This is a genomic window from Anaerotruncus rubiinfantis (genome assembly GCF_900078395.1).
In the GTDB taxonomy this organism is placed as follows: domain Bacteria; phylum Bacillota; class Clostridia; order Oscillospirales; family Ruminococcaceae; genus Anaerotruncus; species Anaerotruncus rubiinfantis.
On sequence record NZ_FKLA01000007.1, the window covers coordinates 227,629 to 285,299 of the forward strand.

The 57,671-nt window shown below is 56.2% G+C and carries 53 protein-coding genes (2 of these 53 only partly in view); 35 read left to right on the forward strand and 18 right to left on the reverse strand.

What is annotated here, in order from left to right:
* Positions 1 to 108 carry the 5' end (the start) of a hypothetical protein gene (locus BN4275_RS02000; protein ID WP_066453065.1) on the reverse strand. It extends 444 nt beyond the left edge of the window, so only the first 108 of its 552 coding nucleotides appear in the window; it begins with the start codon at positions 106 to 108; its stop codon lies beyond the left edge, outside the window.
* A gap of 277 nt (positions 109 to 385) precedes the next feature.
* On the opposite strand from BN4275_RS02000, the gene BN4275_RS17880 reads away from it, so the two are divergent.
* The 5 genes from BN4275_RS17880 (at position 386) to glgA (ending at position 6,937) form a co-directional block, all read left to right on the forward strand.
* Complete coding sequence (locus BN4275_RS17880; RefSeq protein ID WP_423230139.1) at positions 386 to 703, forward strand: helix-turn-helix domain-containing protein; 318 nt, start codon at positions 386 to 388, stop codon at positions 701 to 703.
* Positions 704 to 1,099: 396 nt separating this feature from the next.
* On the forward strand, positions 1,100 to 3,070 hold the full coding sequence (glgB, locus tag BN4275_RS02005; protein ID WP_066453066.1) for a 1,4-alpha-glucan branching protein GlgB: 1,971 nt from the start codon (positions 1,100 to 1,102) through the stop codon (positions 3,068 to 3,070).
* A gap of 50 nt (positions 3,071 to 3,120) precedes the next feature.
* Positions 3,121 to 4,335, forward strand: coding sequence for a glucose-1-phosphate adenylyltransferase (locus tag BN4275_RS02010; protein ID WP_066453067.1), 1,215 nt, complete (start codon positions 3,121 to 3,123; stop codon positions 4,333 to 4,335).
* Between the two features lie 4 nt (positions 4,336 to 4,339).
* Positions 4,340 to 5,464, forward strand: a complete 1,125-nt coding sequence (glgD, locus tag BN4275_RS02015) for a glucose-1-phosphate adenylyltransferase subunit GlgD (RefSeq protein WP_066453069.1) — start codon at positions 4,340 to 4,342, stop codon at positions 5,462 to 5,464.
* Positions 5,465 to 5,509: 45 nt separating this feature from the next.
* On the forward strand, positions 5,510 to 6,937 hold the full coding sequence (glgA, locus tag BN4275_RS02020; RefSeq protein WP_066453071.1) for a glycogen synthase GlgA: 1,428 nt from the start codon (positions 5,510 to 5,512) through the stop codon (positions 6,935 to 6,937).
* A 159-nt stretch (positions 6,938 to 7,096) separates the two neighbouring features.
* Here glgA and prmC read toward each other — a convergent pair whose 3' ends face one another.
* The 6 genes from prmC to BN4275_RS02050 all read right to left on the reverse strand — a co-directional run bounded on the left by prmC (position 7,097) and on the right by BN4275_RS02050 (position 13,695).
* Positions 7,097 to 7,951 carry a peptide chain release factor N(5)-glutamine methyltransferase gene (gene prmC / locus BN4275_RS02025; protein ID WP_066453073.1) on the reverse strand — a complete coding sequence of 285 codons (855 nt, stop codon included), beginning with the start codon at positions 7,949 to 7,951 and terminating at the stop codon, positions 7,097 to 7,099.
* 11 nt (positions 7,952 to 7,962) lie between these two features.
* On the reverse strand, positions 7,963 to 8,910 hold the full coding sequence (locus BN4275_RS02030; protein ID WP_066453285.1) for a DUF1385 domain-containing protein: 948 nt from the start codon (positions 8,908 to 8,910) through the stop codon (positions 7,963 to 7,965).
* 105 nt (positions 8,911 to 9,015) lie between these two features.
* Complete coding sequence (locus BN4275_RS02035) at positions 9,016 to 10,422, reverse strand: sensor histidine kinase (RefSeq protein WP_066453075.1); 1,407 nt, start codon at positions 10,420 to 10,422, stop codon at positions 9,016 to 9,018.
* Positions 10,423 to 10,565: 143 nt separating this feature from the next.
* Positions 10,566 to 11,270, reverse strand: a complete 705-nt coding sequence (locus BN4275_RS02040; RefSeq protein ID WP_066453077.1) for a response regulator transcription factor — start codon at positions 11,268 to 11,270, stop codon at positions 10,566 to 10,568.
* A gap of 46 nt (positions 11,271 to 11,316) precedes the next feature.
* Entirely contained in the window at positions 11,317 to 12,738 is a 1,422-nt protein-coding gene (locus tag BN4275_RS02045; RefSeq protein WP_066453079.1) for a hypothetical protein, read from the reverse strand.
* Between the two features lie 249 nt (positions 12,739 to 12,987).
* Positions 12,988 to 13,695, reverse strand: coding sequence for a helix-turn-helix domain-containing protein (locus BN4275_RS02050; protein WP_066453080.1), 708 nt, complete (start codon positions 13,693 to 13,695; stop codon positions 12,988 to 12,990).
* Between the two features lie 173 nt (positions 13,696 to 13,868).
* Between BN4275_RS02050 and BN4275_RS02055 the strand changes: the two genes are divergently transcribed.
* From BN4275_RS02055 to BN4275_RS02065, 3 genes are all read left to right on the forward strand, one after another.
* Positions 13,869 to 14,525: a histidine phosphatase family protein gene (locus tag BN4275_RS02055; protein ID WP_066453082.1), complete on the forward strand. Its 657-nt coding sequence runs from the start codon at positions 13,869 to 13,871 to the stop codon at positions 14,523 to 14,525.
* A 94-nt stretch (positions 14,526 to 14,619) separates the two neighbouring features.
* Positions 14,620 to 15,705, forward strand: coding sequence for a 3-isopropylmalate dehydrogenase (gene leuB, locus BN4275_RS02060; protein WP_066453084.1), 1,086 nt, complete (start codon positions 14,620 to 14,622; stop codon positions 15,703 to 15,705).
* Positions 15,706 to 15,733: 28 nt separating this feature from the next.
* Positions 15,734 to 16,744 carry a DUF975 family protein gene (locus BN4275_RS02065; RefSeq protein ID WP_066453087.1) on the forward strand — a complete coding sequence of 337 codons (1,011 nt, stop codon included), beginning with the start codon at positions 15,734 to 15,736 and terminating at the stop codon, positions 16,742 to 16,744.
* Positions 16,745 to 16,840: 96 nt separating this feature from the next.
* On the opposite strand, the gene BN4275_RS02070 is transcribed toward BN4275_RS02065, so the two are convergent.
* A complete protein-coding gene (locus tag BN4275_RS02070; protein WP_066453089.1) occupies positions 16,841 to 17,086 on the reverse strand; it encodes an AbrB/MazE/SpoVT family DNA-binding domain-containing protein in 246 nt (81 codons plus the stop codon).
* Positions 17,087 to 17,248: 162 nt separating this feature from the next.
* On the opposite strand from BN4275_RS02070, the gene BN4275_RS02075 reads away from it, so the two are divergent.
* The 3 genes from BN4275_RS02075 (at position 17,249) to BN4275_RS02085 (ending at position 19,027) form a co-directional block, all read left to right on the forward strand.
* Complete coding sequence (locus BN4275_RS02075; RefSeq protein ID WP_066453091.1) at positions 17,249 to 17,824, forward strand: nucleoside recognition domain-containing protein; 576 nt, start codon at positions 17,249 to 17,251, stop codon at positions 17,822 to 17,824.
* Between the two features lie 4 nt (positions 17,825 to 17,828).
* Positions 17,829 to 18,362, forward strand: coding sequence for a spore maturation protein (locus BN4275_RS02080; RefSeq protein ID WP_278276510.1), 534 nt, complete (start codon positions 17,829 to 17,831; stop codon positions 18,360 to 18,362).
* Between the two features lie 443 nt (positions 18,363 to 18,805).
* Positions 18,806 to 19,027: a helix-turn-helix domain-containing protein gene (locus tag BN4275_RS02085; protein ID WP_066453092.1), complete on the forward strand. Its 222-nt coding sequence runs from the start codon at positions 18,806 to 18,808 to the stop codon at positions 19,025 to 19,027.
* 33 nt (positions 19,028 to 19,060) lie between these two features.
* On the opposite strand, the gene BN4275_RS02090 is transcribed toward BN4275_RS02085, so the two are convergent.
* From BN4275_RS02090 to BN4275_RS02110, 5 genes are all read right to left on the reverse strand, one after another.
* Complete coding sequence (locus BN4275_RS02090) at positions 19,061 to 19,423, reverse strand: MmcQ/YjbR family DNA-binding protein (RefSeq protein WP_066453094.1); 363 nt, start codon at positions 19,421 to 19,423, stop codon at positions 19,061 to 19,063.
* 64 nt (positions 19,424 to 19,487) lie between these two features.
* Positions 19,488 to 20,504, reverse strand: a complete 1,017-nt coding sequence (gene trpS, locus BN4275_RS02095) for a tryptophan--tRNA ligase (RefSeq protein WP_066453095.1) — start codon at positions 20,502 to 20,504, stop codon at positions 19,488 to 19,490.
* 24 nt (positions 20,505 to 20,528) lie between these two features.
* Complete coding sequence (locus BN4275_RS02100; protein ID WP_066453096.1) at positions 20,529 to 21,716, reverse strand: aminotransferase-like domain-containing protein; 1,188 nt, start codon at positions 21,714 to 21,716, stop codon at positions 20,529 to 20,531.
* Positions 21,717 to 21,922: 206 nt separating this feature from the next.
* Positions 21,923 to 22,237, reverse strand: coding sequence for a hypothetical protein (locus BN4275_RS02105; RefSeq protein WP_066453103.1), 315 nt, complete (start codon positions 22,235 to 22,237; stop codon positions 21,923 to 21,925).
* Positions 22,238 to 22,384: 147 nt separating this feature from the next.
* Positions 22,385 to 22,891: a pyridoxamine 5'-phosphate oxidase family protein gene (locus BN4275_RS02110; protein ID WP_066453106.1), complete on the reverse strand. Its 507-nt coding sequence runs from the start codon at positions 22,889 to 22,891 to the stop codon at positions 22,385 to 22,387.
* A gap of 223 nt (positions 22,892 to 23,114) precedes the next feature.
* Here BN4275_RS02110 and BN4275_RS02115 point away from each other — a divergent pair, with 223 nt between their 5' ends.
* Entirely contained in the window at positions 23,115 to 25,484 is a 2,370-nt protein-coding gene (locus BN4275_RS02115; RefSeq protein WP_066453108.1) for a SpoIIE family protein phosphatase, read from the forward strand.
* Between the two features lie 74 nt (positions 25,485 to 25,558).
* Here the strand turns inward: BN4275_RS02115 and BN4275_RS02120 are convergent, their stop codons facing one another.
* Positions 25,559 to 26,347: a hypothetical protein gene (locus BN4275_RS02120; protein WP_066453111.1), complete on the reverse strand. Its 789-nt coding sequence runs from the start codon at positions 26,345 to 26,347 to the stop codon at positions 25,559 to 25,561.
* Positions 26,348 to 26,474: 127 nt separating this feature from the next.
* The gene (locus BN4275_RS02125) at positions 26,475 to 27,323 is read right to left on the reverse strand and encodes a DNA-3-methyladenine glycosylase family protein (protein WP_079988004.1); all 849 of its coding nucleotides are present in this window, start codon (positions 27,321 to 27,323) and stop codon (positions 26,475 to 26,477) included.
* Between the two features lie 424 nt (positions 27,324 to 27,747).
* Here BN4275_RS02125 and BN4275_RS02130 point away from each other — a divergent pair, with 424 nt between their 5' ends.
* The 19 genes from BN4275_RS02130 (at position 27,748) to carB (ending at position 52,769) form a co-directional block, all read left to right on the forward strand.
* Positions 27,748 to 28,011 carry a hypothetical protein gene (locus BN4275_RS02130; protein WP_066453119.1) on the forward strand — a complete coding sequence of 88 codons (264 nt, stop codon included), beginning with the start codon at positions 27,748 to 27,750 and terminating at the stop codon, positions 28,009 to 28,011.
* Positions 28,012 to 28,154: 143 nt separating this feature from the next.
* The gene (gene rlmB, locus BN4275_RS02135; protein WP_066453121.1) at positions 28,155 to 28,919 is read left to right on the forward strand and encodes a 23S rRNA (guanosine(2251)-2'-O)-methyltransferase RlmB; all 765 of its coding nucleotides are present in this window, start codon (positions 28,155 to 28,157) and stop codon (positions 28,917 to 28,919) included.
* Positions 28,920 to 29,076: 157 nt separating this feature from the next.
* Positions 29,077 to 31,566, forward strand: a complete 2,490-nt coding sequence (locus tag BN4275_RS02140; protein WP_066453123.1) for an HAD family hydrolase — start codon at positions 29,077 to 29,079, stop codon at positions 31,564 to 31,566.
* Between the two features lie 246 nt (positions 31,567 to 31,812).
* The gene (locus BN4275_RS02145) at positions 31,813 to 33,888 is read left to right on the forward strand and encodes an elongation factor G (RefSeq protein WP_066453133.1); all 2,076 of its coding nucleotides are present in this window, start codon (positions 31,813 to 31,815) and stop codon (positions 33,886 to 33,888) included.
* Between the two features lie 142 nt (positions 33,889 to 34,030).
* Positions 34,031 to 34,531 (forward strand): DUF4830 domain-containing protein, encoded by a 501-nt coding sequence (locus BN4275_RS02150; RefSeq protein ID WP_066453135.1) that lies wholly within the window; start codon positions 34,031 to 34,033, stop codon positions 34,529 to 34,531.
* A gap of 142 nt (positions 34,532 to 34,673) precedes the next feature.
* A complete protein-coding gene (locus tag BN4275_RS02155; protein ID WP_066453300.1) occupies positions 34,674 to 35,441 on the forward strand; it encodes a pseudouridine synthase in 768 nt (255 codons plus the stop codon).
* A 366-nt stretch (positions 35,442 to 35,807) separates the two neighbouring features.
* Positions 35,808 to 36,893 carry a PucR family transcriptional regulator gene (locus BN4275_RS02160; protein WP_066453137.1) on the forward strand — a complete coding sequence of 362 codons (1,086 nt, stop codon included), beginning with the start codon at positions 35,808 to 35,810 and terminating at the stop codon, positions 36,891 to 36,893.
* Between the two features lie 153 nt (positions 36,894 to 37,046).
* Positions 37,047 to 37,730 carry a cell division ATP-binding protein FtsE gene (ftsE, locus tag BN4275_RS02165; RefSeq protein WP_066453143.1) on the forward strand — a complete coding sequence of 228 codons (684 nt, stop codon included), beginning with the start codon at positions 37,047 to 37,049 and terminating at the stop codon, positions 37,728 to 37,730.
* Positions 37,727 to 38,632: a permease-like cell division protein FtsX gene (gene ftsX, locus BN4275_RS02170; RefSeq protein ID WP_066453146.1), complete on the forward strand. Its 906-nt coding sequence runs from the start codon at positions 37,727 to 37,729 to the stop codon at positions 38,630 to 38,632. The genes ftsE and ftsX overlap by 4 nt, the downstream gene beginning before the upstream one ends.
* Positions 38,633 to 38,674: 42 nt before the next feature.
* A complete protein-coding gene (locus BN4275_RS02175; RefSeq protein ID WP_066453149.1) occupies positions 38,675 to 39,940 on the forward strand; it encodes a murein hydrolase activator EnvC family protein in 1,266 nt (421 codons plus the stop codon).
* Positions 39,941 to 40,020: 80 nt separating this feature from the next.
* A complete protein-coding gene (locus BN4275_RS02180; RefSeq protein WP_066453157.1) occupies positions 40,021 to 41,217 on the forward strand; it encodes a murein hydrolase activator EnvC family protein in 1,197 nt (398 codons plus the stop codon).
* Positions 41,218 to 41,265: 48 nt separating this feature from the next.
* Positions 41,266 to 42,720, forward strand: coding sequence for a S41 family peptidase (locus BN4275_RS02185; RefSeq protein ID WP_066453159.1), 1,455 nt, complete (start codon positions 41,266 to 41,268; stop codon positions 42,718 to 42,720).
* 313 nt (positions 42,721 to 43,033) lie between these two features.
* Positions 43,034 to 43,507, forward strand: a complete 474-nt coding sequence (greA, locus tag BN4275_RS02190) for a transcription elongation factor GreA (RefSeq protein ID WP_066453162.1) — start codon at positions 43,034 to 43,036, stop codon at positions 43,505 to 43,507.
* 120 nt (positions 43,508 to 43,627) lie between these two features.
* Entirely contained in the window at positions 43,628 to 45,142 is a 1,515-nt protein-coding gene (lysS, locus tag BN4275_RS02195; protein ID WP_066453164.1) for a lysine--tRNA ligase, read from the forward strand.
* Positions 45,143 to 45,241: 99 nt separating this feature from the next.
* Positions 45,242 to 45,889, forward strand: coding sequence for a hypothetical protein (locus tag BN4275_RS02200; RefSeq protein ID WP_066453167.1), 648 nt, complete (start codon positions 45,242 to 45,244; stop codon positions 45,887 to 45,889).
* A 277-nt stretch (positions 45,890 to 46,166) separates the two neighbouring features.
* The gene (locus tag BN4275_RS02205) at positions 46,167 to 47,459 is read left to right on the forward strand and encodes a dihydroorotase (RefSeq protein ID WP_066453170.1); all 1,293 of its coding nucleotides are present in this window, start codon (positions 46,167 to 46,169) and stop codon (positions 47,457 to 47,459) included.
* 1 nt (position 47,460) lies between these two features.
* The gene (pyrF, locus tag BN4275_RS02210; RefSeq protein ID WP_066453174.1) at positions 47,461 to 48,384 is read left to right on the forward strand and encodes an orotidine-5'-phosphate decarboxylase; all 924 of its coding nucleotides are present in this window, start codon (positions 47,461 to 47,463) and stop codon (positions 48,382 to 48,384) included.
* A 64-nt stretch (positions 48,385 to 48,448) separates the two neighbouring features.
* Positions 48,449 to 49,561, forward strand: a complete 1,113-nt coding sequence (locus BN4275_RS02215) for a carbamoyl phosphate synthase small subunit (RefSeq protein WP_066453177.1) — start codon at positions 48,449 to 48,451, stop codon at positions 49,559 to 49,561.
* A gap of 1 nt (position 49,562) precedes the next feature.
* Entirely contained in the window at positions 49,563 to 52,769 is a 3,207-nt protein-coding gene (gene carB / locus BN4275_RS02220; RefSeq protein ID WP_066453181.1) for a carbamoyl-phosphate synthase large subunit, read from the forward strand.
* 351 nt (positions 52,770 to 53,120) lie between these two features.
* Here carB and BN4275_RS17135 read toward each other — a convergent pair whose 3' ends face one another.
* Entirely contained in the window at positions 53,121 to 53,297 is a 177-nt protein-coding gene (locus tag BN4275_RS17135) for a hypothetical protein (RefSeq protein WP_158572929.1), read from the reverse strand.
* Positions 53,298 to 53,567: 270 nt separating this feature from the next.
* On the opposite strand from BN4275_RS17135, the gene BN4275_RS02225 reads away from it, so the two are divergent.
* From BN4275_RS02225 to BN4275_RS02235, 3 genes are read left to right on the forward strand one after another with little or no spacing between them, the layout of a single operon-like run.
* Positions 53,568 to 53,945: a GntR family transcriptional regulator gene (locus tag BN4275_RS02225; protein ID WP_066453185.1), complete on the forward strand. Its 378-nt coding sequence runs from the start codon at positions 53,568 to 53,570 to the stop codon at positions 53,943 to 53,945.
* A gap of 3 nt (positions 53,946 to 53,948) precedes the next feature.
* Positions 53,949 to 54,821 carry an ABC transporter ATP-binding protein gene (locus tag BN4275_RS02230; RefSeq protein WP_066453188.1) on the forward strand — a complete coding sequence of 291 codons (873 nt, stop codon included), beginning with the start codon at positions 53,949 to 53,951 and terminating at the stop codon, positions 54,819 to 54,821.
* Positions 54,821 to 55,444 (forward strand): ABC-2 transporter permease, encoded by a 624-nt coding sequence (locus tag BN4275_RS02235; protein ID WP_066453190.1) that lies wholly within the window; start codon positions 54,821 to 54,823, stop codon positions 55,442 to 55,444. Before BN4275_RS02230 ends, BN4275_RS02235 begins: the two co-directional genes overlap by 1 nt.
* Positions 55,445 to 55,482: 38 nt before the next feature.
* Here BN4275_RS02235 and BN4275_RS02240 read toward each other — a convergent pair whose 3' ends face one another.
* Positions 55,483 to 56,127, reverse strand: a complete 645-nt coding sequence (locus tag BN4275_RS02240) for an orotate phosphoribosyltransferase (RefSeq protein WP_066453191.1) — start codon at positions 56,125 to 56,127, stop codon at positions 55,483 to 55,485.
* Positions 56,128 to 56,258: 131 nt separating this feature from the next.
* Entirely contained in the window at positions 56,259 to 57,464 is a 1,206-nt protein-coding gene (locus BN4275_RS02245) for a tRNA(Met) cytidine acetate ligase (RefSeq protein ID WP_066453195.1), read from the reverse strand.
* A gap of 128 nt (positions 57,465 to 57,592) precedes the next feature.
* Between BN4275_RS02245 and BN4275_RS02250 the strand changes: the two genes are divergently transcribed.
* On the forward strand, positions 57,593 to 57,671 hold the 5' portion of the coding sequence (locus tag BN4275_RS02250) for an acetate/propionate family kinase (RefSeq protein ID WP_066453200.1). Its footprint extends 1,124 nt past the window's final position; the window shows 79 of its 1,203 coding nt (coding positions 1–79); it begins with the start codon at positions 57,593 to 57,595; the stop codon falls past the right edge of the window.

The window sequence follows — 57,671 nt, forward strand, 5'->3', positions numbered from 1 at the left end:
TCCGCCAAGAAATATCCATACAATTCTGATGATCGTTATGACAATACTTATCATACCAATTGCTGCAAGAAGATTATTAAGCGTATCCCATATATTTGGTTCTAACATGTGCATCGCATCCTAAGTATCCTAATTAAATATCATATTAGCATGATTGCCATCCCAAAGATGGATGTGAGTGATGGCATCTGTACCGGGGCCAATCGTTTTGCTGTGCCGCAGACCATCAGGACGGTAGGCGTAGGTGGTCGGCTTCTTATCTGCAAGAATGCGGATCAACTGGTTAAATCCATTATAGTCTTTTAGCGTGCGTGTGACAACATCTCCGCTGAAAACATTTTTTGCGAAGCCGACTTTGAGAGCCGCTCCGTCCCACAAGGACGGGGTGGCTTTGATTTCTCAAGAGGAGCTTGCCGAGCGCGTACACATGAGCAGGGGACATCTGAGCCATATCGAAGCTCCAAACATGGTGTCATCCTTTTCGATTTCGATTCTATTTGACATCTGCGAAGCGCTTAAAATCCAACTAAAAAATCGCTTCACAGGATCAGATTTCCGCTCGCTGCGGCGAGCGGTTCAGAGCTCCACTCTGAAAACCCGCAAACTTTCGGGAAAGTTTGATCAAAGCTTTCGGTTTTGCTGTGCTGCGAACCTCGGAAGAAGGGGGTACACGGGGGACTGCGAGCTGCAGCGAGCGTTTTGAGCGCAACCGCCATCGGCGGCTCTTAGTGTGAGATGGCCGCTGGCCTTCCGCCCGTGGTGCGCGACGGCGAGCGTCGCGGCGCAGCCGCGCTCCGGCGCATGGCGCCGGGCAGCGAGGAGCAAAAAGACTTGCGGACGGGGGCCACAAGTCTTTCGCACCCAGGCACTATTTACCACCAAAAACGACAAACGATTTATGCTATAATAATACCTCGGGTGCCGCGGGAAAGGTCATAAAATGCCCTGGTTTGGCGAATAGTATAGTTGTATCGAAAAATAATATGCAAAACCAACAAAGCTTAACGCTTTTTACAAGTTGTTTTACTGGAAATTTCACAATAAATACTTGAAAAAAACACCAATTCCTGCTATAGTATAACAAAGGGGGGTGAAGACAATGGCAAAGTCAAAAGGCAACTTACCATTGTATCTATTTCATCAGGGAACGAATTACAAGGCTTATGAATATCTGGGCGCGCATCCTTGTAAGATTGGGACAACCGAAGGTTTCATCTTCCGTGTGTGGGCGCCGAATGCCCGGCAGGTTTCTGTGGTGGGGGATTTCAACAACTGGGACGGACAGGCCAATCCCATGGAACAGCTTGAGGATAAATCCATTTGGGAGTGCGTAATTCCGGATCTGCAGCAATTTGATATCTATAAATACTGCATCACCGCCAAGGATGGCCGCACCCTTATGAAGGCCGATCCGTATGCCTTCCATGCGCAGACCAGTCCTGAAACAGCTTCCAAGCTCTATGATATCGAAGGCTATGCCTGGGACGACGCGGCCTGGTATGAATCCCGCAAGGATCACAACCCCTACCGCAGTCCGATGAATATCTATGAGATGCACCTTGGCTCTTGGCGGCGGTATTCGGACGGCAACCCCTACAGCTACCGCAAACTCGCGGATGAACTGGCCGATTATCTGCTCGAAATGGGTTATAACTATGTCGAGTTCATGCCGCTGATGGAATACCCGTACGACGGTTCCTGGGGTTACCAGGTCACCGGCTATTACGCGCCGACCTCCCGTTACGGCACGCCGCATGACTTCATGTATCTCATCGACCGGCTGCATCAGGCGGGCATCGGGGTGATTATGGACTGGGTACCGGCGCATTTTCCAAAGGATGCGCACGGGCTTTATGAGTTCGACGGCCAGCCGCTTTACGAATATCAGGATGTGCATAAGCGTGAACACGCCCATTGGGGCACCCGGATTTTTGATTTCGGGCGCAATGAAGTGGTGTGCTTCCTGATGTCAAACGCCAACTTCTGGATCGAGAAATACCACATCGACGGGCTGCGGGTCGACGCGGTCGCTTCGATGCTCTACCTCGACTACGGCCGCGAGGATTGGGAATGGCTGCCGAATATCAACGGCGGCAAGGAAAATCTCGAGGCGGTCGCGTTCCTGCGCAAGCTGAATACGTCGGTGCTGACCGAGCATCCACAGGCCCTCATGATCGCGGAGGAATCCACCGCCTGGCCGCTCGTAACCAAACCGGCTTCGGTCGGCGGGCTTGGATTCAACTTCAAGTGGAACATGGGCTGGATGAACGATATGCTTGCCTATACGTCGCTCGACCCGATCTTCCGCAGCTACAACCACGACAAGCTCACTTTTAGCCTGTTTTATGCCTTTTCAGAGAACTTTATCCTGCCCATCTCCCATGACGAGGTGGTGCATGGCAAATGCTCGCTCATCAATAAGATGCCGGGCGAATATGCTGTGAAGTTTTCCGGCATGCGAGCGTTCCTCGCATATATGATGTCTCATCCGGGCAAGAAGCTCATCTTCATGGGCTGTGAATTCGCACAGTTCATCGAATGGAACTATAAGCAGCAGCTCGACTGGATGCTGCTCGATTACGAATCCCACCGGCAGATGAAGCTGTTTGTCAAAGAGCTCAATCATTTTTATCTGGAGAATCCGGTGTTCTGGCAGGTTGAGGACAGCTGGGACGGCTTTTCCTGGCTTGCGCACGACGACCATGCCAGAAACATCATCGTGTTCCGCCGGATGGACGAAGCGGGAAACGAGCTTGTCGTGCTCTGCAACTTTGCGCCGGTTACCCGGGAGAATTACCGGGTGGGGGTGCCGGATGCAACCAGCTATGATGAGATCCTCAATACCGACGACGTGCGGTTCGGCGGAAGCGGCGTGGTGAATAAGGGTGCCATCCGTGTGAAAAAGACGCCGGATCATGACATGAAGCAGAGTATTACGCTGACCGTGCCGCCGCTTTCGGTCGTTTTCTTAAAAGGCCGTCCGCGCAAGGCTGCGAAAGCGAAGAAGGCAGAGGGTAAGCCGTCCGGGGAGAAGTCCAGTAAAAAAGCGCCGAAAGCAGACCGGGCGTAAAGCGGTCGGGGAATCAAGCGCATGATTTATTACTAAGGGGGAATCAACAGATGTTTCGCAAGAAGGAATGGATCGCCATGCTGCTGGCGGGCGGCCAGGGGAGCCGCCTGTACACGCTGACGAAAAATCTTGCAAAGCCGGCTGTACCGTTTGGGGGAAAATACCGGATTATCGATTTTCCGCTTTCCAACTGTGTCAATTCCGGAATTGACACAGTTGGCGTGCTCACCCAGTACCAGCCGCTCATCCTGAACGAATATATCGGCAACGGCCAGCCTTGGGACCTTGACCGGGTGAACGGCGGCGTCTTTGTGCTGCCGCCTTACCAGAAGTCCTCCGGTTCCGACTGGTACACCGGCACTGCGAACGCCATCTATCAGAACATCAATTTTATCGACCGGTACGATCCGGAGTATGTGCTCATCCTTTCGGGCGACCACATCTATAAGATGGATTATGAGAAGATGCTCGCCTACCACAAAGAGAAAAACGCTGACTGTACAATCGCCGCCTTGCAGGTGCCGATGGAGGAGGCCTCCCGGTTCGGGATTATGAATACATACCCGGATGGCAGCATCTTTGAATTTGAGGAGAAACCCGCACAGCCGAAGAGCAACCTCGCATCGATGGGCATCTATATCTTCTCATGGGATAAGATGCGCAAATACCTCATCGAGGACGAAGCCGATCCGCTTTCCGGCAAGGATTTCGGAAAGAACATCCTGCCCGCCATGCTCGCAAACGGCGAGAAGATGGTGGCGTATCCCTTTGAGGGCTACTGGAAGGACGTCGGCACGATCGACAGCCTGTGGGAAGCGAACATGGATCTGCTGGACCCGCGGGTGCCGCTCGACCTCTATGACGACAGCTGGAAGATCTATTCCCGCAATCCGGTCATGCCGCCGCATTACGTGGCAAACGACGCGGACGTCCAGAACTCGATGGTCACCGAAGGCTGCACCATCGAGGGCGATATCGATTTTTCGGTGATCTTCTCAGGCGTCACGGTCGAAAAGGGCGCGGTTGTGCACGATTCGATTGTCATGCCGAACACGGTCATCAAGGCGGGAGCCAAGGTTGAATACGCGATCATTGCCGAGAATTGCGTGATTGGCGAAGGAGCATCCATCGGCCAGCGGCCGGAGGACGCGACCGATAAGGATGCCTGGGGCGTCGCGGTGGTCGGCAACAACATCACGGTCGGGCCGGGCGCGGTGGTCCCGCCGAAAGCGATGATTGACAAAGACGTCGAGGGGGTGCGCTAAGGATATGCGGGAAAACAAAGTTCTTGGGATTGTATTTTCCAACATGCACGACAGCATGATCGGGGAACTCACTGAAAAACGCACGACCGGCTCGGTTCCGTTCGGCGGCCGCTACCGGCTCATTGATTTCGCGCTTTCGAGCATGGTCAATTCGGACATCAGCGACATCGGCATCATCACCAAGCAGAACTATCAGAGCCTGATGGACCACATCGGTTCGGGCCGCGCGTGGGACCTCGCGCGCAAGCGCGGCGGGTTGGTGATCCTGCCGCCGTTCGCCAGCCAGGGCAGCGGCATCTACCGCGGCCGCCTGGAAGCGCTGGGCGGCGCAATGAGCTATATCCGTCACAACGATGCGAAATATGTGCTGATCACCGACTGTGACATCATTGCCAACATGGATCTGCGCCCATTTATCAACGAGCATATCAAGAGCGGCGCGCAGATTTCGATGATGGTCAAAAATACTGAAATTTCTCCCGAATCCCAGCGGGATACGACCACCGTCCTTTTTGACGAGCAGACGGGAGATGTCACCGATATCCTGGTGCGGCCGGATGTCAAGGGCAGCCACTACGTTTATATGAACATCCTGCTGCTTGAAAAGACGCTGCTCGAGCGGATGGTGAACGAAGCAAAGAGCCACGACCAGTATTCGATGGTCCGGCATGCGCTGCAGCCATCAATTGGGAAACGCAACATCAAAGCGTATGAATTCAAGGGCTATACGCATAAGATTTCGGGGATGAAGTCCTATTTCACGGCCAACATGGAGCTGCTTGACCCGGCGGTGCGCGCCGAGCTCTTTCCGAAGAATCTGCCGATTTATACCAAGGTCCGCGACCAGGTGCCGGTCAAATACGGCCTTTCCGCCAAGGTGGGCAACTCCCTCATGGCGGATGGCTGCATCATCAACGGCGAGGTGGAAAACTGCGTGATCTTCCGGGGCGCGAAAATCGGCAAGGGGGCGGTGCTTAAAAATTGCATCATTATGCAGAATACCTATGTTGGCGACAACGCGCATCTCGAATATGTCGTGACCGATAAAGATGTGCTCATCCGTGATTCCCGTACGCTGATCGGATATGAAACCTACCCGATCTATGTGGCCAAGGGAAGCTCCATCTGACGTGGAAGAAAACATGATTCACGCTCAACACAAGGGGGGAACATTATGAAGATCCTATACGTAGCAAGCGAAGCGACGCCGTTTATCGCGACCGGAGGCCTTGCGGACGTGGCGGGTTCGCTGCCGCGCGCAATCCGCAGCAGGCAGCATGCCTGCCGGGTGGTTGTGCCGCTCTACAGCGCGATTAAACCGGAATGGCGCGAAAAGATGAAGTTCCTTTGCAATTTTTATGTGCCGCTTGGCTGGCGCAACCAATACTGCGGCGTGTTTGAGGCCAGTTATAACGGCGTCAAATATTACTTCATCGACAATGAGTATTATTTCAAGCGCGACGGCGGCATCTATGGGTTCTATGACGACGCGGAGCGGTTCGCGTTCTTCTCGAAAGCGGTCTGCGAAATGATCCAGTATATCGATTTTGAACCGGACATCTTGCACTGCAATGACTGGCAGACCGCCATGACGCCGGTATACCTCAACATTTTCTATCGGGAGATTGAGAAATACCGCAGCATTAAGACGGTGTTCACCATCCACAATATCCAGTATCAGGGCAAATACGGCATGGAAATCGCAACCGACGTGCTCGGCCTGCCTTACTATGCCGCGCCGACCATGATGTACGAAGGCTGCCTCAACATGATGAAGGCCGCCATTGAGGTGTGCGACTTTGTCACCACCGTCAGCCCGACCTATGCGCATGAGATCACCGACCCGTGGTTCGCGCACGGGCTTGACCGGCTTCTCAAACAAAACCAGCACAAGCTGGTCGGCATCCTCAACGGCATCGACACCCAGAGCTATAACCCGGAGGTGGACCCCGCGCTCTATGAAAACTACGGGCCGGAGACACTCGAAAAGAAATCGGTCAACAAGGTCGAACTGCAAAAGGCAATGGGCCTTGAGCAGAACAAGGACGTCATGCTGGTCGGTATCGTAACCCGGTTTGTGGCGCATAAGGGCATTGACCTCATCCAATATATCTTTGATGAACTGATGAAACGGGAGCTGCAGGTGGTGGCGCTCGGCTCAGGCGATTATATCTTTGAAAGCTTCTTTACAGAGATGCAAGCCAAATACCCCGGCAAGGCGGCGGTCAAGATCGGTTTTATCCCAGATCTTGCGCGCAAGATCTACGCGGGCGCGGATGTATTTCTGATGCCTTCGAAGAGTGAGCCGTGCGGCCTGGCCCAGATGGTATCGCTGCAGTACGGTACCCTGCCGGTTGTCCGTGAGACCGGCGGTCTCAAAGACTCGATTGTCGATATGGGCAACGATATCAGCGGCAACGGATTCACCTTCAAGACCTATAACGCCCACGACATGCTCGGCGCGATTGATCGCGCCGGTGGGCTTTACTACAACCGTGAACTGTGGAAACAGGCGGTGCAGAAGGCGATGAAGAGCGACTTCACCTGGAACCGTTCCGCTTCGGAGTACATTGGCGTCTACAAGCGCGCGTTGGAGGACTGACGGCGCGGGCCGGCCATAACTTCTGTCCGCGGCACCGATGGGCCGCTTCTTGAACGCGTCAAAGCAGCCTTTCCGCATAGGGACGGGCGGGCAGCCCTTTCCACGCACCCATTCCTTCTATAGGAACAACGGCAGAATCGGAAAAAAAGGAACGCCGCGTCAGCGGCGTTCCTTTTTGTATCCAAAGACCACCCGGTCGATCCCGGCGAGGTCCTTTCGGGTTCCGACCTGGACAAAGCCGCTTTCCGTGAGCAGCGCGGCCACCTGTCTGGCCTGGTTATAGCCGACCTCAAAGGCCAGCATGCCGCCATCCTTGAGCAGGGGAAGATAAAGCGGCGGGATCGCGCGGTAAAAATGAAGGCCGTCCTCGCCGCCATAGAGCGCCATCTGGGGCTCGTGCTGTACCTGGCGCTGAAGGCTTTCCATCTCATGCCCAGGGATATAAGGCGGGTTTGAGAGAATCAGGTCGAGCCGAGGGAGCCCTTTGGGCGGGTGGAGCACGTCACAGGCCAGCACCCGGATATTTTCCGCGCGGTTGCGGGCGGCATTGCGGCGCAGATAGGCAAGCGCGGCCTCGGAGAGCTCCAGCGCGTAAATCTGCGCGGAGGGGAAGTAATGCGCCGCCGCCACCGCAATGCAGCCGCTTCCGGCGCAGAGATCGGCCACAGCGGGCGCTTCACGGCCCTTGAGGAACGAGCGGGCAAGGTCGACGAGCGTCTCGGTGTCCGGCCGCGGGATGAGCACTCCCTCGCCCACTTCAAAAGGCAGGCCGTAGAACTCCCATTCGCCCAGCAGGTACTGGAGCGGTTCCCCGGCCTCATACCGCTCACACAGTGCGAAGAATCGCTCTGCGCACGCGCGGTCGGCCGGCTGTCCACCCGCGCGCGCGCGGCCGAACCTGCCGAGGCCAAAACAATCCTCCAAAAGGCAGGAAAGATCGAACGCGCGGGATTCCTGGTCCTGCGCGTCCAAATTTTTATCATATGCGGTTTGATAGACTTCGGATATGGTCATGGATGACATCCTCAATAGTTGTCGGCGTTTTTGTCCTCCGGGATGCAGGGCTTCATGGCAGCGATCGCCACCGAGAGCTGGACTTCGTCCGGCTCGAAGGTGGTCAGGTTCTGTAGCCAGAGCCCGGGCGCGGAGATGGCCCGTGTGAAAGGGTTGTCATGGCGTCCGGCAAACCGGATAACCTCATAGGAAAGGCCCACCACGACCGGCAGCAGCAGGATTTTCAGCCCGACGCGCAGCCAGACGTTCTCCCAGCTGAGCACCGAGAACACAAAGATCGAAACGACCAGCACAATGAGCAGAAAGCTGGTGCCGCAGCGCGGATGAAAACGGGTATATTTTTTCGCGTTTTCCGGCGTGAGCTCGTCGCCGGCCTCGTAGCAGGCGATGGTCTTGTGTTCCGCGCCGTGGAATTCAAAAACCCGGCGGATGTCCTTCATCCGGGTGACCGCGTAGAGGTAAAGGATGAATACCGCGATTTTGATGAGCCCCTCGATGAGCGAAAGGGCCATATTCGGAAGCGCGGCCATGCCACCCACCCATTTGACCAGCGCGGCCGGCAGCAGCATGAACAGCCCGATGGCAATTGCCATTGCGAGCACGGTGACAATCACATTGAAGATGTATACGGCGCTGTCGCCAAGATGCTTGTCCACCCACGCGTCAAATTTCGACGGTTCAGAGCCTTCCTCTTCGGCAAAACCGGAGATTTCAGCCGATTTCATCAGGCATTTATAACCGGTGATCAACATTGCAATAAAATTACAGATGCCACGCAGGATCGGTGTCTTATTATACCATTTATTGGCCCCGGTTTCCCAAGTCTCCAGATAAAGCTCGCCGTCCGGCTTGCGGATGGCCATTGCGGAGGTGAACGGGCCGCGCATCATGACCCCCTCGATCAGGGCCTGACCGCCAATAGAAGTTTTTTTTGCGGCGCTACAGGATTTTTCGCTCAAAATATCAATCCTTTCCGGCTTCCCGTGCTGGCAAGCCATCCGGTCCCGTGTCCCGGGACGGTCAACAAAAGACATCATACACCAAAATTGTGAACATTTCAAGGCTTAAGCCTGGACGCGCGGCAAAAGGATGGTCACGCGTGTACCGACATTTTCTTTGGAGGTGATGTCGAGCATTCCGCCGTGCAGCGAGACAATCTCGTCCGCAACCGCAAGCCCGATGCCCGATCCGCGGCGGGTGGAATTTGCCTTGAAGAATTTCTGCTTGACTTTGGGCAGGTCGGATTCCTTGATGCCAAGTCCCGTGTCCGAAACGACAATACAGATGTTCTCGTCGGTCACGCTCGCGCGCACCGTCACACTGTCGCCCTTATCGGAATATTTAAGGGCGTTGTCAATGATATTGATGAACACCTGGCGCAGACGGTTGCGGTCGCCGAAAAACGGCGCGATCACATCCGGCTCCTCATAGACAAGCCGTTTCCCTTCATGCTTGGCGCGCTCCTCAAACATGAGCACCGCATCGGAAAGTTCGGCGATCAGGTCGATCCGGTCCTTTACAAGCTGCATGCGGCCGGATTGGATACGGCTGAAGTCGAGCAGCTCCTCCACCATCTGAGCAAGCCGTTCGGTTTCGTTCCCAATGACCCGCATCCCTTTCGCAAGCATCTCCGCATCGACCTCGCCGCCCATGTCCGCAAGCGTTTCGGACCAGCCTTTGATGGCGGTGAGCGGGGTGCGCAGCTCGTGAGAAACCGAGGAGATAAAATCGTTCTTCATTTTTTCATTGGCGGAAAGCTCTTCAGCCATATAGTTAATCGTATCGCAGAGTTCCCCGATTTCATCGTCGTTTTTCTTGTGCAGCCGCGCGCCGAAATCGCCGTGGGCAATTTTACGGGCGGTTTTGCCGACTTCGTCCACCGGGTTGACAATTGAATTGATGAAATAGGAGGAGGAGAAGATGACGAAGAAGATGATCGCCACACCGATCAGTGTAAGAACCAAGATGAAGAGGATGATCTGCTGGTCAACCAAGTCGAGCGAGACGGCGAAACGCATTGCGGCCAGCTGGGTACCCTCCACCGGCGACAAAACGGTGATTGCCATGATCTTTTCGCCGTTTTGCGTGTAGATTTTTTCCGCTTCCCCGATTGGGCTCTGCATCGCCTCATAGAAATCGGGCATGTAGATGCCGGTCCCTGGTTCAAATCCACTGGAGGTGAAGATCACGTTCCCGTCCGCGTCAATAGCCATGAGTTCCATCGAACTGCGCGCCTCAAAATTTTCCACAAGGCTGCGCACCTGGGTGGTAAAATTGGAAAGGCTGTCCTCTGAATAGGCGGTGAGCTGGTTTTTGACAGTATTGGCCTGCACCATGATCGCGCCGCGCACGTTGCTGTAATAAAACGCGCGTACGCCAAGCGAAAACCCGATTTCCAGCGCAATCAGGATCACAAGGATGACGCCGAGGTTGTTGAACAGCCAGCGTTTGGTTATTTTCTTGACAGCCAAGGGTCATCCTCCTTTCTATATTCCAAATCCGTCCGCGAAGCGGGCGGGCCATCGAAGATGGCTCCCCACGGGGGATCCAAAGGGGGTTACATACCCCCTTGAGCAGCCGTCGCGCGAAGCGCGCTCCGCCGTAGGCGGGAAGGCTACTTTTGGACCCATTTGTAACCGAAGCCCCAGACGGTGAGGAGGAATTCCGGCTCGGAGGGAATGTCCTCCAGCTTCATACGAAGCCGGCGGATGTTCACGTCGACGATCTTGATATCCCCGAAATAGTTTTCGCCCCAGACCTTGTTGAGGATGTCCTGCCGGCTGAGAGCAGTGTTCGGGTTCGAAAAGAAATATTCGAGAATCTGGTATTCCACCTGGGTAAGTTCCAAGATTTTGCCGTTTTTGGAGACGGTGCGGCTCTTGAGATTCAGGACGAACGGGCCGGATTTGAGTTCGCTTTTGACTGGGGCCTGTGCCCTTTCAGCTGTCATGGTGACACGGCGGTGGATTGCGTCGACCCGCGCGACCAGCTCGGACGGGGAGAACGGCTTGGTGACATAGTCGTCCGCGCCGATCATCAGGCCGTTGACCTTGTCCATCTCCTGGCCTTTGGCGGTCAGCATGATGATGCCGACCGAAGCGTTTTTTTCCCGAATGCGGCGGCAGACTTCAAAGCCGTCGATGCCGGGCATCATCACATCGAGCAGAACCACGTCAAAATAGGTGGGATTGCGGTCAAAGATCTCCATGGCATCTTCGCCGTTTGGGACATCCACCACCTCATAGCCGGAGCGTTTGAGATTGATGACTTCAAAATCACGGATGACGTCCTCATCCTCCACGACCATAATTCGTTTCATATCTGGAAAACCACCTTTCAAGTGAGATAGCTGCATTAGGTAAGCATTACAGCAGCCGGAACATCCGCTGCAGTTCGGTCAGAGTGATTGAAAGCTCCGGGTCGGCCGAATCCGGTGGTACATAACCGTAATAGGTAAACGCGCCGCGGGTTTCAAAAATTTTGTAGTTATCGAGGAATTTATCTTGGTAGTCTTTCTGGGAAACCACCCGAATGCGCGCGAGCTCTCCCGCGATGCCAAGCAGCGGCTCGTCGAGTTCCGGATCGTATTTGATAAAGCTCCACTCGCCGTTTTCACTCTGGTTGACCACCGTGACGCGGCCAATCCATTCGGGCGGAAATTCCACCCGGTAGCCGCCGGAACGGTTCGAGTGGTTAAAGACACCCGCATAGACCCGGTGAAACCGGCTGCCAGAAAGCTGGTTATATTCGGTGAGATAGATGGGGTCCACTTCCTTGTCGGCGTCCTCGTAGCCGGGCAGGAGCGAGCTGGTGGGGATTTCAATGACTCCGTCGCCGTTGATATCCATGCAGATTGCGGTTTCATCCGCGCGGCGGGTCTGTTCGTAAAGGGAGGACGCCTGCTCCATTTCCTCCTCGGTGAGTTCCGAGCCTTCCTCCTGGGCATACTCCAGATCATAGCCGATGACTGGCACGAGGACCCGGTCTGAAATGGTGAACACCTCGGTGACCAGCTCCCCCCCGCCAATCATTTCGTCGATGAAGATTGCCTTCTGTGGGTTGGCGAGGGTCAGCTGCCCCGAAGTGGTGCCCGCGAAATGCAGGATCGACTCGGAGAGCGGCAGTTCGCTGGTGATGGTGACGTTGTAGCCGTCATAGGTGACCAGCTTGATCCAGGAGGACTGCGCGCGGGTGCCGGAATCCCGGCTGAGCATGCAGATATCGGAAAGCCCGTCGGCGTTGAAATCGTCGATCAGGTAGGCGTTGTAGGAGGTGTCCGAGCGGTTGCTGTCAAGGATGCTCTCGAGCTCGCCGTCCTCGTAGGAGTAGACGTTCATCTCCATCTCTTCACGTTCCGCGCTCGACCATCCGATGATGATATCGTCCTGCGGCCGTCCGGAGATGCGTGCGAAATCGATGAACTCAACGTCCCGGTCGACGCCGGCCTTTTCGCAGACCGAGCGCCATTGGCCGTCGATCCGGTCCATGATCGAAAGGCGGGTGTAATCGTTGAAGTTGACCGCGTAAAAGACGATGGCTTCCTCTTCGCCGTCGCCGTCGATGTCATGGAACACAAAGGCTGAACGGTAGTCGCCGGTCTTGGGATATTTGAAGCTAATGTTGGAGGCGATAACCGCGTCGTGCAGCGCGTCGTCGATCTCCTTCTGTTCGGCGGTGAGACGCGGCGGCTTCATCAGCTCCTCCGTGACCGGATTGAAACCGGAACAGGCGGACAACAGCGTGCACAGCGCCATGAGCGCCCCCAAAAGCCAAAGCTTTTTTGCCATCCCGGTTCCCTCCTTTACTGTTTCACATAGATAAACTCAGTTTATAGCAAAATGGCTGTTCTGTCAACGAAAGCGTGCCGGAATATCCCGGCGGCCAAAAACAGTTTTGACGCGCAAAGAGCTCAAAATACAGGAAAGCCGCCGCCCGCAGGCGTCGGCTTTCAAAAAAAGTTTACGGTTTGGAAAAATAAGACACCGGGTTTGGCGATTGCGCCGTCGGGGGAAAGGTGGTAAAATAATTTTATTCGATCATTTGCGGGGCGCGGGCGGATAGGCGATGCGCGCCTCGGAATTCTGGATGAGGTTTAAAAGTGAGGACGCGAACAGCGGGTATTCCTTCGAAAGCGCCTCAGTCGTGACATAGAGCGGGTCGACGTTCGGGATGCGTTCCATCTCGGCGGCCGGGTCGCCTTTGGAGATTGACTGCGCGTTTGCAAAGCAGATGTCCATCGCGGCCCCGGCATAGGGCTGCGCGACCGTTTCCGGCACAGTGAAAAGGGCGCTCTGATTGCGCGGGTTCGCGCCGTAGACCAGCCGGAACATCCGGTAGACCGCCAGCATCAGATAGGACGAAACCTCCCCCACCAGCGGTTTGCAGCTGCTGCGCGAGAGCAGGTCGAAAAGGATATTGAGCGAATTGGCTATGAGTTTTTTGTTGAGCACCGGCAGAACGCCCGCCTTAAAAACGTTTTCCTTGCCGGTCGCATCCGGTTCGGGGATATCCTCCACCGTCAGTTTGGAGCCGGTACGGTCGGGAGAGCGGCCAAGCATATAGTCGCAGGAAACGCCGTAGAAATCGGCGCAGCGGATCAGGAAATCCAGCCCGCATTCGCGGATTCCCTTCTCGTAGTGGGAAAGCAGCGCCTGGGAGATGCCAAGCTTGGACGCGGCCAGCTTCTGGCTGATCCCGCGCTCTTTGCGCAATAAGGTCAGGACTCTTGGAAAATCAGCGTTCATTTGTCAATACCCCTCAAAAACCTTTTCTCTTTTTATATCAGAACCCGCAAAAAGCGGGCCCACAAGGTCTTTTACGTATTGTAAATTATATAATACCCAAAACCTTTTGTAAATAGTCGATCCCGAATATTATCAATATTTGTAGAATAAAGTAAAAAAGGGGCGCTTGATTTATGCTAACATACAAAATCCACCTGATCCGGCACGGTCTGACACAGGGGAACCTCGACGGGCGGTACATCGGCATGACTGACCTGCCGCTCTGCGGAGAAGGCCGCCGCCAGCTGGAGGAGCTGCGCCGCGCCTGTGAATACCCGCAGGTGGACCGGGTTTTTGTCAGTCCGCTGCTGCGTGCGAAGGAATCGGCTGAGATTCTCTATCCCGACCGGTACACCGAAGTGGTGGACAAGCTGCGCGAACTCGATTTCGGCGCGTTTGAAAACCGCGCGATCAGCGACTTGGAGCGCGATCCGGATTTTCAGAGGTGGATCTCATCCCCACCGGACACAAAGGCGCCGGGCGGCGAGAGCGGCGCGGACCTGCAGGGCCGCGCGGTCGAAGCGCTCGCGTATATCTTTGCGCAGATGATGGAGAAGCGTGCCGCCTCCACGGCGGTTGTAACCCACGGCGGGCTCATCATGAATCTGCTTGCGGCGATGGGGCTGCCGCAGCGGGAAGCGGTGCGCTGGAACGTGCAGCCTGGCCGCGGCTATACGATCCTGCTGACCCCGCAGATGTGGATGCGCGACCACAAGTTTGAGGTCTACGCGCAGATTCCCTATGAGGAGGAACGGGAGGTTGACGAGCCGTTTTTTGTCGACCGGGAATGAATCAGGTGGAAACGCTGGACTTTTTTACATTGCAGTGATAAAATGAACGGAAATGTTATTCAGAAGGAATTTTCAACGCAAAGGGGTTTTTAATATGCAAGAGATAAAAATCTGTGTGCTGGAAGGCGACGGCATCGGCCCGGAGATTGTGAGGCAGGCGGTCAAGGTGCTGAAAGCTGCCTGTGAAGCGTCCGAAATCCAGCTCACCCTCGACTATGCGCTGCTCGGCGGCGCGGCGATTGATGAAACCGGCGTACCGCTGCCCGATGAGACGGTCGCGAAGTGCAAAGCCGCTGACGCGGTGCTGCTCGGCGCGGTCGGCGGGGAGAAATGGGACAACCTCCCCTCGAACCTGCGCCCGGAAAAGGGCCTGCTCGGCATCCGTTCGGCGCTCGGGCTGTTTGCCAACCTGCGTCCGGCGTCCATCTATCCGGCGCTGAAGGCCGCGTCGCCGCTCAAGGATGAAATTGTCGGCGCTGGTGTGGACATACTAGTTGTCAGGGAACTGACCGGAGATGTCTACTTCGGGGAGCATAACCGCAAACAGGAAAACGGATTCGAGGTCGGATATGACATCATGCAGTATGCCACCTGGGAGATCGAACGGATCGCGCGGGTCGCGTTTGAGCTCGCGCGCAAACGCCGGGGCCGGGTCACTTCGGTGGACAAGGCGAACGTGCTGGAAACCTCCCGGGTCTGGCGCGAGACAGTCACCCGCGTGGCAGAGGAATATCCGGATGTATCCCTTTCACATATGTATGTCGACAATGCGGCCATGCAGCTGGTGCGCAACCCGGCGCAGTTCGATGTTCTTGTCACCGGCAATATCTTCGGCGATATCCTTTCGGATGAAGCTTCGATGATCTCCGGTTCGATCGGGATGCTCGCCTCCGCCAGCCTAGGCGGGGGGACGCTCGGCCTTTACGAACCGATCCATGGCAGCGCGCCGGATATCGCGGGCAAGGGACTTGCCAATCCGCTGGCCACCATCCTTTCGGTGGGCATGATGATGCGCTACACTTTCAATCGGCCGAACCTGGCGGACGCGATTGAACAGGCGGTTGAAGAATCGCTCGGCGCTGCGCGCACCGCTGACATCAGGGATGCGTCCCTGCCGGTTTACACCACCGAACAGATGGGAGACTATGTGGCTGGCCAGGTGGCGCGGCTGCTCAAGTAACCCTGGACATCCATAGGAGGAAAACATTATGGGCTTATCAAAAATGCTGAAATCCAACGCGAAACACGCCATGTCAGGCGCGTGGGGGCGCGCGGTGGGGATTCTGTTCATCGCGGCAATCCCCACGCTGCTTATCAACCTGTTGGAATATGCCATCCGGCTGGTGAGCGGCGTGCCGGAGTTCGTTGACTACGCTGGGACCCCAAACGTCGCATTTGACGACCTTTCCAACCTGGCGCTGGCTTCGTCGCTGATTTCGGTGCTGATCCTCATCCTGATGTTTATCATCACCACGCCGCTGCAGCAAGGAGTCCTGCGCTGGTACTACCGCCGCACCGGCGGAGAAGATGACGGCGTTTCCGCTGTTTTCTATTATTTTGAAACTGCGAAGGATTACTTCAAGTCCTTTTGGCTTTATTTCCAGATCGGCCTGCGGATGCTCCTGTGGGAGATCCTGCTTGCGATCCCGCTTTTAGCGGGCGGAGGGGTGCTTGTCTATGCGATGCGCGGTCTTGATGGGGAGCTGCCGCCGGTCGTTAAGCTGGCCGCCGGCATTCTGGCGGTTATCTGGGTGACCATCATGGCGATCCTCAGCGTAATGATCTCGCTGCGGTACATGCTCGCGCCGTATATTTTGGCGGAGCATCCTGAAATCAAGGTGCGCAAGGCAATCAAACAGGGCGTCCGGCTGGTGAAGGGCTACAAGGGAAGCCTGTTTGTATTCGGGCTTTCATTCATCGGCTGGTACCTGCTCTGCATCTTTATTGTTCCCGCATTTTTCGTTGTGCCCTATGTGGCGTCGTCGTTCGCAATGTACGCGCGTTACCTGATCGCACGCGGCGAAATGGAACTCGCGCCGGAAGGAGGCAATGCGACACGGGAATATAAACCGGAGATCGACCATTATGTTGAGACGCAGGATGCTGCGAGCCAGTCCGCGTCCCAAGAACCGCAGCCGGTGGTCTATCCGCCTGCTGCACAGGCGCAGGAGCTGCCGCCGGATCCGCAGAAGCCGGAAGACCGGGAAGACCAGCCCTGAAAAAATGGATATAAAAAAGCCTCGGAGCCAAGCTGCTCCGAGGCTTTTTAAATTTCCTTTCCCAATAAATCCCACATCACATCAAATAAAAGAGCTTCAGTCAATTTCCGCAAGTTGTTTGACGCAGTCGGCACAGACATTTCGTCCTTTGAAGTTGACAACGTTGATTGCGCTGTTGCAGAAGATACAAGCCGGTTCATACTTCTTCAGAATGATATGGTTGCCGTCCACATAGATTTCCAGTGAATCCTTCTCGTTAATATCCAGTGTACGCCGCAATTCGATCGGAAGGACGATCCGCCCGAGCTCGTCGACTTTGCGCACGATACCGGTAGATTTCATGAACATACCTCCTTTCCAGTAAAACCTTTCTTTCAATATATCGTAAAAATGGAAAAATGTAAATAAAATAGATCGTAAAGATTTGCTAATTGTGAGATCTGGACAAACATAAGCAAAGAAACTGTGTAATAGTAATATAAATAATCGAGGTGGTTAGCGGATATGAATCTCATCTTTGGCGGAATGATTCTTTTTTCATTTGTGTTCGCCTGTCTGACAGGCCGGATCGATCAGCTTTCCCAAGCGGTGCTCGAACAGTCCCAAGGCGCGGTAACACTGGTTTTGTCGTTGCTGGGAATGCTTTGCCTCTGGAGTGGGCTGATGAAAGTTGCGCAGGAAGCGGGTCTTACGAAACATTTGTGTAAAGCGCTTTCACCCATCACCAGAATTCTTTTTCGCGGGCTCGATCCGAACGGAGCGGCGGCCAGCGCCATCTCGATGAATATGGTGGCAAATCTGCTCGGTCTTGGCAATGCGGCCACGCCGCTGGGTATCAAGGCGATGTGTGAAATGGCGAAGGAGGAACACGCAGGGATCAGCGCAACCAACAATATGGCGATGCTGGTCGTGCTGAACACCGCCTCAATCCAGCTCATTCCCACGACCACAGCGCTGCTGCGCATGCAGAACGGTTCTGCCGCGCCGATGGAAATCCTGCCGCCCGTGTGGATCGCCTCGGCGGTATCGATTACAGTAGGGGTTGTGATGGCGCGGCTGCTCGCGCCGTTTTGGAGGTGAAGGGATGAACGGGATGCTGATGAACTTGGGAACGCTGATGGTCCCGCTGACCGTTGCGGGGATTATCGGCTATGCCTTTGTAAAAGGCGTCCCGGTCTTTGAAACCTTTGTGGAAGGCGCGAAGGAGGGGCTCGAAGTCGCGGTGAACATCCTGCCCGCGCTGGTGGGACTGATCACCGCGGTTGGGATGTTCAAGGTATCCGGCGGACTCGATCTGCTCACCTGGGCGCTCGAACCGTTTGGGAAGCTGCTTGGCCTGCCGCGGGAGGTGCTGCCGCTGGCGCTTTTGCGGCCGGTTTCGGGCAGCGGCGCGCTTGTAATCTTTAACGACCTGATCTCTACATACGGCCCGGACAGCTTGATCGGCCGGATTGCGAGCGTGATGCAGGGCTCCACCGAGACCACGTTCTATACCATTGCGCTCTATTATGGCGCCGCCGGGATCAAAAACACCCGGCACACGGTCCCGGCGGCGTTGTCCGCCGATCTGACGGGGTTCATCATGTCGGCGTTCATGGTACGGCTGTTCTTCTATTGATGCGCGTTTCGCCGCGCCATCGCTTTATGCGCGTTTCGCCGCGCACCACGAGGCCCTTTCTTGCTCGTGCAAGAAAGGGCCGAAAGAACACGCCGAAGGGGCTAGCCGCCCCTTCGGAAACCCCGCAGGCGCCTTGCCAGAACCTGCGCCGTCTATGCATCCAATGAAACGGTCAGCTCAGGACTGAATGCTGTGCTATGCGCTCCCCGCATTTATCTGTCCGGAATCTCATTTCAAAGTTTTACTCGATTTTTTTCAAAAAATTGCGGGGGTCACGGGGGCAGCGCCCCCGCGGCTTGCGCCGCAGCGCCACTTGAAGCGATTTTTCGGTTCCTTTTTCAAGAAAAAAGGAACGAGGAGCGGTGCTTAAATTCTGAGGGCACATATTGTCCTAAATCCACACAACATCCCCGTCACATGATATACTGGTCGCGGTGATGAAAATGATTCTAAGAATCCGGGACCTGCGCGAAGATCATGACAAAAAGCAGCGGGAGATTGCAAAGATCCTATTCGTCGCGCGGAACACCTATTCCTCCTATGAACGGGGGCTCCGTGTGTTGTCGCTGGAATTGGCCGTCAAGCTGGCGGTCTATTACGACATCAGCCTGGATTATCTTGTCGGCCTGACCGACATCCCAACCCCGCCGCCAAGAAAGAAATAAAAACGGTCCATGCGTTCGCATGGACCGTTTCCGTTATCCGTTTGCAAGCTCGGCCTGCACCTTTTTCGGTAGGGCTTTCAGCATGGTCTGATAGGATTCCCGCAGCATTTCCTCCACAACCTCGTTTGGAACCGTCCCTTCGAGATGCAGCGAGTTCCAATGCGCTTTGTTCATGTAGTAACCGGGCACGATGTCCGCCGGATACTGCTTGCGCAGGAGTTCCCCATAGGGCGGCTCCAATTTCATGGTGAAGATCGGCCTGCCTTCCTTATTGGAAGCCATCATGGCGAACATCTTTCCGCCGAGGAAATACCGGTTTGCATCCCATTCTGGTTTGTAATCCTTTGTCACACCGTGCATTTTCATGCAGAAACCGTCGATCCACTCATAGTTCATCTTTTCAAATCCTTCCGCTTATTAAAAACGGCGGCCTGGAATCTCCCGGGCCGCCGTTTTGTTTTTATCGGGGCAGAAAACCGATTTTTTTGTAGACCTTGTCAAGCGTGCGCTGGGAAAGCGCAAGCGCACGTTCTGCGCCCGCTTTGTAGCACTGCTCGAGATATGCTTTATCCTTCATATAAGCGTCGAACCGCTCGCGCACCGGGCGCAGCGTTTCGGCGACCGCTTCACCGACCGCCATTTTGAAGTCGCCGTAGCCTTTGCCGGTAAATTCGTTTTCAATTTCCTCGTAGGACTTGCCAGTGACCACCGAATAGATTGACATCAGGTTGTTGATGCCGTCCTTGCCGTCGCGGTAAGCGACCAGCGCCTCCGAATCGGTGACAGCGCTTTTGAACTTTTTAATAATTGTCTCAGGCTTGTCAAGGATGGCGACGAAGGATTTCGGGTTGTCGTCCGATTTGGACATCTTTTTGGTCGGGTCCTGCAGCGACATGACCTTTGCGGCAGTCTTGGGGATGTAGCCGTCCGGAATGGTGAACACATTCCCATAGATACCGTTGAAGCGCTGCGCGATGTTGCGGGCAAGCTCGAGATGCTGCTTCTGGTCGATGCCGACGGGAACGAGATCCGCCTGATAAAGCAGAATGTCCGCGGCCATCAGCACCGGATAGGTGAAGAGGCCCGCGTTGACGTTTTCCGGATGCTTTTGGGATTTATCCTTGAACTGGGTCATGCGGGAAAGCTCGCCGAACTGGGTGTAGCAGGAGAGCACCCAGGAGAGTTCCGCGTGGGTTTTCACATGGCTCTGGATGAAGGCGATCGATTTTTCCGGGTCAACGCCGCAGGCCAGGATCAGCGCGTAGGCGGCCAGCGTGTTCTCGCGCAGCGCTTTGGCATCCTGCCGAACGGTGATCGCGTGCTGGTTGACGATCGAATAACAGCAGTTGTATTCATCCTGCAGGGCGACCCAGTTTTTTACCGCGCCCAGATAGTTGCCGAGCGTCATGATGCCGGTGGGCTGGATGCCCGAAAAGATAATCTTTTTATGTTCTTTTTGAACCTGGGTATTTTCCATCAATAACAACCTTTCTGTGTGCGGTTAAAAAAGTTCGCGGGTCAGCTTGCCCAGCCGTTTGATGCCTTCGACGATGCCTTCGTCAGTTGGAGTGGTGAAGTTCATGCGGAACGACCGGCAGGGGTCGGTTTCTTTTGCCAGAAACGCTACGCCAGGCACGACCGCGACCTTTTCCGCGATGCCGCGGTTGCAGAAATCGATCATGTCCGCGCCTTTGGGCAGGGTGCACCAGAGGAACATACCGCCCTCTGGACGGGTGTAGGCGATGCTCGGCGCGAATTCCGCCTGGATGCCGTCGAGCATCAGCGAAAGCTTACCGCGGTAGAGGCTGCGGATCTTCTCGATATGCGCCGCGAGGTCGCAGGTGGAAAGGAACCGCTCGGCGATCATCTGTACGAGAATGGGGGTGTGGACATCGGCGCACTGTTTGCCGACGGTCATCTTTTCGATGATCGGTTTCGGAGCCAGCACAAAGCCGACGCGGATGCCCGGGGCGAGGATCTTCGAGAAACTGCCGATATAGATGACCTGGCCCGCGTCGTCGAAGGATTTGATTGACGGGAGCGGCGTACCGGAATACCGCAGGTCGCCATAGGGGTTGTCCTCGAGGATCATGACATTATATTTTTTGGCGAGCCGCAGAACTTCCCGCCGTTTGGCCTCACTGGTGGTGATGCCGGTCGGATTCTGAAAATTCGGGATGAGGTAGAGCAGTTTGACGTTCGGCTGTTCCTGCATGGCCTTTTCGAGCTTTTCCAAGTTGATGCCGTCCGATTCCATCTCGACGCCCACGAGGTTGCAGTGGTAGGAGCGGAAGCAGTTGAGCACGCCGACAAAGGACGGGTCCTCGCAGAGCACCGTGTCCCCCTCGTTGACGAGCGCCTTGGTCGCAAGGTCGGCGCCCTGCTGTGCGCCCGAGATGATGATTAGGTCGTTGTCCTTGGTGGGGATGCCATAGTGGTTTTCGAGCATCTCCTTGACCTTTTCGCGCAGCGCCGGATAGCCTTCCGTCACCGAATACTGCAGGGCGCCGATGGGGTTCTCCTGCAGGATGCCGGCGGTGATGCGGCGAACTTCCTCCACCGGAAAAGCGTCTGGAGCGGGATTGCCGGCGGCAAACGGGATGATGGCGGGATTGGCGGTCGCCTTTAAAATCTCGCGCACGAGAGAAGGCTGCATAGCAGCCATCCTGTCAGAAAATTGGTAGTTCATAAATAGGATCCTTTCCGCCGGGTGTCCGGCCTGATTCTTTCACGATTCAAACTACCCCTCATTTTACCACAGGATATCCCGCATTTCAATGCGGGAATGCGGGTTCCTCTGTTTGAATTTTTGCGCAGGGAGCCTGCTTTTCGTTTCCTTTTCCAGGACAAACAAAGACAGTCACTTTAGAATCGTGACTGCCCAATAAGTGGAGGCTATCGATCTTTCCTTCGATAAATCCGTATACCATAAACCAGATAAAACACACAAAGGATGATTCCGGACGGCCCTTCAATATTGATGATCTGACCGGTGTATTGGGTGCTCATATAAATCAACACAGCCCCCACAAAAATGCCTGGAAAGCAGCCCCACCATTGTTTTTGAGTCAAAAGGCCCCCTGAAAGGAACAACAGCGCAACACACCCCCATGCAAAAGGGTTGATGGCACGAAAGCTTCCGAAAAATCCAATGACACAATAAAACAGCAATGCAAGGACTCCCGGGACAAAACAGGTCATTTTTTTCACTCTGTAATACCTTCCTGGTTTTATTCACGATACAGCTGAATTGTTTGCAGTGCAAACGACTGGTGAAATCGGCGTTTCTGCCAGACACCGATGATCAAAAGAGAAAATGCGGGTTCTCCTTGCGGTATGGATGCCGTTTCAGGCGGGTCACAAATTACTGCCCGGATGACTTTGGGACGGGGTCAGTTCGATGGCCTGTTTGCCGGTCATGTGTTCGACCGTCAATTCGACCATGCACAGCCGTGCAAATTGCCGTTCGATCTCCTCCCCGCGGCCCTCTCCCTGATCCGGGGAATACTTTTCCGCGAGCTTATCGATGGCGCGCCTCTTCTGCGCGTCGTCCTCGAGAACGCGGGCCTTTCCAAAGACGATTGCGCTTCTGAAAAGGGTGGTGTATTTTTCAGGAACCACCTGATCCTGATCGATCACGCAAAAGGACACCCGGCCATCTTTTGTAATCGCGTCCAGCTTGTGACCGGTTTTTGCGCAGTGGAAATAGATTTTGGAATCCGCGTAAACATAACTGAGCGGCACGGCGTAGGGATAGCCGCCGTCGCCAATTACCGCGAGCACGCCGGATGTCCCGCGCTTGAGGATGGCGGCGGTTTCTTCCGGGGATAACAGTTGTTTTTTGCGGCGCATTTCTCTGAACATCTGGATTTTCCTCCACGAATAAAATTTATCAATGATGAGTTTAACACAGAATTCCGCCGGATACAACGCCGCATGCGGATAAAATGGGCTGCGGCGCGGCGCATCGCTTCCCCAAGAGCGTTTTTGGAGGCATGGATTTTGTGACTGCCAGGCAAAAAAATCGGACAGCCTCCCGATTGCGACAAAATATGCAGATGCTCATATCTACAATGGATTATACAATATGGATAACCTAGTATCCTATGAGAAAAAGGTGACAATTATGCAAAACAGCGTAAGACCCGGCGGGATCGCCCTGATGGAACGTGCGCGCCAATCGCTGCGCGCGCACCGGATGGGTGCGGCGTATCTGGGCTATATCCTCGTCGGGTTCGTATCCGCGAATGCGTTTGTGCTGGGGGGCCTCGCGCCGTTCGGAGTGGCTTTCGCGTCGGCCGCGAAAGCCAAATATGCCGCCGCCGCGACGCTTGGCGCGGCGCTCGGATACTTGCTCTCATTCGACGTGATGGGCAATATCAAATATGTGATCGCCATGCTGCTGGTATTCCTTATCCGGTGGGGGCTTTCCACCTCCAGCCTCACCAAATGGACAAGGGTCTCCCGCCAGCTCATCTGCGCGGTGTCGCTTGGGACGCCCTCGCTCGCGATCACCTTTGTGACCGGCGGCAGCGTCTACGACGCGGTGCTTGGGATTTCCGAAGTGATGCTTGCCTGCTGTGCCTCATACTTTTTTTCCCGCACCATCGAAGCGTTTGACCTTGGCATTGACAACCTCAAGCAGACGGATATCACCTCCATCCTGATCACCTTCTGCATCATCATCCTCGCGCTCATCAACCTGACCGTCTTTGGCCTTTCAATCGGCAGGGTCCTCGCCGTCACAGTGATCCTGCTCGCCGCGCAGTTCGCCCGGGAAGCGGGCGGAGCAATCGCCGGAGTCGCCGCCGGGGTGGCTGCCGGGATCCTTGGCGGCAGCCACTCCTTCCTGATGGGCACCTATGGCTTTGGCGGACTGCTTGCCGGCGTGTTTGCGCCGCTTGGACGGCTGGCTTCGGCGGGGGCGTTCATCCTTGTAAACCTTTTCGCACTGCTTGCTTCCCGCGCGTTTGCGGGGCAGAATCTGCTCGTCGAAATCTTCATCGCCGGCGTTATCGTCATGCTGATTCCGCCGCGTCTGGTGCAGTCTTTCCTGCATCGTGCGCCGCAGGGCGAGGCGGTCGCGGGGGAAACCTACAAGGCGCTGCTCGCCAACCGGATCGGTTATGTTTCCCAGGCGCTGCGGGAGGTGGCCGATACCACCCGGCAGGTAAATGAGAAGCTTTCCGGGCTGGTGAGCGGCGACGTTTCCTCGGTTTACCAGTGCGCTGCGGATCAGATCTGCCGGGACTGCGCGCGAAAAACCACCTGCTGGCAGTTAAAATATACCGATACCTGCAATATCTTTAACGATATGATCACAATCCTGCGGCGCAAAGGCGCAGTCACGCTGGGGGACTATCCGGAATATTTTTCCGCCGCCTGCCAGCATCTGCCCGAACTCAACGGCAGGATCAACCAGCTGTTCTGTGAGTTTGCAGCGCGGGAAAGCATGCGGCGCAAGGTGGCGCAGGTGCGCGGAGTAGTCACCGATCAGTTTGAAGGCATGGCGCTGATGATCGATTCAATGGGCCGTGAGCTTGACGGGCTGGCCACCCAGGACAATGCAACCGCCGGGAAGGTGCGGGAATATATGCATACCATGAAGGTTTTTCCGGACAGGGTCTCCTGCGTGGTGGACGGGGAGGCCAACATGACGCTTGAGATGACCATTCCGGTCTACAAGCTCACACGGCTTGATATGACCGAGCTCACGCTGACCCTTTCAGATATCTGCGGGCGGGATTTTGACCTGCCTTCCCAGCGCGGGCATGCCGTGCAGACACTGACTACGCTGGTGTTTACCGAAAAGGCGACCTATACGGTGAAGTGGGGCGCGACTCAGCTCGGGAACAGCAGTTCACGGCTCTGCGGGGACAGCTACAGCTATGTGGACAGCCGTACAGGCCATGTGAACCTGATCCTTTCGGACGGGATGGGCAGCGGGGGAGCGGCGGCGGTCGATTCGACCATGACCGCCGAACTTCTGAAGCGGCTGATTGAGGCGGGCGTAAGCCTCGACGCGGCGCTCAAACTGGTCAATTCCGCGCTGCTTGTGAAGTCCGGGGACGAATCGCTTGCCACCATCGATATCACCGGAATCGATCTCTACACCGGCAAAGTGGAATTCTACAAAGCGGGCGCGGCGCCGACCTTCCTGCGAAAATCCGGTAAAGGCGGCTATGTGGAGTCGAGCTCGCTGCCGGTTGGTATCCTGGGGGGCGTTAGCTTTGAACGAAACGCGATCACCCTGCGGGACGGCGATTGGATCGTCATGGTTTCGGACGGCGCGGTCGCAAGCGGCTACGAGTGGATCATATCAGATATCGAGCACTTTGAGGGCGACGACCCGAAAGAGCTTTCTGAACGGCTTGCCGCCGCGGCCAAATGCCGCCGCAGCGACGGGCATGAGGACGATATCACGGTGATCGCCGCCCTGCTCGAACGGGGGATCTGATCTGTGCGCAGCGGGAGTAAGCGGGTTTGAAAAAGGCCGCCGGTACGAATGTACCGGCGGCCTTCATTTTTATTTTAGAACGGGCCGACCTCCAGCAGGACGACGTATTTGTCTTCCGGGTCCTGCAGCACCCGGCGGCTGCCGAAAAGTCCCTTTTCCGTTTTGACCGCGCTGACCGAAACGATGGTGGGCGCGCAGTCGGCGGGCGGAATGAAATTGTCCTGGATTTCGTTGACCGAGCCGATCTTCGAAACCCACAGCCCGACAAGGCCGCTGTCGATTTTGGCGGTGTAGTCGGGATTCAGGTTGTCGCCGAAATTGTCGGTGAAGGTGTAGCTGCCGCTTGCGCCGACCGGGGCCTTTTCGGAAAGGTAGCTGAGCAGATTGGGCGAAATGATCCGCGAAAGGGCAGGATAATAGGATTTGAATTCGACCTTGCGCATCCGCAGGGCGTTGCTGAGATTTTCATATTTGGTTTCGTTCTTGCGCAGCCAGGCTTTTTTGCCGTCGGCATAAAGCTGCCAGTATTCGGCGGTGCCCTTGTCCTTAAAGTTTACGAAGTTCATCCCCACCCCGGTGACCCCGCCGGTTTCGTTCATGGTGACCGCGCTGTCAAGCACAAGGATATTGGCGGAGTCCTCCTGTTTCATAATGGTGAGGATTTCATTCATTGCAGGTTTGGTGAGCACATTGCCGGCGGTCACGCCGTCTATTTTGGTGGTGCTCAGCTGGGTGCGCAGCGCGGAAAATCCGAACGAAATCGCATAGAGGATCCCGATGAACAAAGCCAGCGCGACGAGGATCACCGCAAGCAGCCGGAGTTTATACTTGGGCTTCATGCGTTTGAAATCAGCAAAGGTCATTGCAGCCACCGCCCGTTTCCCAAAAAATTCTGATCGGTTATAAGGTGTCGTTTGATTCCTATTATAATGCACTGTCGAATAAAGTCAACAAAAGCAGGAGGGGGAACCAGCCTGCTTTTTCCATTTTTTATAGCATCCCGGAGGTGCGCGCATAGTGGAAAAGGTACTGCTGTGCGATGCCTTCATATCCTGCGGCGCAGGCGGGGAGCCCATCTGGAAAAAGCTGCCGCATCACCCGGCCGATCCACACGTCGACCGGGAAACACTCCACCCGTCCGCAGCCAAAAAGCAGCGCGCATTCGGCGACCTTCACGCCCACGCCGGTGATCCGCATGAGCATTTCGCGCGCCTCGGGAAGCGGGAGGGTTCGCAGCGCGGCCAAATCGATCTGACGGGAGACGGCCTTCTGCGCGGCGTCAATCAGGTAGCGCGCGCGAAAGCCGGCGCGTACCGGCGCGAGGTCCTCCGGCGTGCGGGCGGCGAGCGCCTCGGGGGTGGGGAAGGCGTAGAAACCGCCTTCGATCGGTTCGCCGCAGAGCGCGCAGAGCCGTTCGATAATCCCTTTGATGCGTTTTACATTGTTGTTCTGGCTGATGATGAATGAGGCGAGCGCCTCCCACGGGTCCTGGTTGAGCACGCGGATACCCGGCGCATAGGCCACGGCGCGGGCCAGCACCGGATCAGCTGAGAGCTCTTGTTTAATTTGACGATAATTTCGCCCGAGATCGAAATAGGAAAACCAGAACCGGTCATAATCTTCCTGCGGTACGCCGTAGAGCAGCAGCTCGTTTCCCCGGCGGGCAACACGGCAGGCCCGGCCTGCGGCGACACCGGTGAAGCTCCCGTCCGGAGCGGGATTCCAGCGGAACGCCTGTCCGCAGTCGAGCGTCTCTGCAAGGTCAAAATCGGAAATGCCGTCGATTGCAAGCGGGCGTTCGCATAAGGAATTGGAAAAATTTGCAGTGATTTGAGTCATAAAGCGAACCTCTTAAAAGTGAGAATCTTTTTTTCCAGTATAACAGATGAATGCACGGAATAAAACAAAAAAATAGTTGGAATTTTTGTGATGCTGTACAAAAAGAGACGGTTTCCGCTGGGAAACAATCTACTCCTGGTAATTTGTAAGCGCAGAGTAAAATTCGCATGGAAAACCACTCTCAACCCTTTTCCAGAAAGTAGAAGGCGTGGAAAACAGGGAGTTTTCTACACTTTCAACCAAGTTTTCCACATAAAACTGTTTTGAGAGCGAAGTTTTCCACATCAGGATAATACTTCAAGTATAACTCGTTGAAAACTGGCCGCAGGATTTTTTGTATAAAATGGACACTTGACAAGGGAATAAATACTCCTTTCCAGATTAAAATAAAAAAGCAGTGAAATTCAGGATGGGAGTGGGAAATATGCTCAAAGGTGTGAGCCAGAAAGTGATCGAAGTGGTGCATACAGACAACCGTTATTTTGAAAAGGCGATTTTATTCCTGCGGCCGGCGGCGCAGGAGGAGGATAAAGCAAAGCTTAAAACCCGCGCGGGCGAATATCTGGCGCAGATAAATTATAATCCGGCGGGCCATACGCCGAAAAAATCGTCTTTGCCCGAAGTGGTCAAAATCGCTCTTGGGGTGCTTGCGGGGGCAGCGATTGCCTGCATGTTTTTCCTGCTTTGACAGGGTTCGGCATAAAAATACAAATATTTTTGGAATTCGCGCGGAATAACTGGCACAATACTGCCAGATGTGTTATAATAAACCATGTGTAAACAAAATGTATATTTTTGTCGTGGTTTGTATCACGCTGGAAGGAGCGCCAAATGGGAAATTCCAACCCCAAGCAGGACCTGACGGACGATTTGACCGTCGTCGGGCGCAACGCGGTCGTTGAGCTGCTCAAGGGAGGCAGGCAGGTGGAGTGCGTCTATATCTGCGACGATACGCCTGCCAGGGGCCAGCCGATCTCACGGATCGTCGCAATGGCAAAGGACGCCGGCGTACCGGTCAAAAAGGTGGACGCGAAAAAGCTCGACAACCTTTCAAACGGGCTCAGCCATCAGGGTGTGGTCGCGCGCGCGGCCGCTTACCAATACAGCACCCTTTCGGATATCTTTGCGAAAGCGGGGGACGAAGCGCCCTTCATCATCATTGCGGATGCGATCGAGGACCCGCACAACCTCGGCGCGATCATCCGCACCGCTGAAGCGGCCGGGGCGCATGGAATTGTGATCCCCAAGCGCGGCAGCGTCGGTCTCACAGCAATTGTCGGCCGTACCAGCGCCGGCGCGGTTGAACACCTGCCGGTGGCGCGGGTTACCAACCTGGTCAGCGCCATTAAGGAGCTCAAGGAACGCGGCGTCTGGGTTTACGGCGCGGATATGAACGGCGCGCGCTGGGAGACAGTCGACCTGACCGGCCCGCTCGCGCTGGTGATCGGTTCGGAGGGGTTCGGCATCTCGCGGCTGGTGCGGGAGAACTGCGACGGGATCCTCTCGCTGCCGATGTGCGGGAAAATCAATTCGCTCAACGCTTCGGTGGCGGCGGGCATCCTCATGTATGAGGCGGTCCGCCAGCGCACCCGATGAAGGATAGAGAAGAACAGAAGGTCCGTGTCACCCGATCTTTACTGAGGAGTGGAAGCAGTCATGCCGCAGGATTACAATGTTGACGACATCCTGGAAGAGATCCGCCGCAAGAAAGGCGGTTCCTCACAGCCCCCTGTGCAGGGCGGCGGTACATACGATGAAGAACCTTACTCTCCCCGCGCCCCGCGCCCCGCGCGGCAGGCGCGTCCCGGGCCGCGGCGCGCCGGTGCGGCGGCAGGAAAGCCCTTACCAGCGGCCGGTGTCCCGGCAGCAATTTGACGATGTCCCGCAGAATGGGCGGCCGGCGGCCGGAGCGCGCGAACGGTTTTCGTTCGATGTGGGCGAACCGCAGGAGCCACGCGCACGGCAGGGCTTTGGCGATCGGACTTTGGGCCGGACGGCGGAGCCGCCGCGTGAAAAACGGCAGCAGGCTTTTGACTTTGATACTTCCGAAGAACTGCGGAGGGTGAACCGGCAGCAGCCGGCGCCCGAACCGGAACGTCCGGACCCTGCCTACCGGGACGGCCCGGCAGATGGGTTTACGTTTCAGGCCGATGCGCCGTCCGGGCTTTTGGAGGATGATTTTGCCCTGCCGAGCTTCGATGACGGCGAACCGGAAGAACCCGCTTGGGACGATCCGGGTTTCGGCGTGGCGCCGGAGGATATCCCTATCCCGGACGGGACCCGAATGGATCTGCCGCGCGTGCGCAGAGCCCCAATGCCGGACAGCGGTTACACCCAGGAGCTTGAGCCGCCCGCACCCGACCGGCGCGTGCAGCGCCGCGAAGCGCCGCCGGAGAGCCGGATGGTGCAGCAGTCCGGATGGAAACAGAGCATGGCGGCGCAGGAGCTGCTCGGACAGCAGGAACCGGCGGAGGACGATTTCTCCTCGCCGGAGGACGCGCCGATCGTGGCAAAGGACATCAAATCGATCCGTATCGGCTTGACTGTGCGGCTGGTTTTGACGGGTTTTTTGTCGATCCTGTCGTTTTATCTTGTGCTTTCGATGAAGGTGCTGCCGTTCGCGGAGCAGCTGGGGCTCGATAAGAACTTCCTGCTTCCGCTTCCCACGGCGATCGCGCCGGAAGTGAATATGCGGCTCTTTTTGATCGTGAACCTGGTGGTATGCGTGCTGGGCGCGATTGTCTGCAGCAACATTGTAGGCGGCGGAATCCTCTCGCTGGTGAAGCTGCGCGCGGACAACGATTCGCCCGCGGCGCTGGCGGTGCTGGCGGTACTGATTCAGGGGATTGTGCTGGCGGTCATTCCGGACGCGCTGATTGACAACCCCGACCTGAGCCTGTACTTCCCGGTCGCGCTGTTTGCCCTGTTCTTCAATCTGATCGGAAAAAAGATGCTGATCAGGCGGGTGGAGCGCAACTTCAACTTCCTCATCTCCGACGCTGAGAAATACGCCTTCCTGCAGGTGCGCAACCGCGACTTTTCGCGGGAACTTTCCCGTGGACTCGGCGCGGATGTCGACCGGGTGGCTTACACGGCGAAAACCGATTTTATCACCGGCTTTCTCGACCGCAGCTACTCCTCCGATTACAGCGAACAGTTCAGCCGTCTGGTTTCCCCGATCGTGCTGGCGCTGGCGCTGGTCGTTTCGGTTGTGAGCGGCGTGCTGGCGAAGGACGCCGCTTCGGCCATCACCGCGTTTGCGGGGCTTGTCTGTATCACCGCGCCGTTTTCGGGCGCGATTGTCCCGCAGGTAATGCTCGCGCGGATGTCGAAACGCCTGACCCGCCATGGGGCGATGATTCCGGGTTATGAAGCCGCGGAGGACTACTCCGAGACCAACGCGGTCATCATTTCGGACAAGGACCTCTTTGCGGGGGACAGCGTCATGCTGCACGGGATGAAGGTGTTCGCGGAAAAGAGGATCGACGAGGCGATCCTCGACGCGGCGAGCGTGATCCTCTCCTGTGACGGGATCATGTCCGGGGTGTTCCTCAACATGGTCGGCGGCAACCGGCGGATGCTCAAAAAGGTCGACAGCCTGATATACGAGGACGGTATGGGCCTTTCCGCGTGGGTGGACGGCAAACGGGTGCTGATCGGCAGCCAGGAGCTGATGCGCTGCCATGGGATCGACTGCCCTTCAAAGGATTTTGAGAGCCGTTATGCCCGCGATGGGCGGCAGGTGCTCTACATCGCCAATTCCGGGGAGCTGTCCGCGATGTTCGTCGTGAGCTACAATGCGGCGCCCGAGGTGATGGACACGCTGCTTTCGCTCGAACGGCGCGGGGTTTCGCTGATTGTGAATTCCACCGACCCGAACGTGACGCCGGAGCTGCTTTCGCTCACCTTTGGGATCAAGCGCACCCATGTGCGCATTCTGCCCGCGAAGCTGCAGAGCGAATATGCGGTCCTCTCCCAGCCGAAGGAAAAGGTGAACGCAGACGGCTGCTACGCGGGGGGGCTGCGGGGAATGAGCCGGCTGCTTTCAGCGGCTGCGGCGATCCGCGGCTCGGTGATGCATGGGACGATTGTGCAGCTCATCGGGATCATCGCCGGGTACGGTCTGGTGACCTTCATGGCATTCACCGGATCGCTGGCGTCCGCCTCGTATGGGGTGCTGATCCTCTTCAATCTGGCGCTGCTGGCGGTGAGCTGGGTGTCGGCATTGGTCGTCAAGAAATAGGAAAAACCTGTAAAATGCGGGGATGTTCTACGGATATGTAGAACATCCCCTTTGATTTTCACACTTAGATGTACAAATTGCATAGTATTTTTGCAATTATTTATACAGCCGCCGCGTCCACATCCGCTTGCGAATGTGGACGAGAAACTGTATAATGTCAATATAATGTTTTCAGGACATCAGGGGTGTTCTATCCATTATGACTAACGCGATTATTGTTACGCAATAAAAAGGAGTGTATATTTTATGAGACAATACTTGGCTGGCAAGATCAGAAACGTGGCGATTGCAGGACACGGCGGCAGCGGCAAAACCTCGCTGGCGGAGGCATTGCTGTTCAAGGCAGGCGCTACCGACCGTTTGGGCAAAACCGCCGACGGCAACACGGTCTGCGACTTCGACCCCGAGGAAGTCAAGCGCAAGGTTTCTGTCTCAAGCGCGGTCGCCCCTTTCGCCTGGGGCAGCGTGAAAATCAACCTGATCGACACCCCCGGACTGTTTGACTTCGCGGCCGGGTTCTATGAGGGGGTGCGCGCGGCGGAGAGCGTGCTGATCTGTGTTTCCGCGCGCGCCGGCGTGAGCGTCGGCACCGAGAAGGCCTATAAGCTCGCGCAGACAATGGGCAAGTCGAAACTCTTCTTTGTCAATGAGATGGATACGGAAAATGCCGATTTCTATAAAGCCCTTGAGGAGCTGAAAGCCGCCTTTGGCCCGTCGGTCTGCCCGATCGTGGTGCCGGTGGTTGAAAACCACAAGGTGCAGTGCTACATCAACCTCGTGGATAACAAGGCCTACAAATATAACGAGAAGGGCGAGCCCTCCGAGGTCGCGATGCCGGACACCGGACACCGTCTGGAAGGACTGACCGCCGCGATTTCCGAAGCGGTCGCCGAAACCGATGAGGAGCTCTTCGAGAAGTACTTCTCGGGCGAACAGTTCACCCGTGACGAGATCATCAAGGGCATCCATGCCGGCGTGCACAGCGGCACCATCGCGCCGGTGCTCTGCGGCTCCGCGATGACCCTCGAGGGCATCGACATGTTGCTCGACAGCCTGGTCGACCACCTGCCTTCCGCGTGGGAAGCGGGCGCCGAAACGGCGGTCGGCGCGGACGGTGAAGAAATTGAGATTCCCTGCACCGACGAGGCTCCGCTGGCCGCTTATATCTTCAAGACGGTCGCCGACCCGTTTGTTGGAAAACTGTCCTATTTCAAGGTCGTCTCCGGCAAGCTTTCGAACGAGCTGATTCCGGTCAACGCCCGCACCGGCGAACCGGAACGCCTGGGCAAGCTGATCTATATGACCGGCAAAAAGCAGGAGGAGACCGCGTTCATTTCGGCGGGCGATATCGGCGCGGTGACCAAGCTTTCCGCTTCGGTCACAGGGGATACCCTCTGCGACCCGAAGAAGGTCGTTTCATTCAAGGGTACCGCTTTCCCGAAACCATGCCTTTCGATGGCCGTCAAGGTCAAGAACAAGGGCGACGAGGGCAAGGTCGCGCAGGCGATGGCCCGCCTCATCGAAGAGGATCCGACCATCAGCTTTGAGCAGAACAAGGAAACGAAGGAGCAGGTCATTTCCGGCCTCGGCGAGCAGCACATCGATGTGATTGTGTCGAAGCTGAAAGCCAAATTCGGCGTGGATATCAACCTGTCCAAGCCGCGCGTTGCGTATCGTGAAACGATCCGCAAACCGGTCAAGGTGCAGGGCAAGCATAAGAAGCAGTCGGGCGGCCACGGCCAGTACGGCGATGTGTGGATCGAGTTTTCTCCCTGCGACAGCGAAGGGCTCCTTTTTGAGGAGAACGTCTTCGGCGGCTCGGTTCCGAAAAACTTCTTCCCGGCGGTGGAAAAGGGCCTGCAGGACTGCGTCAAGCACGGCATTCTGGCAGGTTATCCGATGGTCGGCTTGAAAGCTGTTCTGGTCGACGGCAGCTACCATCCGGTCGATTCGTCTGAAATGGCGTTCAAGATGGCGGCCTCGATCGCCTACAAGACCGCCATGCCGCAGGCTTCTCCGGCGCTGCTTGAACCGATCGGAAACCTGAAGGTCTATGTCCCGGATTCCAACACCGGCGACATGATCTCCGAGCTCAACAAACGCCGCGGCCGCGTGCTGGGCATGAACCCGGCGGATGACGGCCTGCAGATGATCGAAGGCGAAGTCCCGATGAGCGAGATGGGCGATTTTGCAACCGTCCTGCGTTCGACCACCCAGGGCAGGGGTTACTTCTCCTTTGATTTCGAGCGTTACGAGCTGCTGCCCTCAAACCTGGAAGCAGCGGTCATCGAGGAAGCCAAAGAGCTGAGTGAAGCCGAATAAGCACAAGGGGACAAACGACAGGCCGCCAGGCGGATTTCCGCCTGGCGGCCTTATGTGTTTTTGGCCGCGGTGCCGCGCATAATCGGTTCTCGCGCCGCATATATCTGGGAATGGAACAGATTGTGTGCGGGGAGGAAATTTGATGTTTACAATTACCTGGAGAGTGACCAAACGGCAGGTGGCAGCGGCGGCAGCGGTACTGGTGCTGGCGTTCGCGGGAGGAGTCTGGCTGCGCTCGGCCCTTTCCGAAACGGACGGAAAAGCGGCGCAGGCGCCCGCGCCGTCTGAGATCAAGGTAGAAAAGGCAGCCGGAAAAACCAACGAACAGCGGATTACATTCCTTGAGTCGTTCGGCTGGCAGGTCGAGCCGGAAGAGGAGGAAATCCTCGAGGTGAAGATCCCGAAGGAACTTGACGAGGTCTACGAGAAGTACAATGAAATCCAGAAGTCCCAGGGCTGCGACCTGACCAAGTACGGCGGCAAACGCTGCAAGCGTTACACCTATATCGTGCTGAACTATCCGGACCAGCCGGAAAATGTGCGCGCCAACATTGTGACCTACAATGGCAAAATTATTGGCGGGGATGTCTGCTCGGTTGAACTGGACGGCTTCATGCACGGATTTGCGCCCGAAGGCGATTGAACGGACGGTAAAATTGTGATAGAATAGCCGCAGACACGGCTGTCCCGCAGGGCTTATATAAGCCTGGCGGATGCGTTGGCTTTGCCGCATGCAGCCGCGCAATGAGGGCGCCGGATATGGAAACAAAACGGAGGACGGACGCATGGCGTTTCAAAAAGGGCTGGAACGGCTCGATAAGGCGATCGCGGCGCAGACAAAGCTCTCACGTAAGGATGTGCACCGGCTTTTCAGCCGCGGGCAGATCCTGGTGAACGGGCAGTCGGTACGCAGCTTTGACAGCAGGGTGGATCTCGAAAACGACGAGGTGCTGCTGGAGGGGAAGCCGCTGCGGTTAAAACGGTACAGTTATCTCATGATGAATAAGCCGGCCGGGGTCGTGTGCGCGGTGAGCGACGCGGCCCTGCCGACTGTGATCGATCTTCTGCCGGACGAACTGCGCCGATCCGGACTTTTTCCAGCGGGGCGGCTCGACAAGGATACGACCGGCTTTGTGCTGATCACCAACGACGGCGACTTTGCCCACAGGATTCTGTCCCCGAAAAGCCATGTGCCGAAAACCTATCTTGCCCGATTGGACAAGCCCGCGCCGGAAGGACTCGTACAGGCGTTCGCAAAAGGGGTGACGCTGCCGCCTGAACGCGGCGAACAGCGCGGGAGCGCGCCGGAAAAGCGCCGGGAAACCCGCTGCCTGCCCGCGCAGCTTTCTTTTGTGGGCGAGGACCGGACAGCGGCGCGGGTGGTGATACGGCAGGGGGTTTATCACCAGGTAAAGCGGATGTTTTCGGCGTTTGGGCTTACGGTTACTTCGCTGCGACGGGAAAAGATCGGCGGGCTCGCGCTTGATCCGGGACTGGAGCCTGGGAAATGCAGGGAATTAAGTAAAATTGAGGTAGAATCAATTGAGGGGTGAAGCCATAAAACCGCGTGGGAGCGCGCTTTGCGCGGAAAAAGAGGAAAAATTGGGGCAAGCTGTTAAAATTACGGACAAAATTTCTTCATACATTCCCGGCAAAAGTATAGTATGATATACGAAAAGCCTGAAAATTTGCCCCAAAATTCTACAATGAAAAATCCGATGATTTTTCCACAACAAAAATGATATTTTGTGTTGCAAATTACACAAATTTGTTGTAAAATATTCGTAATGGCTTGTGAGAAATAAAATGCTGCTGTTTTATGTCCGGATTTCGGGCCTGAAAACACGGCGGTTGACGCGCATAAACGCAATTTGTGTGCGGAGAAGGATGAATCTATTACGAGTAAAGAGGGGATAGAAATGTCAAACAGGCTTTTCCAGGGAATCGTTCATCAGATGCGGGATTGTATCGACCGTGTGATTGGCGTTGTGGACGACAGCGCCACGATCATTTCGTGCAGCGATCTGACCAAGATTGGGGAAACCAGCGACTTCTTTACGTTTGATGCCGGCGATATGAACGAGGTTTTTGTGCGGGACGGTTATACCTACAAACCGTTCGGCAACAAAATGAAACCTGAATTTGCCGTATTTGTCGAAGGCGTGGACGAACCCGCGGCGAAATACTGCAACCTGCTGGCGATCTCGCTTGCTTCCATCAAACAGTATTACGACGAGAAGTATGACCGCAACAATTTCATCAAGAACGTGATCCTGGACAATATCCTGCCCGGCGACATCTATGTCAAGGCCCGTGAACTGCATTTCAACACCGACTCGACCCGCGTTGTGCTGCTCATCCGGATCGTTGCCAGCAACGACATCTCCGCCTTTGACGTGATCCAGAACCTCTTCCCGGACAAGCAGAAGGATTTTGTTTTCAATATCTCTGAAAGCGACATCGTGCTGGTCAAAGAGACAAAACCCGGCATTGAGTCGAAAGACCTCGAAAAACTTGCCCGCTCGATCGTCGATACGCTCGGCAGCGAGTTTTACACCAAGGTGGTCGTGGGCATCGGCACCTCGATTGTCGGGGTGAAGGATCTTGCGCGCTCCTTTAAAGAGGCGCAGGTGGCGCTGGAGGTCGGCAAGGTGTTTGATACCGAAAAGGCGATCGTCAGCTATGACAACCTTGGCATCGCGCGGCTCATCTATCAGCTGCCGACCACCCTGTGCGACATGTTCCTGCGGGAGGTGTTCAAGAAGGGCTCGATCGAAAGCCTCGATCATGAGACACTCTTCACCATCCAGAAGTTTTTCGAGAACAACCTCAACGTTTCCGAAACCTCCCGCAAGCTTTTCGTCCACCGCAACACGCTCGTTTACCGGCTTGAGAAGATCAAGAAACTCACCGGCCTCGATCTGCGTGAATTCGACCATGCGATCATCTTCAAGGTGGCGCTGATGGTGAAAAAATACCTCACAGCCAACCCTGTCAAATATTGACCGGCGCGTTCTGACGGCGCGCCGCAGCACGCGGGCGTTTGGGCATATCCCCGGGCGCCCGCATATTAAACCGAAAAATCCCCCGCCGGGAAGCGCTCATCCGGCGGGCAAACGGCCTGTTGCAAAACAGGCCTTTTCAAAGGCGGTGTACCAGTGATCGAATTTGTCAACGTCTCGAAAGTCTATAAGACAGGGACGCATGCGCTCAACAACTTCAATGTGAGTATTGACAGAGGGGAATTCGTATTTGTCGTCGGGCCGTCCGGCGCGGGAAAGAGCACATTTATCAAGCTGCTCATGCGCGAGGAGAAGCCCTCGTCGGGGGAAATTTATGTAAACGGGCAGAATCTGGTGAAGATGAAACGCCGCAAGGTGCCGCATTTCCGGCGTACGCTGGGCGTCGTTTTCCAGGATTTTCGCCTGATCCCGACCATGAATGTCTATGACAACGTCGCGTTCGCGCTGCGGGTGACCAATGTCTCCGCAAAGGAGATCCGCAGCCGGGTGCCGTACATATTGGGGCTTGTCGGCCTCGCGGGCAAGGCGAAAAGCCTGCCCGAACACCTTTCCGGCGGCGAACAGCAGCGCGTCGCGCTTGCGCGCGCGCTGGTGAATAATCCTTCGCTCATCATCGCGGACGAGCCCACCGGGAACATCGACCCGGACCTCTCGTTCGAGATCGTCGACCTGCTCAGTGAAATCAACAAATGCGGGACGACGGTCGTTATGGTCACCCATGAGCATTCGCTGGTCAGCGAATTCAACCACCGAGTCATCTGCATCGACGAAGGGACGGTCGTTTCGGATGACGGGAACGGGAGGTTTTACAGCGAATGAGCAGTTTTTGGTACCTGATTAAGGAAGGCTTCCGCAACATCGTCGCCAACCGGCTGATGTCGTTCGCTTCGATCGGCACGCTGGTGGCGTGTATGCTGCTCATCGGCAGTTCGCTGCTCTTTTCGATGAACGTCAACCAGATCATCGGTTATGTTTCGGAGCAAAACGAGATTGAGGTCGAGCTGGCGGATGACATTGAAGAGGACGAGCTGCCGGATATCGATAAGCAGATTTCGCTGATCGACAACGTCTACGACCGGATGTATATCAGCAAGGATGCGCTTTTAAAGGAACAGCAGGCCAAGTCGGAAGATCTGGCGGAGCTGCTCGCGCCGTTCGAGGAGATCGGGGAGAACCCGCTCTACAACTCCTACCGTCTGAAAATCAAAGATCCGAGCCAGCTTGCCTCCACCGTGATGAAGCTCGAAAGCATCCCGGGCGTGACGGCGGTGCGCGCCCAGACCGAGGTGGCGGAGATCGTCACCAGCATCAAGCATGCGGTGGCGACCGGCGGTTTTTTCATTGTGGCAATCCTGATTGTAGTTTCGCTGGTGATCATCGCGAACACCATCAAAGTGACCGTATTCAATCGCCGCAAGGAAATCAATATCATGAAATATGTCGGCGCGACCGATTCGTTCATCCGCCTGCCGTTCTTTATTGAAGGGTTCATGCTGGGGCTTATGTCGGCGCTCATCGCGTTCGGGCTTCTGTGGCTCGGATACAACCAGGTGCTCGACATCATCTCCCAGAACCAGAGCACCTGGATTTTGCAGGCGTATCAGAATATGATTCCCTTCCCGGACATGGCGCTGAGGCTGTTCACATGGTTTGCCTGCGGCGGCATCGGGATCGGCGTATTTGGAAGCATGTTCTTCGTGAGCAAATATTTGAAGGTATAAGAAGGCGGCTTTCCCGCTTCCCAGAGAGGAGTGTTCCACACCTTGTTATCCCCAAAGGCAAAACGGATTTTCGCATGGTCGATGGCGCTGCTGATGGCGCTGATGGTGCTGGTCCCATCGCTTTCTGCGATGGTGGACGCCGCCGACGATGAGGACGAATATGAAGAAGAGCTGGTTGCGGAAGGTTCCGAAGATGCGGCACAGCCGGACTTCACAGAAGAAAAGAACCAGATCAGCAATCTCAATAATAAATATAAGCAGCTGCAGCAGCAGCAAAACGAGATCCAGTCGAAGATCACCGCCGCGCAGGGCCAGCGCAAACAGCAGGAGGCCCTCAAGCAGGAGATCGATAACCAGATCAACAACACCCTGCAGCAGATTGACCTGCTCAATGAACGCATTGCCCTTCTGGAGGACGAGATCCGCACGAAGGAAAAGGAAATGAACCAAAAACAGGCTGAGATTGACGACACCTATGAGCTGTTCAAGCTGCGTTTCCGTGCGATGACCGCGACACAGAACACCAGTACCCTGGGACTGGTGCTCGGAGCGGAGGATTTCTCCGAGTTTTTGACCCGCACCGAGGTTTCGACCCGGATTGCCAAATACGACCAGGCCATGATGGACGCGTTGCTCGCGGAAAAGCGGGAACTCGAAGAGATCAAGGACAAGATCGAAGAGAGCAAGGAAGGCGTCGAGCGGGACAAAGCGGATATGGCCGTCAAGAAAAACGACCTCGATACCCAGATGTCCAAAGCGCAGGAGCGCATCCAGGATATCGCCGCGATGGAGCGGGAATTCCTCGCAAACAAGGCTGAGCTGCAAAAGCAGATGGCGGCCGTGCAGGCGGAAATCGACAAGATCTACGATGAAATCAACAAAAATTCGGCCAATTCAGTCTATAGCGGCGGCCAGATGGCCTGGCCCGCGCCCGGGCTTTCGATGGTCACCTCGGAATACGGCTCCCGCTTCGGCGGAAGCGATTACCATACCGGCATCGACATCTCCGGCGGGGGCGCTTATGGTGCTTCGATCGTCGCGGCAAACTCTGGGACGGTAGCCTTTGTCAATACGGCGGTTACGCCGGGATACGGCTACGGAAAATATCTGATCATCGACCACGGCGGCGGGATTTCCACCCTTTATGCCCATTGCAGCGCGATCAATGTTTCGGTGGGGGAGAAAGTCTCCCGCGGCCAGAAGATCGCGGAGGTCGGATCGACTGGCTGGTCTACCGGGCCACATGTCCATTTTGAGGTGCGTGTCAACGGCAAGCACCAGCCGCCGCGTCCATACCTGGGCAGATAACGCCCCTCCGGCATCAGCGCGGAACGGGCAGCCTATTTTAAAAACAGCTTTTGCAGAGGACAGAGAGGAGTGTTCGCAGCGTGATTTCACCGAGAGGCAAACGGATTTTTGCGTGGCTGATGGCCGCTTTGATGGCGCTGATGCTGATTGTGCCGACGGTTTCGCTTGTGGCGCAGGCCGACGAATACTCCGACGGGCAGGCGGAGATCGATGCGCTGAGCGACCAATATAAAGATCTGCAGCAGCAGCAGAAAGAGATCCAGCGCAAGCTTTCGCTCGCGCAGGGGGAAAAGAAAAAGCTTCAGGCCGTCCAGCAGGAGCTTAATAACCAGCTCAACACCACCCTCAGCCAGATCGAGGTTTTGAATGAGCGCATCGAGCACCTCAACCGCAACATTGCGGTCAAGGAGGAGGAACTTGCGGAAAAGCAGGCGGCCTATGACGAGACTTATGCCCTTTTCAAACAGCGGTTTCGTGCGATGACCGCCGCGCAGAATACCAGTACCCTCGGGCTTGTGCTCGGCGCGGACAATTTTTCCGAGGTGCTTACCCGCACCGAAGTCTCCACCCGGATCGCCCAGTATGACCGGGAGATCATGGACCGGCTCGCCGCGGAGCGACAGGAGCTTGAAGAGGTTAAAGAAATCATCGAAACCAGCAAACGCCTGGTGGAGGAGGACAAGGGAGAGCTTGACTCCAAGCGGGAGGACCTGAGCGTCCAGGAGGCCGAAGCCCGCAATCGTGTGCACGATGTTTCCGCGCTCGAACAGCAGTTTATGGCCAATAAGGAAGAAATGCAGAAAAAAATGGCCGCGGTCCAGGCTGAGATCAACGAGATCTACCGGGAGATCAACAAGACCTCCACCAAGATCCCGTATGTTGGCGGCGAGATGCAGTGGCCTTCGAACGTACTCACCGGCATCACCTCCAATTTTGGTTCCCGCTTCGGCGGAAGCGATTACCATACCGGCATCGATATTGCCGGCAACGGGGCCTATGGCACCCCGGTGCTCGCTGCGAACACCGGGACGGTGGTCGTTGCCAACACCAAGCCAAACGAAGGCTACGGAACCTATGTGATTATCGACCATGGCGGCGGTATCCAGACCCTTTACGGGCATTGCAGCAGGCTCACCGTATCGGTGGGGGATGTCGTGGCCACCGGACAGAAGATTGCCGAAGTCGGCTCGACCGGCTGGGCAACCGGCCCGCATATCCACTTTGAAGTGCGCGTCAACGGCAGCGCGAAGAATCCCATCAGCTATCTTGGCGGCTGACGGCGCGCCGGGTTGGGCAGATGAGAAAAGCGAACAAAGGAGACTCGGATGAACAAAAAGATTTCACTCGGCGCGGCGATCGCCTTCACGGTAATCATGGTGGCAATGACCTACTCGGTCACAATGGTCAGCTCAATGGGCAATTTTAACGACAAGGTAAATAACCTGCGGGAACGGGAGTCCTTCTACAGCAAGCTTGCGGAGATCGACAGCATCACCCGCCAGAATTATATCGGTACCATCGACGAATCGCTCCTGATGAATGAGGAGGCCAAAGGTTTTATCGCCGGCTTGGACGATCCTTACGCCGCCTATTACGACGCGGCGGCTTATGACCGGCTGCTGCAGGATTACAGCGGTGACCGGGTGCAGATCGGCATCGTGACCAAGATGAACGAGGAAGGTTATATCGAGGTCACCGAGGTCTATCCGGATTCCCCTGCGCAGGCTGCGGGCATCGAGCCGGGCGATTTGATCGTCAAAATCGACGACACCGATATCACTTCGGACAACTATATCGAGGCGGTCGGGATGCTTAAGGACAAGCCTGGCACCCAGATGACCATCATCCTGCGCAAAGGCGTTGAGGACAGCACCCTCGTGATGACCAGGCGGTTTGTGGAAACCCCGTCTATCTCCACCACAATGCTCGGCGGGAGCATCGGCATGGTCAAAATCAAGGAATTCAACGACAGCACGCCCGACCAGTTCTCCAAAATGGTTGACCGGCTGATCGACGAAGGCGCATACGGCCTTGTTTTCGATGTGCGCGGTGTGAGCAGGGGAACCCTGCGCTCGGTCGCGCAGGTTCTGGATAAGCTGTTGCCGGAAGGCGTGCTTGTCTCCTCGACCGATAAAACCGGTGTGACCACTGTGTTGGAGACCTCGGACGCGCGGCAGGTGGAGCTGCCGATGACGGTGCTCGTAAACGATAAGACCTCCGGCGAGGCGGAGCTTTTCGCAGTTGCGATCAAGGATTATAACAAGGGCAAGATCATTGGCGTGCGCACCGCGGGAAAGGGGACGATGCAGACCATCTTTCCGCTCACCGATGGCAGCGCGATCCGCCTGACCACGGCGCGCTACAACCCGCCGGTCAGCCCGAGCTTTGACAAGGAGGGCGTCACGCCCGACTTTGAGGTGCGCAATACTGACGACGCGCTGGCGGCGGCCGATCCGATGGAATACGACCTGCAGCTCAAAAAAGCGATGGAGGTTATTTCGGTGGCGATGAACGCCGCGGATACTCCGGCGCAGGACGCTTCGGAACCGGAGGAGAGCTCGTCGGCCGCATCAAGCCGGCCTGCATCCTCGTCCTCCGATGTGGATTCGGAAGATGAAGAGGAAAGTTCTTCCAGAAGTTCGGCGTCGTCGGGCCCGGTGGACTCCTCCGCCAGCTCGGCCGTTTCCAGCCGCGCACAAAGCAGTTCTTCCGCTTCCAGCAGCGCGGTTTCATCCGGCAGTGCCTCGGATTTGGCCGGTTCGGAGGCTTCTGGCGGCTGATTTGTACAACAGGAAAAATATGGAAACGCCGGCGGGCATTTTATGCCCGCCGGCGTTGGCATATTTGCGGCATGGTTGGAATATACTGTTCAGGACAAACAAAAAGATAGGATCGGGATGAAAAATTTTGATAAAATGTCAAAACCTGCACTTGACATCTCGGGACGGTTTGACTATAATACTAACCATTGCAACATACGGTGATACCGGAGGTGCTTGCGCACCGGAACAGATTGCTGGCTAGATGGTCGCCATAGGGCGGCCTTCTGTAATATACAAAAGAAAATGTTCTTGTAAAGGGGAATGTGTGGATATGGCGACGGAGCTTTTGATGACGAAAGAGGGCTATGAAGCCCTGAAAAAAGAACTTGACGAGCTGAAAAGCGTCACCAGGGGGGAGATCTCGGAAAAAATCCGGGTGGCACGCGGTTTCGGCGACCTGAGTGAAAACAGCGAGTACGATGAGGCCAAAAATGAACAGGCGGTCGTGGAAGCGCGGATCAAAAAGCTGGAGGACCAGCTCAAAAATGTGAAAATCATCTCGAAGGAGGAAATCGCCACCGACAGGGTGACGGTTGGCTGCCGCATCAAGATTCTGGACCTCGACTACAATGAGGAGATGGAATACCGTATTGCCAGCTCGGTGGAATCGAATGCTTCGGACAACACAATTTCTGACGAATCCCCGGTGGGTAAAGGTCTTATTGGGCACAAGGTGGGCGAGTGTGTGGAAATCCATGCGCCGGCTGCGACTTTCAAGCTCAAGATCCTTGAAATCGGCCTTTGATCACTTTGGATCAATCAAAATTGATATGCGGCGAAATATTTGTGAAAAGCGGGCTTTGCAAAAGCCCGCTTTTTTGGTATAATAATTCCATATGTAAATGTTGCGTAAGGATGTGTAAAAATGAAGAACCCACAGAACAATGAAGTGGAACTGACCCCGGAGGAAGAACAGCAGAAACTTTCCGAAGTGCTGCAGATCCGGCGGGATAAACTTGCCGCGCTGAAAGAGGAGGGCAAGAACCCCTTTGAGATCACCACCTATACCCGTACCGCCTATGCGGATCAGGTTGTTTCTAAATTTGATGAGATGGAAGGCCAGGAGGTTTCGGTCGCGGGGCGCATCATGAATAAACGCGGCATGGGCAAGGCGTCGTTTATCGACATCCGCGACGCCAGCGGCAAGGTGCAGAGTTATGTGCGCCAGGACGCGGTGGGCGAAGAAGCCTATGCCGATTTCAAAAAATGGGATATCGGCGATATTATCGGCCTGACCGGAGAGGTGTTCCGTACCCAGAAAGGCGAAATCTCGATCAAGGCGCACAAGATTGTGCTGCTTTCCAAGTCGCTGCTGCCGCTGCCGGAGAAATGGCACGGCCTGAAGGACACCGAGCTGCGTTACCGCCAGCGGTATGTCGACCTGATCGTCAACCCGGAGGTCAAGGAGACCTTTGTCAAGCGTTCAAAGATCATCACCGCGATTCGCGGCTATCTTGAAAGCAAGGGCTTTCTCGAGGTGGAAACCCCCGTGCTGCACACCATCGCGGGCGGCGCGGCGGCGCGGCCGTTCATCACCCACCACAACGCGCTTGATATTGATATGTATCTGCGCATCGCGCTTGAACTGCATCTCAAACGCCTGATCGTCGGCGGCTTTGACAAGGTCTATGAGATCGGCCGGGTATTCCGCAACGAGGGCATTGACACCCGCCATAACCCGGAATTCACCCTGCTTGAAATCTATGAGGCGTACACCGACTATAACGGCATGATGGACCTTTCCGAAGGCCTGTTCCGTCACTGCGCGCACCAGGTCCTCGGCACCGGGCAGATCCGGTACGGCGATATCGATATTGATCTCGACCGCCCGTTTGAGCGGCTCTCAATGCTCGAAGCGGTCAAGAAGTACAGCGGCGTCGATTTCCGCCAGATCAAAACGCTGGAGGAAGCCCGCGCAGCCGCGAAAGAGCACCACATTGAATACGAGGAACGGCACGGCAAAGGAGATATCCTGAACCTCTTCTTTGAGGAATACTGTGAGGAGCACCTGATCCAGCCAACTTTCATCACCGAGCACCCGGTCGAGATTTCACCGCTTTCCAAGCGCAAACCCTCCGACCCGGAATACACCGAGCGGTTCGAGCTGTTCATCCTGGGCCGTGAGCATGCGAACGCCTTCTCCGAACTCAACGACCCGATCGACCAGCGCGGACGCTTTGAACACCAGGCCGCGATGAAGGCTGCCGGAGACGAGGAGGCATGCGACATCGATGAGGATTTCCTCACCGCGCTCGAATACGGCATGCCGCCGACAGGCGGCATCGGCATTGGCATCGACCGCATGGTGATGCTGCTGACCGACAGTGTTTCGATCCGCGACGTGCTGCTCTTCCCCACGATGAAGCCAATCAAAGATTGATTGCATAGAACAACCGGCCCCAGACGGATGTAGTCCATGGGGAAGGGCGGCTCGCCTTTCCCCATGTGGGCATCGGCTTCGCACCAGAGGAGGATCCAGATGGACGAACTGCAGAAAGAGACAAAAATCCGCGGCAAACGGCACCTTGGGATGATCGTGGTCGGTATTGTCCTATTGGTCCTGTTGGGGCTCGGCTATTACTACACCGCCGGACCGGATACAACCGGGAACGTGGTGCTGGTCGCTGTGCGCGGATACCTTTCTGTGGAGCAGAAGGATGCGCTCACCAGCCAGTTTTTGGGTTATGCGCCGGACGACGCGGACGGCGGAATCAACCTGAAGGTGTATGAATTTCCGGCCGCGCACGGCCAGCCGGGAGAGACCTCGAAACTGTTCGGGGAGCTGCAGAACGAGATCAAAAACGGTACGGCGGATCTGATTCTGCTGGACCGCTATGTTTACGATATGCTCGGGGACGAGCGCCTGTTTGAGGATCTGTCGGCGCTTTATCCGGGAGATCCGGCCCTCAGTGGGAACTTCCTCTATGGAGTCAATGGAAAACCGTTCGCAAAGGCGTCCGGTTTGGAGGAACTGCCGGAGCTCTATCTGGCGCTGCGGAGCGGAAAATTGAATATCGTGAATAAAAATGCACAAAACCTGGAAAAACATGCATACCAGTTGGAGATTTTGAATAATATTGCATTCAGCACCCCTCCTTCTGGATATGTTGCGCAGGGTTTGGACTGAAAAAGTCATACTAACGTGATAGAGCACAAAAGATTTTCGAGAAATCAGCAAAAAAACATCGATTTGACAGCTAGACAAAACGGGAAAAGCAATGTATAATTATTCAAAAAGAAGCAAAGACGGAGGAGTACGCACAGTGATGGGGATTGTTCATGCAAAACCGAAATGCCTGCTTTACATGCAGCCGTTCTTTTCCCATTTGCTTTTGCATTTATGATTACCTATCCATTTTTAATGGGTAGGTATTTTCTTATCCGGATTCTGTAAGGAGGCTCTTATGAACCAACTGCTGATCAAAGGCGCGCGTCTATGCGATCCTTCTCAGGGGATTGACGCGGTCTGCGACCTGAAAATTGAAAATGGCAGGGTTGCGGGGATCGGCGCTCTTGCGGCCGAATCGACCTGCCCGGTGCTTGATGCGGCGGGTCTTATCCTTGCGCCGGGGCTGGTGGATATGCATGTGCATCTGCGCGACCCAGGCTACACCCACAAGGAGGACATTCTCACCGGCTGCGCGGCCGCGGCCGCGGGAGGGGTCACTTCGGTGGCCTGCATGCCGAACACCAACCCGGTCTGCGACTGCCCGGAAGTCATTTCTTATATCAAAAAGAAGGCTGAGAACGCCAAAGCAAAGGTCTACCCCATCGCGGCGGTCACCAAAGGGCTGCAAAGCGGCGAACGCACCGATCTTGCCGCGCTTAAAGCGGCGGGCGCGGCCGGCATTTCGGACGACGGGCGCCCGGTGCAGAACAACCGCCTGCTGCTGGAAGCACTCCGGGAGGCGCAGGAAAAGGGCCTGCTGGTCATTTGCCACGCGGAGGATCTTGATATCACCAACAAAGGTATCATGCACCTTGGAGAAGTCAGCCGGCGGCTGGATGTCCCGGGCGTCGACCGCGCGAGCGAGGACTGCAGCACGGCCGTGGCGATCGCGCTGGCGGCGGCCTCGAATACGGATGTGCACATTGCGCATGTCAGCACGAAAGGCGCTGTGGCGCTGATCCGTGACGCGAAACGGCGCGGCGTGCGGGTGACCTGTGAGACCGGGCCGCACTATTTTACCCTGACCCATGAGATGCTGCTCGGCCGGGATGCCAATTTCCGGATGGCCCCGCCTCTGCGGGAAGAATCCGACCGGCTGGCGATCCTTGAGGGGATCGCGGATGGCACGATCGACTGCATCGTTACCGATCACGCACCGCATGCGAAGGAGGAAAAGCAGAATTTCCTCACGGCGCCCAACGGCGTGACCGGGCTGGAGACCTCGCTGGCGCTGGGTCTCACCCACCTGGTGCGGCCGGGTGTGATCACCCTTTCACGGCTGATTGAGATGATGACCATCGCGCCCGCCAAGCTGCTCAGGATCGAGGCGGGCAGTCTCGCGCCGGGCGCCCCGGCGGATTTTGTGTTGTTTGACCCAGAGGAGCGCTGGACAGTGGACAAGCGCCGGATGCACTCAAAGGCGGAGAACACCTGCTTTAACCGCGCGCAGCTCATTGGGAAAGTAAAGTATACCTATCTGGACGGCAAGCCGTCCTACCGATACACCGACGACGAAAAGGAGCGCTGAAATGAAAAAGCTGATCGAACGGATCATTGAAACAAAAAATCCAACCGTTGTGGGGCTTGACCCGACGCTTTCTTATATCCCGCGGCAGATTCAGGACGAGGCCTTTGCCGAATTCGGTAAAACCCTCCGCGGCGCGGCGCGGGCATATCTCGCTTTCAACAAGGGAATCATCGACGCGGTCTGCGATATTGTACCCGCGGTGAAACCACAGTGCGCCTATTATGAAGCGCTCGGCTGGCACGGCGTAAAATGCCTTGCAAAGACGATTGAATACGCGCGGGAGAAGGGGATGTACGTCATCACCGACGGAAAGCGCAATGACATCGGATCGACCATGCAGGCCTATGCGGCAGCGCACCTCGGGGAGCTTGATATCGACGGCGTCCGATGCACGCCGTTCGGCGCCGACGCGCTGACGGTGAATGGATACCTTGGCACCGACGGCATCCAGCCGCTGGTGGGCGTAATGGCGGGCAACCCGGACAAGGGGATCTTCGTGCTGGTCAAAACCTCAAACCCGTCGTCCGGCGAGCTGCAGGATCAGATGATCGGTGATAAGACAGTCTATGAAACGATGGGGATGATGTGCGAAAAATGGGGCGAGGCCACCTGCAATGCCTATGGTTACTCGCAGGTCGGGGCTGTGGTCGGCGCGACCTGGCCGGCGCAGCTTTCCGAGCTGCGCGCGAAGCTTCCGCACACCTTTTTCCTGGTGCCGGGCTACGGCGCGCAGGGAGGCGGCGCGCAGGATGTGGCCGGCGCGTTCGATCAAAATGGGCTCGGCGCGATCGTGAATTCCTCGCGCGCGATCCTTACCGCCTGGAAAAAAGCCGGCGCCCAAGCGGACTTTGCGCGGGCGGCGCGCGACGAAGCGATCCGGATGCGCAACGACATCACTGCGGCCATTCCGCCGATTGTGGGATAAGGCGGCAGACAAAAAATTGAATCGGGAGATACCGTTTCTGGTAATCAGAAAGATGGAGGCGTTTATGCAGATACTACAGAATCACGACAAGGCTTATCTACTGCTGGCGGACGGCACCGTTTACGAGGGGCTTTCGATGGGCGCCCGGGGCACCACCGTGGGCGAGGTGGTCTTTACCACCGGCATGACCGGCTATCAGGAGACGCTGACCGACCCGAGCTATTTCGGGCAGATCGTCACCCAGACCTTCCCGCTCGTGGGCAACTACGGCGTGAACAGCGAGGACGGCGAATCGTCCAGCTCCTATGTGCGGGGATATATCGTGCGCGAATGGTGCGAGGTCCCGAGCAACTTCCGCTGCGAGCACACGCTCGACTGGTTTTTGAAGGAACATGGGATTGTGGGCATCTATGACATCGACACCCGCGCCCTGACCCGCAAGCTGCGGGAACACGGCGTGATGAACGGGATGATCACCACTGAGGATGTGCATGCCAAAAAGGAAGAACTTCTGAAAACGGTCAACAGCTTTTCGATCAAAAATGCCATCCGCAGCGTTTCGGTCGAAAAACCGGTGAAATACGAATGCGGCGATCCGCAGTTCGAGGTCGCGCTTCTCGACTACGGCTATAAACGCAACATTCGCCGTTCGCTGCTCGCGCGGGGCTGCAACGTAACGGTGCTGCCCTGCCTGACCACCGCCGCGGATATCATAGCGGGCGGCTACGACGGGGTAATGCTCTCGAACGGTCCGGGCGACCCTTCTGAGGATCGGGAGGTCATTGCAAACCTGAAAGAAATCGCGCAGATCGGCCTGCCGGTATTCGGTATCTGCCTGGGGCACCAGCTGATGGCGCTCGCGCAGGGCGCGAAAACCGCCAAGCTCAAGTACGGCCATCGCGGCGGCAACCAGCCGGTTATCAGCCTGGGCTCCGGGCTGACCTATGTCACCAGCCAGAACCACGGCTTTGAGGTGTTGGGAGATACGGTCCCGCAGGAAGTGGGGAAAGTCACCCATCTGAACGCGAATGACCAAAGCTGTGAGGGCGTCTCCTATCTGGACGGCCGGATATTCACCGTGCAGTTCCATCCGGAGGCCTGCGGCGGCCCGAACGACACCGGGCATCTGTTCGACCGGTTCGTCAAACTTATGAAAGCACAGAAAGGCGGGAACTGAGATGCCGTTACGTGAAGATATCAAAAAGGTACTGGTGATCGGTTCCGGCCCGATCGTGATCGGCCAGGCGGCCGAATTCGACTACGCGGGCACCCAGGCGTGCCGTGCGCTGCAGGAGGAAGGCCTGGAGGTCGTCCTTGTCAACTCGAATCCCGCAACCATCATGACCGACAAGGCGATGGCTGACAAGATCTATATCGAGCCGCTGACCCTCGATGTGGTCAAACGGATCATCAAGCAGGAAAAGCCGGACAGCGTGCTTTCGACGCTCGGCGGCCAGACCGGTCTTACCCTTTCGATGCAGCTGGCGAAGGAGGGCTTCCTCGAAAAGCACAACGTCAAGCTGCTCGGCGCGAATCCGGAAACGATCGACAAGGCGGAGGACCGCCAGATCTTCAAGGACACCATGCAGGCGATCAACCAGCCCTGTATCCCGTCAAAGGTGGTTACCACGATCGATGACGCGGTAGCTTTCGCCGGGGAGATCGGCTATCCGGTCATCGTGCGCCCGGCCTTCACGCTCGGCGGCACCGGCGGCGGAATCGCGGCCGACGAACACGAGCTGCGCGAAATCTCGCGCAATGGCCTGCGCCTTTCGCCCATCACCCAGGTGCTGATTGAAAAATGCATTTCTGGATGGAAGGAAATCGAATTCGAGGTCATCCGCGACCGCAAGGGAAACACCATCACCGTCTGTTCGATGGAGAACCTCGACCCGGTCGGCGTGCACACCGGTGACTCGATCGTGGTCGCGCCTGCCGTCACTTTGGCTGACAAAGAGTACCAGATGCTTCGTTCGGCAGCGATCACGATTGTTCGGTCGCTTGGCGTGGAGGGCGGCTGCAACGTCCAGTTCGCGCTGAAACCCGACAGTTTCGAATACGCGGTCATCGAGGTGAATCCCCGGGTTTCGCGTTCGTCCGCGCTCGCGTCCAAGGCGACCGGCTATCCGATCGCGAAGGTCGCGGCCAAAATTGCGATCGGCTACACCCTCGACGAAATTATCAATGCTGTCACAGGCAAGACCTATGCCTGTTTTGAGCCGACCATCGACTATATTGTCGTCAAATTCCCGAAATGGCCGTTTGATAAATTTGTCTACGGCAAACGGACGCTCGGCACCCAGATGAAGGCGACCGGAGAAGTCATGGCCATCGGTACCTCGTTTGAACAGGCGATGATGAAGGCGGTCCGCTCAATCGAGCTTGGGCTCGACACCCTGGATTACAAAAAGCTGAAGGACAAAACCGACGATGAGATTGTCGCGCTGCTGCATAACTGCGACGATGAGCGGATCTTTGTGGTCTACGAGGCGCTTGTGCGCGGTATCCCGGCTGAAACGATCCATGGAATCACCATGATTGACCACTGGTTCCTGGCGAAGCTCAAAAACCTCGTCGATCTCGAATCCTATCTGGCGGACGGCCCGCTCACCGAGCAGAAATATAAAATTGCCAAGAAGTACGGTTTCCTTGATAAGACGGCGGAAAAGCTTTCCGGGTGCAAAATTGATCCTGCCTGGAAACGCTTCGCCTCCTACAAGATGGTCGACACTTGCGCGGCGGAATTTTCGGCTGAAACGCCGTATTTCTACTCGACCTACGATCAGGAGAACGAAGCGGCGGAATTCCTCCAGCATCACCCCACCGGCAAGAAAAAGGTGTTGGTGATCGGCTCCGGACCGATCCGCATTGGCCAGGGCATCGAGTTCGACTACTGCTCGGTACACTGCGTCTGGGCGCTTAAGGAGGAGGGTTACGAGGCGATTATCGCCAACAACAACCCCGAAACCGTTTCTACTGACTTTGACACCTCCGACCGGCTCTATTTTGACCCGCTGACCCCGGAGGACATCGACAACCTTATTGAAACCGAAAAGCCGTGGGGCGTTGTGGTGCAGTTCGGCGGCCAGACCGCCATTAAGCTGACCAAGCACCTGGTGGAAAAGGGTGTGAACATCCTCGGCACCAGCGCGGACAGCATCGATGCCGCGGAGGACCGTGAGCGGTTCGATCAGGTGCTGGAGCGGTGCGGTATCCCGCGTCCGGCGGGGCATACGGTCATGAACACCGAGGAGGCGCTCGCGGCCGCGAACAGCCTCGGTTATCCGGTGTTGCTGCGGCCGTCCTACGTGCTTGGCGGCCAGAACATGATCATCGCCTATTCCGATGCGGACGTGACCGAATACATGGGGATCATCATGTCCCACAACATCGAGAACCCGGTGCTCATCGATAAATACATGATGGGCAAGGAGATTGAGGTCGACGCGATCTGCGACGGCCAGGATTACCTGATCCCGGGCATCATGGAGCACATTGAGCGCGCGGGCGTGCATTCGGGCGATTCAATCTCGGTCTATCCGGCGCAGACCCTTTCGCAGAAGATCAAGGCGACCCTCATCGATTACACCGGCCGGCTCGCGCGGGAGCTCAAGGTGGTGGGTCTTGTAAATATCCAGTATGTCATCTACAACAACGAGGTCTACGTCATCGAGGTCAACCCGCGCTCCTCGCGCACCGTCCCATATATCTCCAAAGTGACCGGCGTGCCGATGGTGGACATCGCAACCAAGCTGCTGCTCGGGCACAAACTTTGTGAGATGGGCTATGGTTCCGGCCTCTATCCGGAGGGCGACTACGTTGCGGTTAAGGTTCCGGTTTTCTCCTTCGAAAAGCTGCATGACGTGGACACCGCGCTCGGGCCCGAGATGAAATCCACCGGCGAGGTGCTCGGTATCGCCAAAACCTTTGAGGAAGCACTGCTCAAAGGGCTGGTCGCCGCGGGTTATAAGCTCAAGAGAACTGCTGAAAATGGCGGCGTGCTGCTCACCGTTAAGGATTCCGACCAGCAGGAGATGATCCCGCTTGCTGAGAAATTTGAGAAATTGGGCTTCACTCTTTATGCGACGCCGGGCTGCGCATCGGTGCTCAACCGCCATATGATCGCCACGAATGTAGTGCGCAAAATGGACGGCGATCATCCGCATGTGATGGATCTGGTCGAAAGCGGAAAGCTCGATTATATCGTCTCGACTTCCGCCAAAGGCCGTATGCCCGCGCGTCATTCGGTGCAGATGCGCCGCAAGGCGGTCGAGCTTTCGATCCCCTGCCTGACCTCGCTCGATACGGCCAACGCGCTCGCCAACTGCCTGATGATGAAAAAGACGATCGACGACGTGGATCTGGTGGACATTGTGAAGATTTAGCGCCTGCCCGGCGCGGGGTGCGCCCTTCGCGCGCCGACGAGGTACTTTCTTGCTTGCCCAAGAAAGTACCCAAAGAAGGGCATTCAAGGGGACCCCTGCGGCCCCCTTGAAAATCCCCCAGCCCAGCGCCTTGCAGACAAGACGAAGCCTGCCGCGCTCACCGCGCGGGACATATTTTCGCGCTCGGCGCGAAAATGCGCTGCGCGCAAAGCGGACAAACGGATTATAAAAGGGCGGAAAGCACTTTGGTGCTTTCCGCCCTTGTCTGTATCGCTGCAAAACGGGAAGGAAAAGGCAAGCGCGGGCCGCAGGCCCGTTCATCTTGACGCTTGCGTTTTTCGGAACGTTTTGCTATTCATCGTCTTTACGCATATGGTCGAGCGCGTAGCGGCAGCATTGCAGCACGAGCATGTTGAAGGAAACGTCCTCCCGCTGCGCGACCTCGCTGAGCTCCGCGAAGAGCTTTTCGGTGAAACGGATGGTGCGCGGCATATTCGCTTTGAGAAAATCCGAGCTTACCTCAAACATGCTGTCACTCCGGCCTTCGTTGTTGTCTGCTGCCATTATACCGGTATTCTGGCATGAAAAATATAACCGCATTTGGTTGCAAATGCGGTTATATTTTTTGGAGGATGCTTGTGCTATACTACAGGCACTCCGGTTCGTCTCCCTGATGGACTGAAGAAAAGAACCGCATGCAGGGTACCCCCTCGGCATGCGGTTCTACTTTTTTCCTATTGACAAATGATATAACTGTATATATAATATAGATACAGTTAAAACGATGGAGGCGGTCAATTGAACATCATCATCTCAAACGCATCCGCGCGGCCGCTTTATGAGCAGATTGAGGAGCAGATCAAAAATGAAATCCTCGCGGGAAATCTCACGCAGGGCGAGCCGTTGCCCTCGATCCGCTATCTCGCGCGAGAGCTCAAGGTGAGCATTATCACAACAAAGCGCGCCTACGACGATCTGGAGGCGGACGGCTTTCTCACCACCACACCGGGGAAAGGGACCTTTGTCTCGCTCGCAAACCTGGACCGGCTGCGCGAAGTGGCCATGAGCCAGATTGAAGCGAAGCTGTCCGAAGCGGTGGACGCCGCCAAATCGATCGGCCTGCGCCTGGAAGAGCTGCAGGAGATCACCGAAACACTATTCAGGGAGGAAACATAAACCATGAATGTGATTGAAATCAGCGCTCTGCGCAAAACCTTTCCCAAAAGCCGCTTTACCCTCAGCCTGCCGGAATTCGCGGTGGAGGAAGGATATGTCACCGGCTTCATTGGGGAAAACGGCGCGGGCAAGACCACCACGCTCAAATTGATCATGGATATGATCTACGCGGATGAAGGCGCCGTCACGGTATTTGGGCTCGACTCCCATCGGGATGGGAAAAAAATCCGGGAACAGATCAGTTATATTGGGGAACAGCCCGGTTATCTTGACCAGGCAAAGCTTAAAAACATCAAAAAGATGGTCGCTCCGTTTTACTCCGATTGGGAGGAATCCGCGTTTGAAAACTATGCGAAACGGTTCTCGCTCGATTTGAATAAGAAGTATAAAGACCTTTCCAAAGGCAAACAGAAACAGTTTGCGCTGGCGGTTGCACTCAGCCATCATCCGCGTCTGCTCCTGATGGATGAACCCACCGCAAACCTCGACCCGCTGGTGCGGCAGGAGATTCTCGACATCCTTGCGGACGAGATGCAGCGGGAAGGCGTGACTGTTTTCTTTTCCACCCATATCACCTCCGACCTCGACAAAATCGCGGACTATGTGCATTTTCTGCACGGCGGCAGGCTGATCCTTTCCCAGGACAAAGACAGCCTGATTGAATCGCACCGGGTGGTGAAGGCCCGCATCGAACTGCTCACCCCGGAAATTGAGCGAAATATGATCGATGTGGAGCGGTCTGACTTTGGGTTCCGGGGGCTGTGCGACTGCCCGCGGAAAATCCATGAGCTGCTTGGGGACGAAGCCATTTATGAAAAACCCACGATCGAAGATATCTTTATCAATTACACGAAAATGGAAAGGGGGAAGTCCTGATGGGAAATGTGCAAAAGCTTGTCAAAATGGACTTTCTCAAACTTTTGAGCCTTGGAAAGGTTTTGGTCCTGTATCTGCTGTTCCTGCTGGTATTTGCGGCGGACATGCGGATGATCTCATTCGGCTATATGATCTTTCTGTACATGGGCGTGTACGGCCCAATGTCCTACGATGAGGCGAGCAAGGGCAATTACCTGCTGGGAACCCTGCCGGTCAGCCGCAAACAGGTCGTGCAGGCGAAATACCTCTATGCCCTGGCCGTCCTGCTGGCGGCGCATCTCCTGATCGGGCTCATCAACCTGGTGATCGGACTGTTCCCGGTTTCACAGAAGCTGGAAAGCGCCATGGGCGCGCTGCCGGTCCTGTTTCTGCTCGGCGCGGTCTTTGCCGCGGTTGTCCTGCCGCTGGTGCTTTATCTCGGCGTCATGAAGGCCCGCTGGTGGGTTATGGGACTTTATATGCTCGCTTTTATGGGCGGCGGCACCGTATTGGCCCTCTCAACCGGTTTCGGCGTGTCGGGTCCGCCGCGATCCGCGTCGCTCTATCTGGTTTCGGCAGGGCTGCTCATTGCTTCCTATTTCGTGGCTCTGCGGCTCTATTCCCGCCGCCAATTCACTGAATAAACAAAAAAACATCCCCCGGCCTTGGCCGGGGGATGTTTTCAGTTTACACGCGAGATTCCGAAGCTGTTTGCCAGCCCGTCAATGGGCACCTTATCCCGGCAGGCCGGGCATTCGCTGTGGGAAAAGACCGCGAAATCGGGAAGGTCGGCGGCGGAAAACAGGTGCTGCACCGGGATACCGTCAATCTCGTCGATCGAGGAGAAAATAGCGGCTACGCCGATGATGTTGCCGCCGTAATATTTAGCGCATTCGACCAGCCTGCGGATGGTGCGGCCGGTGGTGACGGTGGTGATGAGCAGAAGCAGGTTGTGACCATTCACCTTTGGCTGGAGGTTATCACGGAAAATCATCTGGCCGTTCGGGTCGGATTCGGGTGTGACGATGTGGATATCCTTCATGCGGTTCATCGAGAGCATCTCATTTTTGGAGAGGCGCTGCGCAAGGAAGGCGGCAATCACCTCGCTGCCGTCCATGCAGAGGATGGTGTCGACCGGCCGGTCATAGACATAAATTTCCGCGAGCGCGATGCCCGCCTCACGGGCCATCATGTGATCATGCTGCATGTTGGTGACGTCTATGTAGTAGTTGACGTGGCAATGACGCTTCACAAAATGCCCGGGGACCGCGCTGATTTCCAGCGCCGGGTTGTTGGTTGAACGCAGAATCACCGAAGAACCAGTCATAGCGAAAGCCTCCCATCTGTCGGTAAAATCATCCCGTGGTCATCTTCTTGTATTTGTATTATACCATATCGCACAAATATTTTCAACAAATAGATCTGATTTTAAACATGATATATTGTTTATGCGGATGTTCATCGAACCGAAATTTTCTGCCGGTAGTCGCTCCCGCAGGGCTGTACGGTTGGGAGCCCAAGGGTATATAGATCGGCAGCGCTTGCTTCGAGTTTTGCGAACCGTTCGCAGTCCCCGCCCAGCGCCTCCAGCTTCGCAAGCGAATGGGATACCGGCAGCATGGCGGCTTTTGCCGCCGAGAGAATTTCCAGTCCGCGCTTGTTGAAGGAGAGCACCCGCAGATAGGGTACCGGCGTGCGCATCAGCTGCGCATCCACCCGCAGGTAGGCGTTCCAGATGAGCCGGCGGATGCGGGAAAGCGGGTAGCGCTTGGTCTTGACGAGCGAAAGCAGTTCATCGAGCGAGACCGCGTTTTTTACCGCGTCGCGGAGCCGGTTGTCAAGTCCCTCGCCGGAGATGTCGGGCAGCGCTGCAAAGGCTTCGGGCTCCATCGCACGAAGTGCGGAAAGAACAGCGGTGTTGAGGCTGTGGGAACCGAATGGCGCGAGCCCCGCAGCCGCAGCCGAACGATAGACCGCAAACGCCGCTTGAGGTACGAATGGGGCGATCGCCTCGATCCCCTCGAGATCGAGCAGATTGCGCAGATGGGAAGCCGCGGCAATCCTGCCGCTTGGAGCCTGCGCGTCGTGCGCCGCCCCGGTGCGCATTACGGTAAACGGAGAGAGCTTCAGCCCCTGCATACCGATCTGCACGAGGTATTCGACCGCGAGCGTGTTGTTTGGGGATTCGAGCACGCCGGCCACTTCCGGGCCGTAAAGTGTCTCAACCGCTTTCTGGCGCGCGCGGGCGTAGGTGATGCCGTCAGCGAGCAGGTTTTTGGTATATTCGTCGCAGTAGGGTGAGGAAACCGCTTCGGCGGCCTTCACCAGCAGGTCGATGTCGCCGCATTCGCTTCCAAACGAAAGTACATCCACGCAGCCCAGCCCGCCAAGCACCTGAAGCGCCCCGCAGGCAAAACGTTCGGCGGTGGCCATCGCATAGGGGAGCGGCAGCTCGAGCACAAGGTCGGCGCCGCAGGCGGCGGCGGCGTTGGCGCGTACGTGCTTTGGCGCGCAGGCAGGCCCGCCGCGCTGGATGAAGTTCCCGCTCATCACAGCGACGATATGGGTTGCCCCGGCGGCGCGGGTGGCTTCGATCTGGTGGGCGTGTCCGTTGTGAAACGGGTTGTATTCCGCAACAATTCCTGCAATAATCGCATCTTTCATGAAAAACACCTGTCTAAATTGCATTTTTTTACAACGCGCACTTGAATTTTTGATTATAGTGTAATAATATATAAACGTATGTGAAGCTGTCAAGCATATTCAACAAAAGGTGAAGGAGCAAACAAAAAATGAAGGTACTGGTTATCAACGCAGGCAGTTCGTCGCTCAAATATCAGCTCATCGATATGACCGATGAAAGCGTGCTTG

Coding starts and splice junctions, on each gene's coding strand:
- glgD (WP_066453069.1), top strand. CDS start 4,340: ATGCGGGAAAACAAAGTTCTTGGGATTGTATTTTCCAACATGCACGAC.
- BN4275_RS02215 (WP_066453177.1), top strand. CDS start 48,449: ATGCAGATACTACAGAATCACGACAAGGCTTATCTACTGCTGGCGGAC.
- BN4275_RS02050 (WP_066453080.1), bottom strand. CDS start 13,695: ATGAACGCTGATTTTCCAAGAGTCCTGACCTTATTGCGCAAAGAGCGC.
- BN4275_RS02140 (WP_066453123.1), top strand. CDS start 29,077: ATGAAGAACCTTACTCTCCCCGCGCCCCGCGCCCCGCGCGGCAGGCGC.
- BN4275_RS02245 (WP_066453195.1), bottom strand. CDS start 57,464: ATGAAAGATGCGATTATTGCAGGAATTGTTGCGGAATACAACCCGTTT.
- BN4275_RS02065 (WP_066453087.1), top strand. CDS start 15,734: ATGGGCTTATCAAAAATGCTGAAATCCAACGCGAAACACGCCATGTCA.
- BN4275_RS02120 (WP_066453111.1), bottom strand. CDS start 26,347: ATGACCTTTGCTGATTTCAAACGCATGAAGCCCAAGTATAAACTCCGG.
- ftsX (WP_066453146.1), top strand. CDS start 37,727: ATGAGCAGTTTTTGGTACCTGATTAAGGAAGGCTTCCGCAACATCGTC.
- BN4275_RS02100 (WP_066453096.1), bottom strand. CDS start 21,716: ATGAACTACCAATTTTCTGACAGGATGGCTGCTATGCAGCCTTCTCTC.
- BN4275_RS02160 (WP_066453137.1), top strand. CDS start 35,808: ATGTCAAACAGGCTTTTCCAGGGAATCGTTCATCAGATGCGGGATTGT.
- pyrF (WP_066453174.1), top strand. CDS start 47,461: ATGAAAAAGCTGATCGAACGGATCATTGAAACAAAAAATCCAACCGTT.
- BN4275_RS02075 (WP_066453091.1), top strand. CDS start 17,249: ATGAATCTCATCTTTGGCGGAATGATTCTTTTTTCATTTGTGTTCGCC.
- BN4275_RS02235 (WP_066453190.1), top strand. CDS start 54,821: ATGGGAAATGTGCAAAAGCTTGTCAAAATGGACTTTCTCAAACTTTTG.
- BN4275_RS02090 (WP_066453094.1), bottom strand. CDS start 19,423: ATGAACTATGAGTGGATCGACGGTTTCTGCATGAAAATGCACGGTGTG.
- BN4275_RS02085 (WP_066453092.1), top strand. CDS start 18,806: ATGATTCTAAGAATCCGGGACCTGCGCGAAGATCATGACAAAAAGCAG.
- BN4275_RS02080 (WP_278276510.1), top strand. CDS start 17,829: ATGAACGGGATGCTGATGAACTTGGGAACGCTGATGGTCCCGCTGACC.
- BN4275_RS02125 (WP_079988004.1), bottom strand. CDS start 27,323: ATGACTCAAATCACTGCAAATTTTTCCAATTCCTTATGCGAACGCCCG.
- BN4275_RS02040 (WP_066453077.1), bottom strand. CDS start 11,270: ATGAAACGAATTATGGTCGTGGAGGATGAGGACGTCATCCGTGATTTT.
- leuB (WP_066453084.1), top strand. CDS start 14,620: ATGCAAGAGATAAAAATCTGTGTGCTGGAAGGCGACGGCATCGGCCCG.
- carB (WP_066453181.1), top strand. CDS start 49,563: ATGCCGTTACGTGAAGATATCAAAAAGGTACTGGTGATCGGTTCCGGC.
- BN4275_RS02185 (WP_066453159.1), top strand. CDS start 41,266: ATGAACAAAAAGATTTCACTCGGCGCGGCGATCGCCTTCACGGTAATC.
- BN4275_RS02205 (WP_066453170.1), top strand. CDS start 46,167: ATGAACCAACTGCTGATCAAAGGCGCGCGTCTATGCGATCCTTCTCAG.
- BN4275_RS02200 (WP_066453167.1), top strand. CDS start 45,242: ATGGACGAACTGCAGAAAGAGACAAAAATCCGCGGCAAACGGCACCTT.
- BN4275_RS02230 (WP_066453188.1), top strand. CDS start 53,949: ATGAATGTGATTGAAATCAGCGCTCTGCGCAAAACCTTTCCCAAAAGC.
- BN4275_RS02055 (WP_066453082.1), top strand. CDS start 13,869: ATGCTAACATACAAAATCCACCTGATCCGGCACGGTCTGACACAGGGG.
- lysS (WP_066453164.1), top strand. CDS start 43,628: ATGAAGAACCCACAGAACAATGAAGTGGAACTGACCCCGGAGGAAGAA.
- prmC (WP_066453073.1), bottom strand. CDS start 7,951: ATGACCATATCCGAAGTCTATCAAACCGCATATGATAAAAATTTGGAC.
- BN4275_RS02150 (WP_066453135.1), top strand. CDS start 34,031: ATGTTTACAATTACCTGGAGAGTGACCAAACGGCAGGTGGCAGCGGCG.
- BN4275_RS02045 (WP_066453079.1), bottom strand. CDS start 12,738: ATGGCAAAAAAGCTTTGGCTTTTGGGGGCGCTCATGGCGCTGTGCACG.
- BN4275_RS17135 (WP_158572929.1), bottom strand. CDS start 53,297: ATGTTTGAGGTAAGCTCGGATTTTCTCAAAGCGAATATGCCGCGCACC.
- BN4275_RS02115 (WP_066453108.1), top strand. CDS start 23,115: ATGGATAACCTAGTATCCTATGAGAAAAAGGTGACAATTATGCAAAAC.
- BN4275_RS02010 (WP_066453067.1), top strand. CDS start 3,121: ATGTTTCGCAAGAAGGAATGGATCGCCATGCTGCTGGCGGGCGGCCAG.
- rlmB (WP_066453121.1), top strand. CDS start 28,155: ATGGGAAATTCCAACCCCAAGCAGGACCTGACGGACGATTTGACCGTC.
- BN4275_RS02155 (WP_066453300.1), top strand. CDS start 34,674: ATGGCGTTTCAAAAAGGGCTGGAACGGCTCGATAAGGCGATCGCGGCG.
- BN4275_RS02240 (WP_066453191.1), bottom strand. CDS start 56,127: ATGACTGGTTCTTCGGTGATTCTGCGTTCAACCAACAACCCGGCGCTG.
- BN4275_RS02070 (WP_066453089.1), bottom strand. CDS start 17,086: ATGAAATCTACCGGTATCGTGCGCAAAGTCGACGAGCTCGGGCGGATC.
- glgA (WP_066453071.1), top strand. CDS start 5,510: ATGAAGATCCTATACGTAGCAAGCGAAGCGACGCCGTTTATCGCGACC.
- BN4275_RS02110 (WP_066453106.1), bottom strand. CDS start 22,891: ATGTTCAGAGAAATGCGCCGCAAAAAACAACTGTTATCCCCGGAAGAA.
- greA (WP_066453162.1), top strand. CDS start 43,034: ATGGCGACGGAGCTTTTGATGACGAAAGAGGGCTATGAAGCCCTGAAA.
- BN4275_RS02130 (WP_066453119.1), top strand. CDS start 27,748: ATGCTCAAAGGTGTGAGCCAGAAAGTGATCGAAGTGGTGCATACAGAC.
- BN4275_RS02145 (WP_066453133.1), top strand. CDS start 31,813: ATGAGACAATACTTGGCTGGCAAGATCAGAAACGTGGCGATTGCAGGA.
- glgB (WP_066453066.1), top strand. CDS start 1,100: ATGGCAAAGTCAAAAGGCAACTTACCATTGTATCTATTTCATCAGGGA.
- trpS (WP_066453095.1), bottom strand. CDS start 20,504: ATGGAAAATACCCAGGTTCAAAAAGAACATAAAAAGATTATCTTTTCG.